We start from the raw sequence: 54,706 nt of genomic DNA, 5'->3' as shown, positions 1-54,706 counted from the left end.
TCTCGCCAACACAATCCTCTTTCGCAAGACCGAATGGACGCCACAACACCGGAAAAATTGAACATGGTTGCTCCCCGTTCTGACGGGGAGAAGGGGTATGCCGCACCCGCTTCCTCTATCTCAAGGTTGCGTTTGGCACGTCCCCTCCCCGTCAGAACGGGGAGAGGGCTAAGGTGAGGGGCGCCCCACGGGGCACCCTTACTCACCCGCAGCCCGGCACATCCTCCAGCCGATGCCAGACCGGGATGCCGCGTTCCCTGGCGATGCGAACGTCGTTGTCCGCGCCCTTCGATTCACCCGGCAAGCGCAGCACGCCCTCGCAGAGCTGCAGCAGCCGGCCGGCGACCGGGTGGAAGATCTGCTCGTAGAGCGCATCGCCGACCGATCTGCCGCCGGCGGCGTGCCAGATCGGCAGGGCCACCCATTCGCCGATCATCGGCACATGGCCGGCCTCGAACAAGGCATAAGAGGGTTCCTCCAGCCGCTTCAGGTTGGCGGCCATCTTTTCCGGGTCGTCGCCCGTCCCGGACCGATAAGGCCCGGCAATCAAAATCAACATGATCCACTCCATCGCTCCGCTTCTGTGCGAGCACTCCCGGCCTCATGCACGGGATTTCCTGAAAATGCACGATATTTCTTGAATGTCGAGTCATTTCGTGCAATATCATGCCATCTCGTGAATTTTCGTGCGGAGACACAATGCTGACGACGCAGCGCAAGACCCTGATTCTCGACATATTGCGCCGCGACGGCCAGGTGATCGCCAGGCGTGTCGCCGAGGATTTTTCGCTTTCGGAAGACACGATCCGGCGGGACCTCAGGGAAATGGCGGCGGAGGGACTCTTGAAACGCGTGCATGGCGGTGCGATGCCGCTGGCACCGGAGCTGCCGGATTTCACGGCGCGGCGCAGCGTCTCGTCCGAAATCAAGGCGCGGCTCGGAGCCGCGGCGGCGGCGATGGTCAGGCCGGGGCAGATGATCTTCCTCGACGGCGGCACGACGACCGCCGAAATCGCCCGGCATTTGCCGCGCGACATGGCGCTGACGGTCGCGACCCACAGTCCGACGATTGCCGCCGAGCTCGAGCACCATCCGACGGCCGAGGTGATCCTGGCGGGCGGACGGCTCTACAAACATTCAATGGTGGCGACCGGCGCTGCGGCGATGGCGGCGATTTCGCAGCTGCGCCCCGATCTCTTCTTCCTCGGCGTCACCGCCGCCCACCCCGTGCACGGGCTTTCCACCGGCGATTTCGAGGAAGCGGCGATCAAGCGGCATATCGCCCGCTGCTCGGCCGAAACGCATGTGCTGCTGACGGAGGAGAAGTTCGATCTCGTCTCGCCCTGCCCGGTGCTCGGCATTGCCGAGGTGGCGGGACTGATCGTGCAGGCCGAGATTCCGGCCGAGCGGCTGAAGCCCTATCGCGACCTCAACGGCACGATCGCTGAAGCGTAATCCTGCGCAGAAAAGTCAGGGGCTCGATGGCGTACGAAAACCGTGCGCAGTTTTCCGCATCATGCGGAGAAGACGGTGGTCGCGCTGATATCGCCGACATGGATGCCGTTCCAATTGCGCATCCCGGTTGCGGCAAAGCCCATCAGAGCGGCATGCACCGTCTCTTCCGTCTCGAAGAAGCGGGCGAGTGTGGCCGCCACCATGGCCTCGGCGGCGCGGGTGGCGCCATCCTCGCATTTGAGCGCGATGGCGATGCCCTTTTCCGGGATGGCGGCGCAGAAGACACCCTCGGCGCCCGTCTTGACGAAGATGCGACCGGGAGCGATCTGCATCAGTTTGGTGCAGGCGCGGCCGGAGCCGGCGACATAGAAGGGCTCGGCCATGCAGGCCTCGATCAGGCGCCGGGATGCTTTGGCGCGCAGGGGCTCCAGACTGGTGCCGGTCGCCATCTTCGCAAAGCCGTGGGCCAAGCTGCGCAAAGGCACGGCATAGGTCGGGATGGAGCAGCCGTCGGTGCCGCAGCTCTCGGCGCCGAGCGCGGCTCCAGTCAGGCTTTCCATCACTGCTCGGATCTCGACCTGCAGCGGGTGCTCGTAGCCGACATAACCCTTCGGGTCGATATCGCGGTGGCAGCAGGCGCAGATGAAACCGGCGTGCTTCCCCGAGCAATTGTTGTGCAGCGCCGTCGGTGCGGCGAGCGTGCGGGCCTGATGGATCAGGACTTTCTGGTTCATCGACCAGTGGGCGCCGCATTCCAGCGCTTCGGCATTGCGGCCGGCGCGCGACAGCATCGAGGCGGCAAGCGCCACATGTTCGTCCTCGCCATTATGCGAGGCGCAGGCGAGCGCCAGCTCCTTATCACTGAAGCCATAGGCATCGGCCGCACCGCTCTCGACAAGCGGCAGCGCCTGCATCGCCTTGCAGGCCGAGCGTGGGAAGACGGCGGCGTCGATGTTGCCGAGCGAAAAGACAAGCTTGCCGTCGCCATCGACGACCGCCACCGCGCCACGATGACGGCTTTCGACGAGCAGGCCGCGGGTGACTTCGACGGTGACGGGATTGGTCATGGGCTCTCATCCGAATGCTGGCGGGATGCGGCAGGCATAACGCGTCGGGGCGCGAAAGCCAACGGGGTGGCCTGTTTTGTGGCTGCGCGGGCTCCTGCTGCCGGCGGCGCCGACGATGTTTGGCAGAGACTTTAAGAGAGAGTGGGGAGGCTTCCGCGCTTATTGCCTTTCGACGACAATTTTCCGCAGCACACCGCCACTATCAACCCCCGCGAGCACTAAGAGCAGAAGATGGGTAGAGTCAACGGGCCGGGGCATGGCGCATTTACACCGGGCGACTACGCGACGTACGGCGGAGTAACAAGTGTAGCACCAATGCTCCGCAGGGCAGTCGCGCTTTCTATCGGTCGACCCCCTATCCTCCGTCATTCCAGGCCTTGAGCCTGGAATCCAGCCGGAGCTCGACCCGGCAGCTCCGTCAGACGGCCATCAGGTCATGCCGATAACCATCACAGAAACTGACGCATGCGATCGAAAACTATCGTTTCTCTGGCGTGTGCGATCCGGCTAAGAGTGGTGCATCAGGAACCGCCCCCATGTCATCCAGCTTCTCCCTCATCCTGCGCGACAACAGGATCCGCATTCCCGCCGTGACGCTCGTCGCGCTTGCCTTTACCTATGCCTCCACCGTACCTTACCAGTCGATCATCGGCATCAACGAGCTGGACTTAAGCAACGGCGCCTATTCGGCGCTGGTGTTCTTCTCGGCGGTCGTCAACGTTGCGACGAGTCTGACGCTCGGCATCTGGTCGGACAGGCTGAAGGAGCGCCGGCCGCTGGTGCTGGGGCTTTCGGTCGCCGGCATGCTCGGCTTCGGGTCGATCGCGATCATTCACAGCCCGGCAATCTTTATCTTTTCGACGCTGCTGCTGGTGCCGATGAGCGGCTCCACCTATTCGCTGCTCTTCGCCAGCCTGCGCGCCAGGACCAACCAGATGGAGCGTGGCGAGGGCGCGGCGGTGACGGCGACGGTGCGGGCGCTGTTTTCCGGCTCTTGGGCGCTGGCGCCGGGGCTGATCGGCCTTTATCTCGTCAATTCGCCATCGATGACGCCGGCCTATGGCATCGCGGCACTCGCCAGTTGCACCTGCTTCTGCCTGTATTTCTTCTTCGCCCCCGGCAACGGCAGCGCCGGCCCTGCTGCCGATCCGGTGGGTTTCCTCGCTTCGCTGAAACGGATCTTCATGCCGAACGTGCTGATCCGCGTCGTCATCATGTCGCTGCTCTTCGCGTTGCAGCGGCTGAACGGCATGCTTCTGCCGCTGATCATCACACGTGCGGCGGGCGGAAACGTCGCCGATGTCGGTTTCATCGCCGGGCTGACGGCGCTTCTCGAAATGCCGTTCATGATGATGTGGGGCCTAGCGCAGCGGCGCTTCCGCACCGCGCATGTGCTGGCCTTCGGCGCGCTGATCTACTGCGCCTACCTGCTGCTGCTCGGATTTGCTTCCGCGCCCTGGCACATCTATGCGCTGCTGCTCGTCAATGCCTGCGGCGCGGCGGCAATCCTCAGCGTGCCGATCACCTATCTGCAGGACCTGATCGCCGACCGGCCGGGGCTCGGAACCTCGCTGCTCTCGCTCAATACCTTCATCGGCACCGGCATCGCCGCCGGGCTCTTCGCATTCGGCACATCGCTCACCGATTATTCCGGCACCGCCTTCGTCGGCGCCGGCGCGGGTCTCGCGGCGATCGGAGCGTTGCTCCATCTGGAAAGCAGCAGGCGGCAGGCGCGGCAGCCGGCCTGAGTGCGGCGCAGGGCACACGCCCGCTTCAATCGCCAAGGCTTACCGCGTCGTGATGCGGTAGGCGCAGCGGCGGGCGCCGGTGAGGATATGTTCGCTGCGCTCGACGTCGGCGCTGAGGACAGCGCGGAACGTTTCGAGTTCGGAGCGGCAGAAGCCGGCGCAGGCGGTGGCCGCCGCGCAGATCGGACAGTGATTTTCAACCAGCATGAAGGAGCCGTCCGCCTCCTGCCAGCTGTCGGCCATATAACCCTCGCGGGTGCGGATCGCAGCCAGGCCCTCGACACGCGCAGCCAGGTCGCCGGCGTTTTCGAGCTCGTGGCGATAGCGCTTCAGCGTCTCGGCCTCGCGGGCGGAGATGACGGTGTCGAGCGCTCCTGCCCCAAGCTGATCGCCGAGACAGGTGAAATTGAAAAGGCGCCTCGGCTTGGGGACGCCTTTTCACCACTGAATGATTTCCGGGTTCTCAGGCGACGTTGCGCTCTGGTTCCGGCTCCTGCTGGATGGCCTCCTGCTTGACGCCGAGATAGAGAACGGAGCCGCGGCCGATGCCATAGGTATCGCAGACGTCTGGCGTCAGGAAGTCGGTGACCGGAATCTGCTGGACCGCCAAACCGGCGCGCCGGATCACTTCGATGAAGCCGGACCTTGAGAAGATGCGCACATGGTCGTCCTGGCCGAAATGCGCCCAGCGGCCTTCCGGTGTCGTCACCTCGGGATTTTCATAGGTGTCTTCGATCGACAGGCAGATCGGCGCCATCAGGATAGCCACGCTGTCCTGCTTGAGAACACGCCTGATTTCTGCGGTGGCTCGTACTGGATCGTCGACATGTTCAAGCACATGAGAGCAAAGCACGAAGTCGAAGCTCTCATCGGCATATGGCAGGTTATGGATATCAGCCTTGTCGTCTGCCTCCGGCATATGCATGTCGCAGCTGCGGTAGAAGACATGCGGGTGGCTCTTGAGCCAGAAGCTCAAGGCCCGGCCCGGCGCAATGTCCAGGAAGCGCACCGCCTTTGCCTGGTCGAGCCGCTGGAACACCGGCGTCAGAAACAGCGCGTAGAGCCTGTCGCGATCGGTCGAATGACAATTGGGGCAGCTATAGGCCTGATGATTGATCGTCTCGAATTCATCGATGCGATAGGGAAAGCCGTGCTCAACCGCCTTGTCGATGTAATAGCGGGGAAGCGGTACGAAATGCGGGATTCTGCTGCGGCAGATGGGGCAGGCGTGGAATAGAGCCATTGTATTCCTCGTAGGGACCGTACAACGCGCAAGCAACGCCACATCATGATGCGCAGTTTCGGGGCCGGGTTTCGATCAGACAACTGTTCAACGACCCCAGAGACTCACAGACAGCCAAGGTCAGCTTCACCTTGCCCACGAATGCTGGCCCGAAGCTGACCTCAAACGGTGAGCATGACCTTGCCGACATGGCTGCCCTCTTCCAGCAGCCGGTGCGCCTCGACGACATCCTCGAAGGCGAACACCTTGTGGATGACGGGGGCGATCGTGCCCGCTTCGAGCAGCGGCCAGACCTCTGAGAGCAGATCGTCGCGGATGGCTCGTTTTTCCTCGGCCGTGCGCGGGCGCATGGTGGAGCCCGTGACCGTCAGACGCTTGACCATGATCGGCGAGAGATTGACCTTTTCGGCGACGGCCCCGCCGAGGAAGGCGATGATCGACAGGCAGCCGTCCTTGGCGAGCGAAGCGATGTTGCGCTCGAAATAGGCGGCGCCGATCATGTCGAGAATGATGTCGACGCCGTGGCCGGTCTCGGCCTTGATGACTTCGGCGAAATCCTCGCTCCGGTAGTTGATCGCGCGCCTGGCGCCGAGCCTTTCGCAGGCCTCGCATTTTTCCTTTGAGCCTGCCGTGGCGTAGACCTCGGCGCCGAAGGCGCGGGCAAGCTGGATCGCCGTCGTGCCGATACCGCTCGTGCCGCCATGGATCAGCACGCTTTCGCCTTCGGTCAGCCCGGCCATCTGGAAGAGATTGGCCCAGACAGTGAAGAAGGTTTCGGGAAGGGCCGCCGCCTTGACCGCATCATAGCCCTTGGGAAAGGGCAGAACCTGCCCTGCCGGCAGCAGGCAATATTCGGCATAGGCGCCGCCATTGGCAAGCCCGCAGACCTTGTCGCCGACCGCGTGACCTACGACACCCGGGCCGACGGCGACGATTTCGCCTGCCAGCTCCAGCCCGAGAATCGGGCTCGCATCCTTGGGTGGAGGATAGCTGCCCTGACGCTGGGCAATATCGGGACGGTTGACGCCGATCGCCTCGGCGCGCACGAGGACCTCGCCTTCGCCGGCCTTCGGCAGCGGACGCTTGCCGATCACCATCACATCAGGCCCGCCGAAGGACTTGAGATCGACGAAACGCATTTCCTGAGGCAGTGACATGGCGCGGCCCTCCTGATCCCGGAGGTTCGGAATAGATCAGCCCGGCCGGCTTGGGAAGGCTAGAAGCGGCAAGGGCGTCAATTCGCCTCGCCCAGGAAATGGAAGGCGAGGCCCTCCTCGCTCTCCTTGGCGGCCGACTTGATGACGGCAATTTCGGCGCTGACGCGGTTGATATCGTCGATGACGAGGCCTTCCGGCAGCTCGAGAACGCCGATCGAGCAGCGCATCAGCGGGAACAGGGCCTCGGCGCCGGTGCGGTCGTGGCCGAGGACGCGCCCGGCGGCGCGGTGCTCGTCGGAATAAAGATCGAGCACGTCGTCGTGGAAATCGCTGATCAGCCGGTCGAGGATCTCGGTCAGCTCCTCCTTGGTCCAGCCGACGACGCCGATGAAAAAATCGTCGCCGCCGACATGGCCGAGGAAATGGCGCTCGGCGAAGAAATAGCGGCGCATCAGCGCGGCAAACAGCGAGATCGCGTGGTCACCGAGATGGAAGCCGTAAGCGTCGTTGAAAGGCTTGAAATTGTCGAAGTCGCAATAGCAGAAATGCCGGACCTCATCGCCGTCGCGGCCGGACTGGCGCATGAAATCACGGATGGCGTGGTTGCCCGGCAGGCCAGTCAGAGGGTTCTGGTCCTGGGCAGTCTTCAGCTGTTTCTCATTGATGACCTTGATCAACGATGCGGCGGAAACGACCCCGGCATAACGCATATTGTCGGTCAGGATCAGGCAGTTGCTGCCTTCCATATTGGCGAAGATCGCCATCAGCTGTTCGGCATCACTGTCGAGGCCGACGATCGGCGCCATCTCGACGAAATGCGAAATCGAGCGCTCGTACATCTTGTTCTTCAGGAGGTCGCGGCCGAAAGGCTGATAAATATATTCCTTGAGGTGATGCTCATGGATAATGCCGCGCGGCTCGTCATTAGCGTTGAGGACGGGAAAAAAGGCCTGGCGCGGATTGCGGCGGAAAAGTTCGAAGACGCTGTCGATGCTGTCGTTTTCGTAGACCGTCGGCAAGAGCTCGATCTGCTTGCGGATGAGAATTTCGTCGAGCGACTGGCTGCCGCGCTTGCTCTTCCCGAGCTCCTGCAGATGCGGAAAGGATGGGGCCAGCTCCGACATATGCGTCGTCGGCCGGGAAATGAACCAGCCCTGGACGAGATCGACACCATATTCGCGGCAGGCGATGAATTCGGCTTCGGTCTCGATGCCTTCGGCGATGACGCGCGTTCCGAGCACGTGGGCGATGTTGACTATGCTCTTCAGCAGATGGCGCTTGCGCGGGCTGCGGTCGATCTCAGCTACGAAATGGCGGTCAATCTTCAGATAATCCACGGCATGATCGCAAAGCAGTTTCATCTCGCCGTGACCGACGCCGAAATCGTCGATCGCCAGCTTGAAGCCGGCCTTGCGCAGCGTGGAAACCAGGGCGGCGAATTCCGGCACGCTGGTATTGTCGAAACGTTCGGAGAATTCGAAACAGATGGAGGACGGCGGAATATTCGCGGTTCGCAAATGTTGCAGGAGGCTCTCGACCAGGCGCTCGCCATCGCGGATCAGCCGGACGTCGAGATTGAGGAACAGGGTCGAGGTGGAGAAATTCGACAACGTCGCGAACTTGGCGAGCGCACGGCTGGCGACCATCTGTTCGAGCTGCAGCAGCTGGCCGGTCCGATGCGCCTCGTCGAGAATGTCGGCCGGCGTGTCGTAGCCGATGCGTTCCTGGCCGCGCATAAGGGACTCGTAACCGAAAACCGTACCGGTGCCGGCTTCGACGATCGGCTGGAAGGCGTTCTCGACCACGAGCTTGGCAAGGGTTACCATCTGATCGCTCGCATAACGGCGGAGCACGCCCGGCTCGACGGCGCCAGCCAAGGATATTGCAGTGTTCATTGTGGGCCGATCTCCACTGCGACTTGTTCTTCTTGCTCAGAAACCTGCCGCAGAAGGATCAACGAACCCTTTCGCCAATATGAAAGTTTTGTGAAAGACGCGGATACCCGCCACGCTCCCGCGTGAATTCGAATTCCCGAGCACAATCAGGCGCTTGTTCAGGCGGAGCGACGGCGCTGCGCCTCGTGATCGGCGAACATGTCGGCGACGCATCTGCCGCCGGAGGCGACGCTCTCGTCGTCGAGGAGATCTGCCTTGATTTCGCCGAGCTTGCGGGCGGTATCCCAGAGGCGAAGCGCCTCGCGGACGACCTCACTGCTCGAGGCGTAACCACCCGTGTCGACGGCGGCACGGATGCCCGCTGCCTGTTGCGGAGAGAGGGAAACGGTGACCATCGGCATGAACTTCCTCCCTTTTTTTCTTCAGGCAGAACCCTGCCGTTGGGGGACGCATGACCATTTTCGGCATTCCCGGCGCTTCAAGCCGGCGCCTTGGTGCGTTCGCACAACCATCCGGCATGCCGGACGGTCCTAATCCGTAAAGTCTAATCCCCCGCCATTCCCTTGTCAAAAAAGAAAAGGTCCATCGCGGTTCAACTGCGCAAGCCAAGCCCAACGGCGATCATCGTCCACCCCTGGACCATCAGGTCGAAGGCTAGAAAAAGGCCAAGGATCCAGAGGCTGTTGACCGGCCAGCCCAGTGCGATGACAAAGCCGGCCAGCGCCGTCATGACGCCGCTTGCAGCGATCCAGCGCCAACCCTTGAGCGGTCGCATGCGCATCCCGACCCAGAGACGGAATATGCCGGCCACCAACAGCGCAATGGCAAGAAACAGGGTCAAGGCGGCCGAGGTGAAGATGGGATTGACGAAGGCGCAGATACCGGCAAGCACGTAAAGCACGCCGCTCAAAGCCCAGAAGAGCACCTGATCCCAGCGGCGCAACTGAAAAGCGTGGACGAGATAGATGACGCCGCCGGCCAGCATGAGCATGCCGACATAAAAAACCGAGGCGACGGTCGCCATCAGCAAATTGCTGAGAGCGATGAGGCCGCAGATAAGAAGCAGAACCCCGAGGCCGAGGAACCATACCCATTTCGACCGCAGCGAGGATTCCGGCATTTCGTTGAAGACGCTGGTCATAGCACACCTCCTGATCACTTGAATATGTTGCCCCAGCTCTTCCGGAAAAGATGTGAGTCAAATCAATTCGCCGAAGATTTTTGTTGATTGATCAGTCAATCAAAAATACCATGGCACGGTTTTCAGAGGGTTGTCGTTTGCCGAAAGTCGGAATGGAGCCAGTGCGCCGCAAGGCGCTTGTCGATGCGGCGCTGCGGGTGATCGGCGATCACGGCTCGCTTGCCGTCACCATGTCCGACATCGCCCGCCAGGCCGGCGTCTCGCCTGCCCTCGCCCATCATTATTTCGGCAGCAAGGAACAATTGCTGATCGAGACGATCCGCTCGCTCCTGAGACAGTTGCGCAGCGATACGGTGGCAGCACTCAAGGCAGCGAAGACGCCGCGCGAACGGCTTTCGGCGGTGATCCGCGTCAGCTTCCACGCCGACCAGTTCGCGCCGGAGACGATTGCCGCCTGGCTTGCCTTTTACGCCGAAGCGCAGCGTTCCGAGGAGACGCGGCGCTTTCTGGTGATCTATGCCAGGCGGCTGCGCTCCAACCTGCTTGCCGATCTAAGGGCGCTGCTGCCGGCCGACGCCGCAGAACGCATCGCCGAGGGCGCAGCGGCGATGATCGACGGGCTCTATATCAGGCAGAGTCTGAAATCGGCACCGATCGGCATCGAAGCCTCGATCGCGCTGACGGAGGATTATCTGAACGCGCTTCTATCCACCACTTCCGCCAAGGACAAATGACATGAAAGCCCAGCCGAAATCCTCGCACTTCATCGACGGCGAATATGTCGAGGATACCGACGGCACCGTCATCGAGAGCCTCTACCCTGCCACCGGCGAGGTGATCGCCCGGCTGCATGCGGCAACGCCTGCGATCGTCGAGAAGGCGATTGCGGCGGCCAAGCGCGCCCAGCCGGAATGGGCGGCGATGAGCCCGATGGCACGCGGCCGCATCTTGAAGCGCGCGGCTGAGATCATGCGTGAGCGCAACCGCGAGCTTTCCGAACTGGAGACGCTCGATACCGGCAAGCCAATCCAGGAAACGATCGTTGCCGACCCGACCTCGGGCGCTGATGCCTTCGAATTTTTCGGCGGCGTCGCGCCGGCCGGCCTCAACGGCGCCCACATTCCGCTGGGGCAGGATTTTGCCTATACCAAGCGCGTTCCCCTCGGCGTCTGTGTGGGCATCGGCGCCTGGAACTATCCGCAGCAAATCGCCTGCTGGAAGGCTGCCCCGGCGCTTGTTTGCGGTAATGCCATGGTGTTCAAGCCCTCCGAAAACACGCCGCTCGGCGCCTTGAAGATTGCCGAAATCCTGCATGAGGCGGGGCTGCCGAAGGGCCTCTTCAACGTCATCCAGGGTGACCGCGACACCGGGCCGCTGCTCGTCAATCATCCCGACGTCGCCAAAGTGTCGCTGACCGGCTCGGTGCCGACCGGACGCAGGGTCGCGGCGGCAGCCGCCGGCCGCCTCAAGCACGTCACCATGGAGCTCGGCGGCAAGTCGCCGCTCATCGTCTTCGACGACGCCGACCTCGATTCGGCGGTCGGCGGGGCGATGCTCGGCAATTTCTATTCCACAGGCCAGGTCTGCTCGAACGGCACGCGCGTCTTCGTGCAGAAGGGCATCAAGGCTGAATTCCTCAAGCGGCTGAAGGCGCGCACTGAGGCGATGCTGATCGGTGATCCGTTGGACGAGGCGACGCAGATCGGCCCGATGGTCTCCTGGGCGCAGCGCGAGAAGGTGATCGCCTATATCGAGAAGGGCAAGGCCGAGGGCGCGACGCTTGTTGCCGGCGGCGGCATTCCGAACAATGTCTCGGGCGAGGGCTATTACGTGCAGCCGACCGTCTTTGCCGATGTCACCGACGATATGACCATCGCCCGAGAGGAGATCTTCGGGCCGGTCATGTCGGTGCTCGATTTCGACGGTGAGGAAGAGGTAATCGCACGCGCCAATGCCAGCGAATTCGGCCTCTCCGGCGGCGTCTTCACCGCCGACCTCACCCGCGCCCACCGCGTCGTCGACCGGCTGGAGGCCGGCACGCTGTGGATCAACACCTATAATCTCTGCCCGGTGGAAATCCCCTTCGGCGGCTCGAAACAATCGGGCTTCGGCCGTGAGAATTCTCTGGCGGCGCTGGAGCATTATTCCGAGCTGAAGACGGTTTACGTCGGCATGGGGCCGGTGGCGGCGCCTTATTGAGAAACATTTGCCTCCGCCCCTGCCCCTCACCCTAACCCTCTCCCCGTAAGAACGGGGAGAGGGGACGTGCCAAACGCAGCGTCAAGGTTGAGCGAAGCCGGTGCGGCATATCCCCTTCTCCCCGCAGGCGGGGAGAAGGTGCCGGCAGGCGGATGAGGGGCAGGCTCCAGGAAAAACAAGAAGCAGCCGGATGATGGCAGCTCAAGGGAAACAAATAGATGCAAGCAGATTTCGTCATCATCGGCTCGGGCTCGGCCGGTTCGGCGCTGGCCTACCGTCTCTCCGAAGACGGCAAGAACAGCGTTCTCGTCATCGAGGCCGGCGGCAGCGATTTCGGGCCGTTCATCCAGATGCCGGCAGCCCTTGCCTGGCCGATGAGCATGAAACGCTATAATTGGGGCTATCTCTCCGAGCCGGAGCCGAACCTCAACAACCGGCGCATCACCGCGCCGCGCGGCAAGGTGATCGGCGGCTCCTCCTCGATCAACGGCATGGTCTATGTGCGCGGCCATGCCGAAGACTTCAACCGATGGGAAGAACTTGGCGCCAGCGGCTGGGCCTATGCCGACGTTCTCCCCTATTTCAAGCGGATGGAACATTCGCACGGCGGCGAAGAGGGCTGGCGCGGCACGGACGGGCCGCTGCACGTGCAGCGCGGCGGCTTCACCAATCCGCTCTTCCGGGCCTTCGTCGAGGCCGGCAAACAGGCGGGCTTCGAGACGACGGAGGATTACAACGGCAGCAAGCAGGAAGGCTTCGGCCTGATGGAGCAGACCATCTTTGCCGGCCGCCGCTGGTCTGCCGCCAACGCCTATCTGAAGCCGGCGCTGAAGCGCCACAATGTGGGGATCGTCTATGGCCTAGCGAGCAAGATCGTCATCGAGAACGGGCGGGCGACCGGCGTGGAGATCGAACGCGGCGGCAGGACAGAGGTGGTGAAGGCCAACCGCGAGGTGATCGTCTCCGCCTCCTCCTTCAATTCGCCGAAGCTCCTGATGCTGTCCGGCATCGGCCCGGGCGAGCATCTGAAGGAAATGGGCATCGAGGTGAAGGCCGACCGTCCTGGTGTCGGCGCCAACCTGCAGGACCATATGGAATTCTATTTCCAGCAGGTCAGCACCAAGCCCGTGTCGCTCTATTCCTGGCTGCCCTGGTTCTGGCAGGGAGTGGCAGGCGCGCAATGGCTGCTCTCCAAGGGTGGGCTCGGCGCTTCCAACCAGTTCGAGGCCTGCGCCTTCCTGCGCTCGGCCCCCGGGCTGAAGCAGCCGGATATCCAATATCACTTCCTGCCGGTGGCGATCAGCTATGACGGCAAGGCGGCGGCCAAGAGCCACGGCTTCCAGGTGCATGTCGGCTACAATCTGTCGAAATCGCGCGGCAGCGTGACGCTGCGCTCACCCGATCCCAAGGCCGATCCGGTGCTGCGCTTCAACTATATGAGCCATCCGGAGGACTGGGAGAAATTCCGCCACTGCGTTCGGCTGACCCGCGAGATCTTCGGGCAGAAGGCCTTCGACGCCTATCGCGGCCCGGAGATCCAGCCGGGCGAAGAAGTGCAGAGCGACGATGAGATCGATGCCTTCCTGCGCGAACATCTGGAAAGCGCCTATCACCCCTGCGGCACCTGCAAGATGGGCGCCAAGGACGATCCGATGGCGGTGGTCGATCCGCAGACGCGGGTGATCGGCGTCGATGGCCTGCGGGTCGCCGACAGCTCGATCTTCCCGCACGTCACCTACGGCAACCTGAACGGCCCGTCGATCATGACCGGCGAGAAGGCGGCGGATCATATTCTCGGCAAACAGCCGCTGGCGCGCTCGAACCAGGAGCCGTGGGTCAACCCGCGGGCGGCGGTCAGCGACCGGTGATATTTGGGGTGAACATCTATCGTCACAACGACAGAAATACGGATGCCGGAATCAGAAACCGCTCACTCAGCGCGCGCGCTTGCCGAACATTGATCTGTCGCTTGCCGCTCAATATCTCAGACACGACGGACTGAGCCCCCACTTCCGGCAGATCTGACTGGGCAAGGCTCCGCTCCTCCATGACATAGCGGAGTGCATCGGCGCCGGTCACTGGAGGCATTGGGCGGTTTTGCTCGTCATAGGCCTCAACGAGATCCGCCATGCGAGACGCGAGCAACGCCAAGGGATGATCCTCGTCGTCGCCCACTTCAGCAAGAATCTCGTCAAGTTGCTTCACGAGATGATCATACTCAGCTTCACTGGCCGGCATGGCAAGAAGAGGAGCCACATGCATCCAGTGCTCGCTTACCCGTTCTACAAGTGCGCTCATCGCCCTAACCCTTCCATGCTCCCTTGTCGTACTCGGCATGATCCATGATCCGCTGAATATAGACCTTCCTGAATTTGTAATGTACGACCGCGATCAAGCGCAGCTTATTGCCGCCGATGTCGAACACGTGGTGCTGCCCGACTTTATCCGTTGCCGGAAACAGTGACTTCATATCGGCGAAGTCTGTCGGCTCCGACGACTTCATCAGTCGATACCAAGTATCCAGGGCATTGGCCGCATGAGGCCATCGATCCTTTTTCTGCGTGATGACGTGCATGAACTCGAAAGCGCGTATCGCATTTTGCTATGACTGCAATCTAGCGCAACCATCTAATTATCGCAAGTTGCTATGAGGAGATCGAAGACCTGCGGGCGGGCTTTTTGCCTCAGAGGAAACCGATCCACCGGCCAGCAAGCACGACAGCGATCCAGACCGTGGCCGACAATGCCGCAGAGAAGCGCAGGCGGGGCCGGATGATGCCTGACGACACCGCCGTTTTCCAGCCTCGCCCGAAATGCACGATCGACAGGTTGAGAACACCTAGGGTGATCAGGCACAGCTTGGTAAGGAAGGCGGGATTGGCGGCATATTCGACCGCTCGTACGCTGAAGAGGCAGAAACCGGTGAGGATGGCCCCGACGAGGCCGATGCCGGCGGCGCGCGACAGGAACGGGGCGAGGATTTCCACCGGCGCCTTTCGGAAGAAGCCGGCGAGCCTCAGATCAAGCGGCAGAATGGCGCCGACGAGCAGGCCGATTGCCAGGATATGAGCGGCATTGACAAGCATGTAGAGCGTTCCGGAGCGCCGGAGGGCGACCGCAGGCGTCGTCGCCGACACCCATTCGAGAATCTCGATCACAGCCTGGTTCGCCCGGAAATCAGTTCGTCCGGATGCGGTCGGGATAGATATCGTAGCGCTTCTCGCCGATGGTGATGCGAACTGCCTTTAGCCGCTTTTCTTTCTGATCCTGGGAACGGTTTCCGAGCGCCACGACCTGATCGCCGGGCTTGGCGACGCCTTCGACGAAGCCTGAGCGTTCGGTCTGCCGTGGATTGCCGAGTTCGACGCGCCAGACGCCGTCATCGGCGGTAGCGATATCGAGCGTCGGATGCGGCCAGCCCATCGATATTCTCTCGATGGTGCCGCGCAGCTCGATCTGGTCCGCCTCGGCCCACGACCAGCCGTGATGGGCGGCAGCACCCGTGGCAAAAACCGCCACGAGCATTGCCACGGCAACTACCCGCTTTACTGAAATTATCGGCATGATGGTTCTCCCTACCCGAATGGGCAAGCAGGTGGAGCATGCCGGCGGCGAGAAAAGGTATTTCACCAAATCTTGAAGAAAGAGGTGGTTCCCTTCCGGCAAACCGGTTTAGGAAGGGTCGGCTTCGCCAGGCTTGCGGATCTGGCGCAGCACTCCTTTGCCGGCATGGCCGCTTCCGGGCAATGGGGTTTTCTGCTGCCGCTTCTCATCACGCCGCTCGGCTTCATGCGCCGCTCGCCGCATCGTCTTCGCCATCGAGGAAATGAGCCGGACCTATGAGTCCCGTGCGAACGGGATGGTGTTGACGGCCGTCATCCTTTCGGGCCTTGCCGCCCTCGGGCTTGCCGGCAGCTACAATTATTCGGAATTATGTAGCAAATGCCACCAGCCGGTGATCGTGCGCGGTGACCGCTTGCGCGGCCAACAGCGGTCATGGGTAGTTTCACCATGCACGCTGAAACAGTCAGGCCGACAGAAGCTTTCCGATGTCTCGGCGTGGCGGAGCCCCGAACAGCCGGGCATATTCCCGGCTGAACTGTGAGGGGCTGGCATAGCCCACCTCAAAGGCGACCGTTTCCGCCGACATTTCGCGCGACAGCATCAGCCGGCGCGCCTCCATCAGGCGGATCTGCTTTTGAAACTGCACCGGTGTCATCGCAGTCAATGCCTTGAACTGACGATGGAAGGCTGTCGGGCTCAGGCCGGCGAGCGCGGCAAGATCATCGACGCGCACCTGCTTGTCGAAATTGCCCCGCAATGCGTGGATCGCTTCGACCAGACGCCTGTTTCGCTCCGCGCCGACGACCATGCGGGCGAAGACAGCGCCATGTGGCCCGGCCAGCAGGCGGTAGCAGAGTTCGCGTTTGACGCCGGGATACAGCAGCGGGATTGCCTGCGGCTCGCCGAGCAGGCTGACGGCGCGCGCGGCGCAGCCGAGGATCGCCTCGCTGAGCTCCATAACGAAGGCGGCGGCATGCTCGTCGGAGGCCGGAGTGGGCGGTGCCTCCATGCTTTCATAGACTTCGCGTAGGATCGCCTGGTCGAGTTCGATGACGACGCTGAGATAGGGCGCATCCGGCGCGCCATGCACCACCTGGCTTGCACCCGGCATCTCGACGCTGACGACCATGGCCTGGCTGGTGCGATAATGGAGCCTCCGTTCGCCGAACGTCGTCCATTTCGCCCCCTGCACCACGATGCAGAGCGCCGGCCGGTGAATCAGGTGGTTCGGATGCCGCTCGGAAAAGGATCGGAGCAAGGCCAGCCCGTCGATCGGTGTGAAATAGGGGCTCCTGTTTCCATGAGCCGCAAACGCGGCGACGACAGCATCATACAAGATCGAAAGAGCGCCCAATCGCATTCCCCGCAATTCTGGAATTCCAAACTAACGCCGGAGGCAGGATCAGGCAAGAAAGAAGCTGATTCCGGCATGTTCGCCCGTGCTTCGCCCTCTTATGTTCAGCGTCGTCAGTCAAAGGAGAACGGCGATGACACAGAATTCTGAACGCAAAATCGCAATCGTCACCGGCGGCAGCCGCGGGTTGGGCCGCAACACCGTGCTCACCCTCGCCAGACGCGGTGTGGACTCGATCCTCACCTACAATTCCAGCAGGGCGGAAGCCGAAAAGGTCGTGGCCCTGGTTGCTGAAGCCGGCGCCAAAGCCACTGCCCTCAAGCTCGACACGGGTGATGCCAACGGTTTCGACCTTTTCGTCGACGCCGTAAAACAGGCGCTTGCCGATCTAGGCGCCGAGCGCTTCGACTACCTCGTCAACAATGCCGGAACCTCGCACCACAACAGCATCGAGGCGACGACGGAAGATGAACTGGACATGCTTTACAATGTGCACTTCAAGGGCGTTTTCTTCTTGACGCAGAAACTCTTGCCGCTGATCAATGACGGCGGCCGGATCGTCAACCTGTCGAGCGGCCTGACTCGCATCATCGTTCCTGGCAGCGCTCCTTACGGTGCAATGAAGGGAGCGGTCGAGGTGCTGACCCGGTACATGGCAAAAGAGCTGGGACCGCGTCGCATCGCCGTCAATGTCGTCGCGCCCGGCGCCATCCAAACCGACTTTAGCGGCGGTATGGTGCGCGACAATCCGGATCTGAACCAGCGTGTCGCCGAAATGACGGCGCTGGGCCGCGCTGGCCTGCCCGACGATATCGGCCCGATGATTGCCTCGCTGCTCTCCGAGGACAATCGCTGGGTCAATGCCCAACGCATCGAGGTCTCCGGCGGCATGTCAATCTGAGACGCCGGTCCGGGCTGAGTTCAAATAATCCTACCGTTTCGCAAACGATGGAGATTCGATCATGATGATGAACAGACGCACATTTTCGAAAACTTTGCTCGTCGGTGCCGCCACGTCACTTGTTGCGACACATGCCGGCCTTGCCGCCACACCCACGCCTGCAAAGGCGCGCAATGTCGTTCTCGTGCATGGACTTTTCGCCGACGGATCATGCTGGACCGAGGTTATCGGCCGGCTGCAGGCGAAGGGCCTGAACTGCACGGCGGTCCAGAACCCTCTTACTACGCTTCCCGATGCCGTGGCGGCCGCCAGGCGCGTCCTCGACCGGCAGGACGGTCCGACCGTCTTTGTCGGGCACTCCTTTTCGGGGATGATCCTCACCGAAGCAGGCGTACATCCGAACGTCTCTTCACTGGTTTATGTCGCTGCCCGAGCACCGGATGCAGGTGAGGACTATGCAGCTTTGGCAAAAACCTACCCGACACCACCCGCAACCGCGGGCATTGTCTTCGACGGCGACGAAGGACGGCTGACGGAAGAAGCGTTCCTGCGCGATTTCGGGGGCGATCTTCCCGAGGCGAGGGCAAGGGTGCTCTATGCCGTTCAACAACCATTCCAAAGGGCGTTGCTCACCGGCAAAACCTCAAACGCTGCTTGGCGCTCCAAGCCAAGTTACTACGCCGTTTCGACGCAAGATGGGACGATAAATCCAGACCTGCAGCGTTTCATGGCCAGACGCATGGGCGCTAAAGCCATCGAACTCGAATCCAGCCACCTGTCGCTCATTTCACATCCGGATGAGATCACCAAGCTCATTCTGGAAGCTGCCGGGCAATCATGACATTGGATCCCCTGACGCCGCGCGAGCCGATATTCCGAGCCTAATTGCTGCCGGCAAGGCCAACGGGGAGCTCGCCGAGGCACTCGGAAAGACGCCGGCCCGGATGACGATCCGATGGCGGCGGTCGATCCGCAGACGCGGGTGATCGGCGTCGACGGCCTGAGGGTCGCCGACAGCTCGATCTTCCCGCACGTCACCTACGGCAATCTCAACGGCCCTCGATCATGACCGGCGAGAAGGCGGCGGATCATATTCTCGGCAAGCAGCAGCTGGCGCGCTCGAACCAGGAGCCGTGGGTCAGCCCGCGGGCGGCGGTCAGCGATCGATGATGAGTGGCGAAAGCTGCCAGGCCGCCATCACAGAAGCAATTTTCGGAAGAAAGAGGTGGCCCAATCCCTGCAAACCGGTTTAGGAAGAGGCCTGTCCAACATCCGCGCTCCGGCATGCCCGTGTTCCATCGCAAGTCCAGACTTTTCCGTAGATCGCGTGTCCTGTGGGGCTCCTTCTCCCTCTGGCGTCCACGGTTGATCTTCTGGTTCGGCGCCTTTGCGATCGGCATCATCAGCGTCGGCTTCGCCAGGCTTGCCGATCTGGCGCAGCGCGGCTTTGCCGGCGTGACCGCTTCCGGGCAATGGGGTTTTCTGCTGCCGCTTCTCATCACGCCGCTCGGCTTCATGCTATCGGCCTGTCTCGCGGCAACATTCTTCCCGAACGCGCAGGGCAGTGGCATTCCGCAGGCGATTGCCGCGCGGCATCTGCGCGATGCGGAGGACCGCACGCGGCTGCTGTCGCTGCGGCTCGTCTTCGGCAAGATTCTGCTGACCGTGCTGGGGCTCGCAAGCGGTGCATCGATCGGCCGCGAGGGGCCGACCGTGCAGGTGGGCGCTTCGATCATGCTGGCCGTCGCGCGCTTCGGCGGCATGGCGCAGGCGCGCGGGCTGATCCTCGCCGGTTCGGCGGCCGGCATCGCCGCGGCCTTCAACACACCGCTCGCCGGCATCGTCTTCGCCATTGAGGAAATGAGCCGGACCTATGAGTCCCGAGCGAACGGTCTGGTGTTGACGGCCGTCATCCTTTCGGGTCTTGCCGCGCTCGGACTTGCCGGCAGCTACAATTATTTCGGGTCCACCGCGGTCGCCCCGGCCTCGGTGGGCGACTGGGAACTGGTGCTCATCTGCGGCATCGGCGGCGGCGCACTGGGTGCGGCTTTCAGCGGGCTTGCGCTCCATCTCGGACAGCAGGTTCGCCGGTGGGCACATCCGCAGCCGCTGCCGCGGATGGTGATGCTGGCAGCGGCCTGCGGGCTTGTCGTCGCGGCGATCGGCATCCTCTCGGGCGGCATGACCTTCGGAACGGGCTACGACCAGGCGAAAGGCGCCGTCGAGGGCAATCCCCTGCCCCTGCTGTTCTTCCTCGAAAAGCTTCTTGCGGGCTTTCTGTCGATGATGTCGGGGATTCCGGGCGGCATCTTCGCGCCCTCGCTCTCCGTCGGCGCCGGCTTCGGCAGCACGATCGGCCAGATCATGGGCAGCAGCATAGCGCTTGCGGCTATTCTCGGCATGGCCGGATATTTCTCCGGCGTGGTGCAAGCACCGATGACCGCCTTCGTCATCATTCGGGAAATGACCGGCGACCATCAGGCCGTCATTCCGATCATGGCGGTATCGATGATCGGCTACATCACCTCGCGCATCCTGTGCCGCGAGCCGCTCTATCACGGCCTGTCGCGCGTCTTCATCGCCGCAGCGATCCGAGCCCGGCGCGCCAGGGAAACGGCTGAGAACTGATCAGGCGAGCAGGCGGGTGACTTCGGCGCCTTGCCGCGGGGCGACGGCATCGGCGATCGTAGTCGAAAACAGCACCTTACGGGTGGCGTCAGCCACTTTGGCGAAGACGTGTCTGATTTCGCAATTCTGTTCGCCGTCGCAATCGTCGCACCTGCGATAGGCGGTGATCGACAGGCACGGCAGCGGGGCGATCGGACCGTCGATGATGCGCAGGATTTCGCCGAAGGTGATGGTGTGGGCGGGCTTGAGCAGGAGATAGCCACCCTGCTTGCCCCGGCGGCTGACGACGATGCCGTGATGTTTGAGGTCGAGCAGGATCTGTTCGAGGAACTTCTTCGGGATCTTCTGCTGCGCGGCGATATCGGAAATCATCACGGGTTCGTCGGCACCGGCATCCGCCAGAACCGTCAGCGCCCGCAGCGCATATTTCGCCTTTTGCGTAATCATCTCAGACCGTCAACACACACAGGCGGCGCGCATCCCGCGCCGCTTCACACGTATATTCGCCTCTATGGCACAACCAGCATGAACGGAATTTGAACGCGCCGGCAGAACGCCTTGAGGGACAAGCATTTTTGGCCTTGTTTTTCACGCTTGGCCAAGCCCTCGCAAACTACGCCAAATCAGTGCCTTCCGCACCTTTTTCAGCATCACTTCAGATTTCGGATTGACAGGCTGCGTGTAAGTCTACTAATTCGATAGACATTGAAGCTGCCGACGCGGATTTCGCCCGCGGGCGGCTGCTTTTCTGCATTGCGGCAGCTTCGGAGAGATATTTGCTCTTCCGGCCGCAGCTTTCGAAATCCCTTTTTCTGTCCGATCCAGGCTTGAACTGCGATACTCCCGGCAACTAAGGACAGGATTTCCATGACTGTTATCAATCCGAATACAGAAGCCGAGGCGCTGAACGACAAGCTGGCAGGCCTCGACCTTGCCGGACGTCTGTCGCTGGTGGCAGGCCTTGGCGGCCGCGTGGTGTTCACCACCTCGCTCGGCATCGAGGACCAGGTGATCACCGCCGAGATCGGCACGCATCGCCTGCCAATCGACATCGCGACACTGGAAACCGGCCGCCTGTTTGCCGAGACGCTGGCGCTGATCGACGAGACGGAAGCCCAGTACGACATCCATATCCAGCGCTTCGCGCCAGAGAAGGCCGATATCGACGCCTATGCCGCGCAATACGGCCTCAACGGTTTCTACGAGAGCGTCGAAGCCAGGCATGCCTGTTGCGGCGTGCGCAAGCTGAAACCGCTTGCGCGTGCGCTCGAAGGGGCGACGATCTGGATCACCGGTCTGCGCCGCGGGCAATCGGCCAACCGCGCCGAGACGCCCTTTGCCGAATATGACGCCGAACGGCACCTCCTGAAGGTCAATCCGCTAGCCGATTGGGACATCGAGGCGATCAAGGCCTTCGTTGCCGAAAACGGCGTGCCGGTCAATCCGCTGCATGCGCGCGGCTATCCCTCGATCGGCTGCGAGCCCTGCACAAGGGCGATCAAGCCCGGCGAGCCGGAACGCGCCGGCCGCTGGTGGTGGGAGCAGGACGAGAAGCGCGAATGCGGCCTGCATGTCGCCGAAGAGGCCGCGGCGATCGCCGCACAATAACTATCTTCCCGGCTTTTCGGATCAGGGCGCGGCGATCGCCGCAGGCCCCGAAGAGCCACAATCGAGAAAGCCCTGCGGGCAGCCGCAAGGACCGACAGTCTGGAGTAAGACATGCCCGATAGCCGTCCGGATACGGAACTCAGCAATCCCCAGAGCGCCAAGGCGCCGCTCGACCCGCATCTGAAAGCGCTCGAAAACGAATCCATCCACATCTTCCGCGAAGTCGCAGCCGAATTCGAGCGTCCCGTCATGCTCTATTCGATCGGCAAGGATTCCTCAGTGCTGCTGCACCTGGCGCGCAAGGCTTTCTATCCCGGCCGCGTGCCCTTCCCGCTCTTACATGTGAACACCGGCTGGAAGTTCCGCGAGATGATCACCTTCCGCGACGAGACCGCGAAGAAGTACGATCTCGATCTCATCGAGCATATCAATCCGCGAGGCGCGGCCGAAAACATCACGCCCTTCACCCATGGCTCGGCCGCCTTCACCGACATCATGAAGACCGAAAGCCTGCGCCAGGCGCTCGATGCCGGCCAGTTCGACGCCGCTTTCGGCGGCGCCCGGCGCGACGAGGAGGCAAGCCGCGCCAAGGAGCGCATCTATTCCTTCCGCACTCCGGACCATCGCTGGGATCCGCGCAACCAGCGACCGGAACTCTGGAACATCTACAACGGCATGATCCGCAAGGGCGAGAGCGTGCGCGCCTTCCCGCTGTCGAACTGGACCGAGGTCGATATCTGGCGCTACATCCAGGCCGAGGACATCCCGCTCGTGCCGCTCTACTACGCCCGCAAGCGCAAGTTCGTCGAGCGCGACGGTATGATCATCCTTGCCGAGGATCCGCGCCTCGAGCTGCTGCCCGGCGAAGTGCGCCAGGAGGGCATGATCCGCTTCCGCACGCTCGGCGACTTCCCGCTGACCGGCGCCATCCGTTCCGAGGCGAGCACGCTCGAAGAGGTGATCGCCGAACTCGAAATCGCAACGGTGTCCGAACGCCAGGGCCGCGCCATCGACCGCGACCAGTCCGGCTCCATGGAAAAGAAGAAGCGTGAAGGATATTTCTGAGATGACCGCAGCCAACACCGCCGTCTCGGCCGCAACCGTCGCCAGCCTGCCCGCCGCCGAGCCGCAGAAGGCTCAACGCGACTCGCGCCCGCTGCGCCTGATCACCTGCGGCAGTGTCGATGACGGCAAGTCGACCCTGATCGGCCGCCTGCTGTGGGACACCAAGGCCGTCAAGGAAGACCAGGCCGCCACGCTGCAGCGCGATTCCACCGGTAAGCAGAACGACCTCGGCCTGCCCGACTTTGCGCTCTTGCTCGACGGCCTGCAGGCCGAACGCGAGCAGGGCATCACCATCGATGTCGCCTATCGCTATTTCTCGACCGACAAGCGCTCCTTCATCGTCGCTGACACGCCCGGTCACGAGCAATATACCCGCAACATGGCGACCGGCGCCTCGACGGCCGATCTCGCCATCCTGCTCGTCGACGCCCGTCTCGGCATCCTCGAACAGACGCGCCGCCACGCTACGATCGCCTCGCTGCTCGGCATCAGGCAGTTCGTGCTTGCCGTCAACAAGATCGACCTGACGGGCTATGACCGCGCCGGCTTCGAGAAGATCAGCCACGAATTCCGCGAATTCGCTCTGTCGCTCGGCGTCAAGCAGATCACCGCCATTCCGATGTCGGCGCTGAAGGGCGAAAACGTCGTCTATTCCGGCCAGGGCGCCATGCCCTGGTACACTGGCCCGACGCTGGTGGAAACTTTGGAGCTTGCCACCGTGCGCTCGTCGCAGACGGTCGGCTTCCGCCTGTCGGTGCAGCGTGTGTCGCGTCCGGGCGAAAGCTTCCGCGGCTATCAGGGCACGGTTGCCGGCGGCTCGGTCAAACCGGGCGACAGCGTCATGATCCTGCCGTCGGGCATGGTCGCCAACGTCTCCAAGATCGTCACCTTCGATCTCGTGCGCAACGCCGCCGTTGCCGGCGACGCGATAACGCTGGTGCTCGACCGCCAGGTCGACGTGGCACGCGGCGACATGATCGTCTCTATCGACGCCCAGCCGCAGGTCGGCCTGGCCTTCGACGCGCAGATCGTCGCGCTGCAGCCCGAAGGCATCGAGCCCGGCAAGCGCTACTGGCTGAAGAGCGGCAGCCGCCGCCAGCGCGTCCAGGTGCAGCCGCTCAGCCAGCTCGAATTGAAAACCGGCACCTGGAACCCCGCCCAGCGGCTCTACATGAACGCCATCGGCAAGGTTCGGCTTGCCTTTGACGAAGCGGCAATCTTCGATCCTTACGAGCAGAACCGCCAGTCCGGCTCCTTCATCCTGATCGATCCGGAGACGAACAACACGGTCGCCGGCGGCATGGTGACCGGCAAACGCACCGAACTCGGCGGCCTGCACAATGGCGAAGCCCGCGTCATCCTCTCGCTGCCGGCCGACTTGGCCGAGCAGATCATGGCCAGCGAACTCTTCGCCAGCCGCAGCCATGAGGCCGAGGTCCGGCGGATGACGGCAGCCGAGGCGGCCGAGTTGTGGTCGAGCGCCGCAAGCGATATTTGATCATGGATCAAGGGGCCAGCCAGACTGGCCTCTTTTCCAACACTGCGGACTGGCGGATTTCCCCAAGCAGACCTCCGCTGAGAGGTTGCAGCCCTGAGAACAGTCACTTGACCGCCCTGCGAACGGTTTCGATGAGAAGACCGAAATCAGTGGGCTTTTCCAGGATGACCGCGCCCGCGAGGACTGGGTCAGATGCAAGTTCATGGGCAGGACTTGCTGTCGCCAGAACGATCGGGACATTCAACTGGCGAAGCTTCGCAGCTACCGCGGTCACTCTTGCCTCGCCGAGATGAACGTCAAGGACAGCAACGTCAGGTCGATCCTGCTCCAGCAGATCGAGAGCGCGCTCGTTCGATGACACCGGGCCAAGCACCTGCAATCCGGCAGCGGTCAGTTTACGTCGGAGTTCATCGGCGATGAAGAACTCGTCCTCGACGACGAGGACCTTGGTCGCGCCTGCCCTCGTGTCGACAATGTCGCTCACATGACCTCACATCGGAAATTTGATCGTCGCAGTGAAACCACTGGGAGGATAGTTAAGTTCCACGCTTCCACCCATATGGGCGGCGAGGCCTTCGATTAGTTCGGTCCCGTAGCCCTGGCGTACAGACTCATGAATAGGCGGCCCTGCTTCCTCGCGCCACTGACATACGAGCCACGTCCGGTCCCGCGGCCCGGCTTCCATTTCCCACGTCACCCGTATCTTTCCGCCGGGCACCGAGGCAGCACCATGCTTCAACGCGTTCGTGCCGAGCTCGTGCAGGATCATGCTGACCGGGAGAACCTTTGAACTTCCAAATTCTACGGACGGTCCAGAGCATTCGAGCCGTTCCCAAACCGTCGCACCGACCGCGCCTCGCAGCAATGCTTCGAACTCAGTCAGCCCGCCAATGGCAGCAACTTCCTGAGCTCGAAAGGTGATATCGAGCCTTCCAAGCAGCGCTTCCTTGAAGCTTGCCACAGCCGGATCGTCGGTCCTGGTGTTGTTCACGACCGACTGAACGACGGCCGACAGGTTCCTCAGCCGATGCCGCATCTCGGCCACGATGAAGTCCATCTCGGCATCGTGGCGCCGGCGCTCCGTCACGTCATCGAAGATGACCAGGATGTTGGGACTGTTGTTATCCGGATGAACGAGGCGGCGGGCATCGACAAGGAATGTACGCTGGCCGATCGTCGGGAATTCATGCTTCACTTCGAACCCAATGACGGCGGCCGCCCGTGGGATCACCGAGGCTATGAGCTGCCGAAGCTCCGGAATATCCCATTGCCCATTTCCAAGCCGGAAGAAGTTCTGCGAGAGGATGTCGTCCCGCTCGACTTCGAAAGTCTTGATGAATGCATTGTTTGCGGTCGTCACACAGAGATTCTGATCCAGCACGACAACGGGCTGGGTCATCGTGTCGACGATGCCCTGGGCCTGTACGTGCCCGGTCTTCATCAGGCGATACAAATCTTCCAGCAACATCGATGGCATTCCCTCCTCACCGCACGCTTAACGAGTCGACAATATGAAGGCCCCCACAGCCCCTGCGTCTAAAGTAATCTTTTCTGCATGGCTGGCAATGTCCGCCAGGTGGCGGCCCGGTCAAGCCCGGTGACAGCGTCATGGGCTGCCACAGGCTGCCCTGCCACCGAGACTATGTTTGCCATCCGTTGGCCGCTTTCTCCCGGTCGGATACTGGCCGCGTGCTTGGAACTAATGACGGGCGAGACTGTTTCAGCTGTGACTTTGGCATGACGTTGACACGCCCTCCTGGCTGGGTAAGCCTCGATTTTGAGGAGACTTGCATCATGAAGAATTCGTCCACAATTCGTTCAGTCGCGGCTGCGGTTATCGCGGCGGCGGGAGTAAGCTTCGCCGGCTCCGCGCATGCCGACAGCGGTACGATCAGCTTCTCGGTCTACAAGGCTGCCTTCTTTGTGGGTGGTACTGGAGGCGAAGGCACGCTCACCTTCCATGGTCGCCGCTATCCCATCACTGTCGGCGGCATCTCAGGAGGCCTCGCCTTCGGGGCTTCTAAGACCAATTTTCATGGTACCGTTCGCCATATCCGCCGCGCTCAAGATGTGACGGGGGTCTACGGTGCGGCGGGTGGTGGCGGCGCGCTCGGCAAAGGTGCCCAGATGATCGTCATGACCAATGAGAAGGGCGCCGAACTCGAACTCTCAGGCAAGCAGGTAGGCCTGCAAGTCAACGCCGATCTCAGCGGCATTGCCATCACGGTAAAGTAAGGGCCGTCGTCCCGAAGCGGTCGCGATGCGCAGAGTTGCTAGAGGCTTGCGGCCGGTCAGTGTGCGATAATTCACGATTGGCCGCTAAAAAATCAGTGTTTGCAGAAAACGGACTTTTTCAATTCACGATTCGGAGTTTACCGCTTGCCCGCGGGCTCATGTGAGGCCATTCTTAGATCGGATCCTGGCGATGCGGTGAGACGAGAGGTCAGGCCTGCAACGCTCAATCTCGACCTCGCAGTACTTCACGTGGCGCCTTTGCTCGACTGATCCCGAGCGAGGAGGTTATCCATGTCCACAAACCATGTCGACCATCCGCTACAACCGGGCGACCGGGTCCCGAACGTTGTGTTTGATGCCATCTCGCACGAGGGGAAGATCGCACTTGATGATTTTCGTGGCCGCAGCCCGTTGTTGATCGGTTTGTTTCGGGGCCTGCATTGCCCGTTCTGCCGGCGCCATGTCGCCGCCATGTCATATCTCAACCCGGTACTGCGTGAGAAAGGCGTCCAATCCCTGGCTGTTGTAAATACCCCGGTCGAACGCGCGCGGCTCTATTTCCGTTACCATCCGATACCCGATCTTCTTGCTGCTTCCGACCCGGTACGGGCTTCGCACCAAGCCTTCGGCTTACGCGAGGTCGGGATCGATACGCTCATGGCGATACGGATCGATCTTCCGGGCGAGTTGCCCGAGCCTATGGGCGTGAGGGCAATGGACGAATTTCTCAACGAGAAGGAAGGATATCAAATGACGGAAGCCGATCAGCAGATGATGACCGCCGACCATGGGCAGCTTGTCGGTCAGTTCCTCATCGACCGGGAGGGCATCGTACGGTGGAGCTTTACTGAAGCTCTGGAGCCCGGGCTACAAACATTCAAGGCACCGAATTCCCAGGAATTGATGTCGGTAGCTTCCCAAGTCGCACCTTGAGAGGAAAACTCGCTCGACGTCCACCGCCCGGGTGGTGAGTTCCGGAACTGCTGCGACCTTTTGCGCTAGAACACTCCGTATCACGCGGATATATAGATCATGCTGCGTTGGCTTTTTAGCGGTACCCGATGCCCAATTCTCCCGATTCCTCAGGTGAAAGCGTTAGCAGCTCGATCTCGGGTCGCAATCAGACAGCAGATCCGGCGGCGCAAGCGGCCTCGGATCCACCAGACATTACCAAAGTCGACGACCCGCAACCGCCCCACGGATCCTTCGGCCAAACCAGACAGGCCGCGAGCAATCTATTGCATGCGCTGCGTCACGATTTGCGGGCAAGTGCCGCCTTGGCGAAGAGCAGGACGGCCGCTTCGCTTTTGAGGCGGATGCTCAGGAGGTCGATGCGGCGGGCAGCCACATCGGCTCCAACTCAGTGGATGACCACCGCTCTGGCCAGAACCCGCCGCAGGATTCGCGATCGGCGCACCAATCCGGCTGAAAGCAGCCAGCCCCGATCCCTTCTGGCGGGCTGGCGGAAATACGCTCTCGGGTCGATCCTTCTTGTCTGCCTCCTCGTCGGAAGCGTGCTGGTGTGGGCATTGAAAGACGTGCCCTGGAGCGAGATCCGGGATGGAACGTTGAAGCCGGTCGTGGTGCTGGAAACCGCCGACGGCGCGCCATTGGTGAGACAGGGGCCTTATCAAGGTCCCTATGCGCGCTACGACCAGTTTCCACCCCATCTGATCGATGCCGTGCTGTCGATCGAGGACCGCCGGTTCATGGATCATTTCGGCGTCGACCCCAGGGGCATCGGCAGGGCGTTTCTGCGGAACTTGGAGGCCGGCTCGGTGGTGGAGGGCGGCAGCACCATCACTCAGCAACTCATCAAGCTGCAATATCTCGACAGCGACCGGACGATAAAACGAAAGATTCAGGAGCTTGTCATCGCCGTCTGGCTGGAGTGGAAGCTCGGCAAGCATGAAATCCTGACGCGCTATCTCAACAGCGTTTATCTTGGCGCCGGTGCGACCGGCATGCCCGCCGCCGCGCGCATCTATTTCAACAAGGATATCGGCGCCCTCAACCTTCCGGAGTCGGCGATGCTTGCGGGGCTGCTGCGAGCGCCCAGCCAATGGAACCCCATCGACAATTTCGAAGGCGCCCGGCAGCGCACCCTGGTCGTTCTCGACGCGATGACGGCCAATGGCAAGATCACCGCGCCAGAGGCGGCGGAGGCCAAGACGAGCTTTGCCAAGCTGCACCCAACAACGCCGACGCCGCGCTCCGGCAGCTGGTTTGCAGACTGGATTTCGCCGCAGGCGAGCGAGATCGCCGGCTCCTCGCCAGGGTCGACGACGGTGCGCACCACGCTGGTGCCGCAGTTACAGCAGATCGCCGAGAGGATCGTGAAACGGTCTTTGGACGGCGAAGGAAAATCCGCAGGAGCATCGCAGGCTGCGCTGGTTGCGATGACACCGGACGGCGCTGTCGTTGCGATGGTTGGCGGGCGCGACTACAAGGCGAGCCAGTTCAACCGCGCCGTCACTGCGATGCGCCAGCCGGGCTCCACCTTCAAGCTGTTCGTCTACTACGCAGCATTGAAGGCTGGGCTCACCTTGTCCGACCAGATTCTGGACGCACCAATTGAAATCGACGGCTGGTCGCCGGAAAATTCCGGCGGCAACTATAGTGGGTGGGTGACGCTCGCCGAGGCGTTCGCGCGATCGCTCAATGCCGCGTCGGTGGCGCTTGCCCAAGAGGTCGGTCTGGACAATGTGATTGCCGCGGCGCGCGAACTCGGCATCGATGCGCCACTGGCCGACACGCCGTCATTGGCGCTCGGTACCTCCGAAGTCAATCTGCTCAATCTCACCAGCGCCTATGCCTCCGTCCAGCTCGGCAGGGCACCTGTCAAGCCCTGGGGTATCATCGATTTCCAAGCGGCAGGGCAGCCAAAGGCCTTTCGCGTTGGCGCCCAATCGAAGCCGAATGTCGATCTTTCGCCTTACCAGTCCGACCTCCTCGGGCTCCTGCAGCTGGTGGTCGAGCGCGGCACTGGACGTGGTGCAGACCCCGGCACCTTTGCGGCCGGCAAGACCGGCACCAGCCAGAACAATCGTGATGCCTGGTTCGTCGGCTTCACGGACGCCCTGGTCGTCGGTGTCTGGGTCGGCAATGATGATGACGCGCCGATGAAGGGCGTGACGGGCGGCGCCCTGCCCGCCCATATTTGGCGGGACTTCATCCGCGAGGCGACGATCGAGCCGACGCTCAACGGCGTGCGGTCGAGCGAAGCGGTCGTCGATGGTCAAGGCGCACCGCAGTCCTGCAACATCAGCGCCTGCTCGCGCAGCTACCGCTCCTTTCGCCCATCCGATTGTACCTATCAGCCCTATTCGGGCGGCCGAAGGCTTTGCGAAAAGTGATCTGGTTCGGCAGAGATCCAACCGCGGGGACTACCGGCCAAAAGCGTTTTTCAGCGCATCGGCGACGACGCGGACGGAGGGAACGTCCTTGATATCGGCATGGACCACCAGCCAGACCTCTCTCGTCAACGGCTGTTCGGTCTCGATGCGCTGCAGACCGCTCGACTCCGCGACGGCGAAATCGGGGAGCATGACGACACCTGCACCAAGGCTTGCAGTTGCAGCCTGAAACTCCAAAACGGACGATCTCACAGCGATCGGCCGGCCGGCGGCCAGTTCGATCAGCCGCAATTGCTGCGGTGAGGCATTCATGGTTTCGTCGTAACCGATGAAGGTCCAGTCCGACGGCGGAACCGTTTCGAGATAGGCCTTCGATGCGTAGAGATGAAAGCTTGTCTCGCCGAGCTTGGCGATCGCGTAATCTCCGTCCTCAGGACGCGACATTCGCACGGCCACATCCGCCTCCCGCCTGTTGAGGGAGGCGAGGCGCTTTTCTCCGACAAGCGTGATCTCAACGCCGGGATGGTCTCGCCTGGCGGCTGCGATGGGTTTTGCAAGCAGCATGCTCGAGAGCGCGGGAGGGGCACTGATCCTGACATGGCCGCGCAATTCCGTGGCGCTGCTGCGGCCAAGCTGCTCGATGGCGGCTGTCTGGACCGCGACGAGAGCGGCGTGCCTTGCAACCTGCTCTCCATCTGAGGTCAAGATGATGCGGCGTCCGCGGCGGTCCACGAGTTTGCGTCCGAGACTGGATTCGAGCGACGAAACCCGCCGACTGACGGTCGCATGTTCGACGCCGAGTTGCTTTGCTGCACTCAGCAAGGTTCCCGATTGCGCGAGGGCCAGGAAATGCCGAAGGTCGTCCCAATCGAGTTTTGTGAAATCTCTCCCAATCATTGTGCAGCAATAGGGAATTTTCACCCATACCGCCATCGCTTAATTTGCCCGGATCAAGGAGATCACGAGCGATGACTGACCAGATCGTATGGCTGAACGCCCCCGGCGACATCACCCAATTCCATATAGAGCAGCACCAGTGTGAAGGCCCCGGCCCTGGCGAGATCCGAATCCGCCATGAGGCGATCGGAACGAACTTCCTCGATGTTTATCACCGGAAAGGTATCTACCCGATGCCGTCCTACCCCGCGGTGATCGGCGCCGAAGCGGCTGGAATCGTCGAGGCTGTCGGTCCGGGCGTCTCGACGTTCGGAAGAGGTGATCGCGTCGCCTATGCCGGGCCTCCGGTCGGCGCCTATCGCTCCGCGCGCAACATCGCCGCTGAAAGGGCGATCAAGCTGCCGGATACCCTTTCGGCAAAAACGGCTGCGAGTTCGCTCCTCAAAGGCATGACCGCCTATATGCTGTTGAAGAAGACCTATGATGTGCGTGCAGGAAACCACGTTCTGATCCATGCGGCTGCCGGCGGGCTCGGCAGCATCCTGGTTCGCTGTGCCAAATCGCTCGAAGCCACCGTGGTCGGGACGGTCGGTTCCTCCGAAAAGGCAGCCCTCGCCAGATCTTGTGGAGCCGATCACCTGATCGTCGGGCGCGGCGCCGATTTCGTCGCGGAAGTGAAGCGGCTGACGAACGGGCCCGGCGTCGACGTCGCCTATGACGGGATCGGCGGGGATACGCTTCTCAAAAGCATACACTCTGTCCGCCCATTCGGCATGGCTGTCACCATCGGTCAGGCCGCCGGCGCCATTCCACCGGTGCCTGTCGAGGAACTTCGCCCGGGCAAGGCGCTCTGCCATCCGAGCATCATGGCCTGGTGCGCTGACGTCGGACAATATCGCGAGGCTGCTCTCGCTGCGATCAGGGCGATGGAATCGGGGATCGTTTCGCAGATCGGCGCCGAATACCGTTTGGCCGATGTTGCGAAGGCGCACGAAGAGATGGAATCCGGGCGCGCGGCGGGCAGTATCCTGCTGATACCCTGATTGCTTCGAGAAAGAACACTGGCAGAGATCATGGATCGCCAGCGCTTCCGATCGCGCGGCGGCCTTCGACGGCCTGATCCGGTCGGGCGATCCCAGCGACCAGATGGAGACATTTATCCAAAAAATGGCATTATCTTATCCATTCCGGCCATCTACAGCGGGAAAACCTGTTCCGATAGAATGCCGCCATCGAGGTGGGCGATCGGCAATGGACTGCCCGCGCCCTGCCTCGCAAAGACGCCGGCCTGTCTGGTCGGCGTCGAATGACGGGAAAGGATGAAAAACATGTCTACAGACAACAAGCCACTGATCGCAGTCACGGGCGCAACGAGCAAACAGGGGCGGAGCGTCGTTGCGACGCTTCTTGAAAGCCAACGTTTCCGGGTGCGTGCTCTCACTCGACGAAAGGATTCGCCCGAAGCTTTGCGTCTGGAAAAACTCGGCGCGGAAATCGCCGTCGTGCCCCTCGAACTCGGCCTTCAGAAGGAATTCGCTGCGGCATTCAAGGGCGCGGATGGCGCGTTTCTGATGACGCCGCCGATCGCCCCGCCAGAGACGACTGAGGCTCCTCTCGGCCGGCAACTGGCGGATGCGGCCGTGGAGGCCGGCGTAGGGCACATTGTTTTCAGCACGCTCGAGAATGTCGACAAGATCACCGGTGGGACGAAATATGCGCCGCATTTTACCGACAAGGCGCGGGTTGCCGATTACATTCGCGGCCTGCCGATTTCTCATTCCTTCGTCATGCTGGCATTCTTCTACACAAACCTTATCGAGTATTATGCGCCGCGGATGGAAGGCGACACCCTGCTCTTGCCGATTTATCTTCCGGAAGATTTCCGCGCGCCTTTCGTCGATCCACTGACGGCGACCGGGCCCGTTGTCCTCGAGATCTTCTCAAATCCCGAGCGCTACAACGGCAAAACGCTGCCGATCGTCGGCGATATCATTTCTCCGCGGGAGATGGTCGAAACCTTCCGACGCGTCACCGGCCTCAAGGCCGAGTATCGAAATGCTTTCACCAGGGATGGCCTTCTGCGCTATTTCCCGGAATTTGCCGCCAACGAATTTCTGGTTCGAGAGCTTCTCGGAATGGTCGAATATGCGGTCGAATATGGCTATTTCGGCAAGGAACACGATCTCGAATGGAGCCGCCGGCTCAATCCAGAGACGCTCAACTGGGAGCAGTTTCTGCGGACGACGGGATGGCGCGGCGACAAGCGGTCTTTCGGAAGTTGAACAGCGGCTTACGACGGCCGGATTCCCGGCAGCTTGGCAATCTCGGCGGCAAGAAAGTCGACCAGCAGCCGAACGCGGGCAATGGCTGCACGCTCCGGAACAATAAGTAAGCTTAGCGGAACCGGCGAAGGCCGATAGTCGCCAAGCACCACTTCAAGCCGGCCGTCGTCCAGCAGATCTTGAACCAGCCAGAGATGTGTAGGACCGATGCCGCGTCCGGCGGCAAGAGCTTCGCGCGCCGCAAGCCCGTGATCGACACGCAGCCGACCGCCGACCGGGATCATGAATCTGGCGCCATCGGGGGCGGTAAGAACGAGCTGGTTGCTGCCTGCCACATTGGACATCACGATGGTTTCGTAGCGTGACAGATCGGCCGGACGCTCCGGCCGCCCCTGGGCGGACAAATAGGCCGGAGCGCCAACCAGCAGCCGCCGGCTCTCTCCGACCGCATGAAGTTTCATCGAGCTGTCGGCGAGAGGTCCAAGGCGAAGCGCCACGTCAACGCCTTCGCGAACCAGGTCGATGCGTTCGTCCGTCAGGTTGAGGTCGATGCGGATGTCCGGATGCCTGTCTTGGAAGTCGAAGATCATACGCGTGACATGCATCACGCCGAGCGCTGCCGTACAGGAAAGCCGAACAGCCCCCGCCGGAGCCTGACGGGCATCTCTGGCTTCCTCAGCGGCCTGTTCGACCAGACGCAAGATCTGAAGGCAGGTGGTATAATAGCGACTGCCCTCCTCCGTCAGGGTGACGCGGCGGGTGGTGCGGCTGAGCAGCGGCACACCGACAGCCTCCTCGAGTTCATTGAGGTGCCGCGTCACGGTGGATTGGCCGAGGCCCAGCTCCTTTGCGACCATTGACAGGTTGCCGCGCTCAGCGACCCGCACGAAGGTGCGCATCCTGTCGAAAGACAATCCGGTCTTATCCATTCTTAAGCACAGTGGTGGCCATCCGCTCCATATACGGAATAATCCTGACTGTGCCCAGACCTCAAGGCGCCCCACTTCCGTTATGGCGGCACGTGCCAGATTATCGCGTCGAACCGCGCGGCACGATGGAAAAGCCGCAATTGACCCTGTCTTCCCGGGGCGGCTCATCATGAATGGCATGCAGCAGCATGTCGGCGACGCGGTAGCCGATGTCCTGGCGCGGGATGTGCACCGTCGTCAGCGACGGCTCGATGAAGGGCGAAAATTCCAGGTCGTTGAAGCCACAAATGCCGACATCCTCCGGCACGCGGATGCCGCGCGCCTTGCATTCGATCAGCACGCCGAAGGCCAGTTCGTCGCTCTGGGCAAAGACGGCATCGACATTGGGCACGCGCTCGAGCAGGCGGGAAAACAGCTCTCTGCCGAGGCCGATACGGCTCGGCGCATCGCCGCCGATGATGAGATCCTCGTGGAAAAGGCCGGCTTCCCGCATCACCGCCTCATAACCCTCAATGCGCCGGCGCGAGCGGACATCGGCGCCGCGACCGATGAAGGCGATCCGACTATAGCCCCTCGACAACAGGAACCGGGTGGGCTCGGCGCCCGCCATATAATGATCGAGGCCGACGACCAGGCTTTGCGGCTCCTGACTAAGATCGGTGACATGGGCGATGGGACAGGGGGCGCTCGCCAGCAGCGGCAGAAGATCGCCGTAGTCCTCGGCACCGGCGATGATGACGCCGGCCGGCTTCTGGGTCAGGATGGATTTCAGCAGGCCGGCTTCACCCTCGCCATGGTGCAGCGTGCTCGAATATTGCACGGTGAACTCCGTGCCGCGGAAACAATCCTCGATACCGATCATCAGAGCGGCGAAGCCGTACTGGTGCAAGGCGGGGGTGATGACGCCGACAATGCCATTGTGGCGGCCGGCCAGCGCCCGGGCGGCAAGATTGGGGATATAGCCCATCTCCTCTACCGTGCGCAGAATCTCCTCGCGCAGATCCTCCGAGACGATTTCCGGATTGCGCAATGCACGCGAAATGGTGATCGGGCTCACGCCCACCTTCCTCGCCACGTCGCTCAGCTTCACATGCATCCCGCGCTCGGCTTTCCGCCCCCGCTCAACCGAATTCTTCATCGCCCCTCATATACCGTGGGCCAGACGCGCCTGCGGCCGATTCCCCGGTCATGACTTCCTGACGAAGAAATATTTTAGAGTCCACTAACTTTTATAGCCGCAACGGGTTCCGGAGATCCGACTTTGCCGAAGCGAGCGGGACCGGCTCTATCAGGCGAGACGGCGGGCAGTTTGGCGGGGAACGCGGCGGCTGGCGCCGGCATCGGCGACGGATGTTAAACTTGAGTAATGTCTTACAAATCGGCAATATAAACATGATCAATATTTAATTTGTAAAGCCCTCCGGCGTGATCATATTTAATCCCGAGCGCGAATTCTTCTCCCCTCCCCCGATCGTCGCCTCCCGACGATCCGCGCCGGCGAACGGAGGAATTGGCGCACCTCATCCGACGCCAGGTCCCAGACATGGAACTACGACGCCGTCACAAGCCAACGTTCTCGCAAGGGATAACCACCATGTCACATATCCTCAGCAAACATCGCACAGCAGCACTTGTCGGGGCCGCCATCATCGCCGGCGCGGCATGCCTTCCCTTCGCCCTCAGTTCGCCCAGCGCCTTTGCCGCACCATCGGACACGGGCGGTATTCTCGCCCCGAGCGGCTCCTTCGCCTCCGTCGTCGACGCCGACAAGCCCGCCGTCGTCACCATCACCACGACGATGAAGACGACGGATGTCAGCGCCGAGCAGGAATCGCCGATGGACGAGCAGTTCCGCCAGTTCTTCGAGGATCAGGGCATTCCCCTGCCACGCCCGGCCCCGCAACAGCGCGGCTCCCAGCATGCGATGGCGCTCGGCTCCGGCTTCATCGTCAGCCCGGAAGGCCTGATCGTCACCAACAACCATGTCATCGACAATGCGCTCGACATCAAGGTGACGCTCGACGACGGCACCGAGCTGCCCGCCAAGCTGATCGGCGCCGATCCGAAATCCGATGTCGCCGTGCTGAAGGTCGAGGCAGGCAAGCCGCTGCAGACCGTCGCCTGGGGCGATTCCGACAGGCTGAAGCTCGGCGATCAGATCCTGGCGATCGGCAACCCCTTCGGCATCGGCACGACGGTAACGGCAGGCATCGTCTCGGCCCGCGGCCGCGACCTGCATAGCGGGCCCTATGACGATTTCATCCAGATCGATGCGCCGATCAACCACGGCAATTCAGGCGGTCCGCTCGTCGATCGCGAGGGTAAGGTCGTCGGCATCAACACCGCCATCTACTCGCCGAACGGCGGCAGCGTCGGCGTCGGTTTCGCCATTCCCTCCGACGAGGCCAAGGCGATCGTCGCCAAGCTCGAGAAGGATGGTTCGATCAATCACGGCTATCTCGGCGTGCAGATCCAACCAGTCACGAAAGATGTCGCCGACGCCGTGGGCCTCGACAAGACAGGCGGCGCGCTGGTGGCCGCCGTCTCCGCCGATACGCCGGCTGCCCATGCCGGCCTGAAGCCCGGCGACATCGTCACCTCGGTCGGCGGCGAGACCGTCAAGACGCCGAAGGACCTGTCGCGTCTCGTCGCCGATCTTTCGCCGGGCACGCAGAAATCGCTCGGCGTCTGGCGCGACGGCAAGACCATCGATCTCAACGTCACCGTCGGCGCCAATGCGGATGGCCGGAAGCAGGCTGCGGCGACAAGCCCGGAAGCGCAGGGCCACGCCTCCGGCCAGCCGAGCCTCGGCATCGGCCTTGCCGACTTGACGCCCGATGTGCGTCAGAAGCTCAACCTGCCGCGCTCCGTCAGCGGCGCGGTGGTCGCCAGCGTCAATCCGGATAAATCGGCCGCCGCCGCCGGCATCCAGTCGGGCGACGTCATCGTCTCGGTCAACGACCGGCCGGTGCACAATGCCCGCGACGTCAAGGCCGCAATCGCCGAAGCCGGCAAGGCCGGCCGCAAATCCGTGCTGCTGCTCGTCGAGCGCGACGGGAACAAAACCTTCATTGCTGTGCCACTTGCCGCCGCCTGAGGGCCGCGTCCGGCAGCAAGACCTTCATTGCCGCACCACTTGCCGCGGCCACAGCCCCTCATCCGCTTGCCGGCACCTTCTCCCCGCTCGCGGGGCGAAGGGACGATGCCGCAAGCTCACCGTTCCTCGCCACCTCTCGGAGGGCACGTCCCCTCGCCCCGCAAGCGGGGAGAGGGCTAGGGTGAGGGGCAAGCACGTGGCACAAGGCCTTGTGGCTGTCCGGCTCCGGCACATGGGCTGCGGCCTCTCTTATCATCTGCATCGCAGCGCATGGCAAATGCCGGTATTTCTGATGAAAAACCGAACGGACCTCCGGTTTTTCGTATCGGAAAGCGATGTGGAAACAAAGTGTTGCGCCATTCCCTGACATTCCGGCTAGCGGGCCTTCAACTGCCGCTGGACGAATTAACCCTACTGCCTTACCTTAATATCAGCATCAGCTTGAATACATCCCGCCCTGTGACATCGTGTTTTCATAATCGCTAATTTGTTCCGGCACGGCGCACCGGAACGGTGACCCGCCTTTCCCGTGAGGGACCGGCTTCGTGCATCGAGCAGCGCCGCAACATTGAACAGAGGGGTATGCCATGAATAACGTGGTGGAATTTCGCGCCAAATGCCCGAACGACGAAAGCCTCGCCGACTGCCGGGAGGCGCTTGAACCGCAGGTGATGAAGATCGTCGCCGAGGCCGTCGGCAGGGGCTATCCGCCCGCCGAAGCGGCCATGGTGGTCGCCGATATCGCCGACGACTATATCCTGATGCTATCGCGCGAGCTGCGGAATTGACGGCTCGGCGTGCGCAGATCCGCACGCCGATAAGCCAGTAGCGAGGGAAGCAGTGGACCGCGCAGCACCTGCCGGGGTAGCAGGGGGTACAGGAGACGAGACCGGCCACGCGGCCCGGCGATCCTAACGCCGGATAATGCCGGAAGTTCCGACCCCGGCGCTATCGCCATTTCGGCTGGGGCGGCGGCGCATTGGCCCGGATCTCATGCAGCGGCGCGTGAGACCCGAGCAGCTTTTTCAGCTTCTTCTCCTCCGCCGGGCCAATCCCAAACTTGCGGCAATGCTCGGCAACGTCATGCTCCCGAGGCCCCGGAACGCGAACTTGGCGGTTGCTCATGCTCTTCATGTTCGTTTCCTCCTTGAAGGGGATAACAAACAAGCGGCATTTTTGTTCGTTAGCAAAGTCTAATTTTAGTAAGGGGCGAAATACGGCAATATATCAGCCGAGCTGACGCCGTTTTGCTGCGTTTGACTTGCCGGCATTCGCCGTCAGTCGATTGCCAACCGCAAGGATGGCGCTCAACTGATCTTCAGCCAATGCCTGAGCGCCGCCACAGCCCCATCGCTGGCATAGGCAATGACCCCGCCCGTCGTCAGGCCGGCGAAGGCAATCAGCCCTGAGATGCCATAGCCGATCGATTTCATCCGTTTCCACTCTTCGAGCGCCGGGCCGACCGTCTCCTGGTTCTTCTCGACGGTTTCCTTGAGCGTCCCGATCTCGGCGCGGATCTGCGCGTCCGCTCCGCCTGTCATCGCCACTCTCGTATCGAGATGGGCGATCTGCCTTGCCTGTTCGTCGAGCCGCTTGTGGATCACGGCTCGACCCTCATGGGCATTGGCTTTTTCGTCGCTCATCTCCTGGCGCAGCAGCGCGACGTTTTCCTCGATGCCGGTCAGCCTTCCCTCCACGCGCCCGAGCGCGCGCAGGATATCGTCGTTGGATGTCATGGCAGGCCACCTCAGGAATTGAATTTCAGCTTTTCGGACTGGGCAATGCCGTTCGAAATCCGGTCGATCATGATCGGCTGCGGATGGATGAAGGAGACCGGCGAAAGCTCCCCGACAGACGGCGCCGGACGCACTACGGAGCCAACCGGCATGACGACGGCGCTCACGCCTTGATAGGTGATGACGTTGCCGGCGATGCTGGCGACGACCTGCGTGCTCAGGCGCGCCAGGCCGTCCGGGCCGGAATAGATGTGCAGCGTCTGCTCGGGCCTGAAGATGCTCGCATCCGCGACGACGATCTGGTTATAGGTGGCAACGCCGTCAGTTCCGGCCTGCGCGGTCAATGTCGTGCTCGCAAGCTCCAGAATGCCGGGCCAGACACCGCCTCTGGAGGGGGAAACCCACGCCGCGTAAGTATCGATTGCAGCATCGCAGCAGGCCGATGACTGCGCAAGGATATCATCGCGAAGCCGCCATTTGCCCGAAGCGTCGGTTCCGTCCGACGGCCAGCTGTTGTTGGTTCCATAGACCTGATACTCGGCCCTGAGGCCGAGATCGTTGCAGGTGATCGTCCCGGTCGCCGGCGAAGTGCCGCCGGCGAAACTGTAGGTGAAGGTGTTGGCGTCGACGACCGATATTACATAGCTTCCATTGTAAGCGGTCGGCGTTGCTCCCGAGATACTGACGGTCTGGCCTGTCGCAAGTCCGTTGAGGCCGCTTGCGATGGTCGCCGTGGCAACCGTGCCGACCGAGGTCAGCGTGATGTTGCGTGTGACGGTCGTCCGCCCGAGCGGCGGGAAGGCGACGATTCTGACGCCAGAATATTCGGCGCGCAGGCGGGTGACCAGGGAGCGGTAATTGGTGGTGAAGAACTGCGTATAGGTCGAGGCCGTGTCGTTCTGCCCCATCTGGTTTGTTATGACCGTGAACGGCCATTTATTGCCGTTGAAGGCGATGATTTCGCGGATGATGTCTCGGCGCCTGGTCGCGATCGAGGAGCCGCTGCCGGTATATTCGCGGACGGAGCCGGCACCGGGCATGCCGATCAGGCAATGGGGGATGCGGCCAGGGCCGCCGTCCCTGTCGAGCCAGCGGCGCAGCCAGCCGAGGTTGAGGAATATTCCTGGCGCGCCTCGCCGATGCTGTCGACGAAAGCCAGCGCGACCGGCCTTCCATCCCAGTCGCCCTTGGCGACCATGAAATCGGCCCCCCAATATTGCGGCTGCGCCTGCGTGCCATAGCCGGTATCGAGGCTGACGGTGCTGTCGCCGAGCGTATGGGCGATGGTGCCCGCCCTGATATCGCGGTTGAAGACGCAGGCATCGAGCATGAAGATCTGGATGAAGGTGGTCAGCCCCAGCTGGCGGGCTTTCAAGAGCACGTTGAGATAATGCATTTCGTCGAAGAAGCTCGTCTGCATCAGGTTCATCTCGAACCGAACGCGCCTGCCCGCCTTGTCGGTGATCCAGTAGAGATTGTTCAGCCGCCAGCGCCAGTCGGAAAACTGGTCAACCGCCGCTTGGAAGTCCGCGCGTCCTGCCATTGACCGCCTCCAGCAATTGCGAGACCTCACCGGTCACGCCCTGTTCAGGCTCGACCTTGGCGCCGTATTTCTTCGGCCTGAGCTTCTCGGCGACCCATTGACGGGTGGCGATGCGCAGCTGCGAGCGCCTTATCGCCTCGCCGTTCTCCTGCCAGCCGGTGGTCTCGCCGCTAGCATTCTTCTTTTCGATCCAGTCGTCGCTGCTGTTGTCGGCGATCTCGACCATCGTCGACGAAGCTGTCGGCCATGATCTCCCGCGCCAGCGCATATCGCGCCCGGAACGCCGCCTTGTCCTCGTCGGCGAGCCAGGAAAGCACCGTCGATTTCGCCGGCATGTCCTCATCCCGGCAGATCGAGCGCAGGCTTTCCCGGTCGGCGATGCGCGCACAGATTTTTTCCGCCAGCGCCTGGCTGAACTTGCTCGGTCTGCCCATGGGTCGGCGTCTGACGCTCAGAACAAGGCGATAATGTTGGAGGCCGTGGTCCCGGTCAGCGCCACGATTGCAGCATGAACGGGAAGGATCGTCACGGCCGGCACGCTCTTGAAGATGACGGGATCCACATCCCGCCGCGGCGCAATCGCCACATCGCCGGCCGTGCCGATATAAAGCGCACGCGCCCCGACAATGGCGGTATCGTTCGGCGTCACCACCGCGGCCCGCGAGGCCGGAGCAATCGAGGGGTCCATGCAGTTCTCCTTGGAAAAGGCGGCTCTTGATCCCGACGCAGCTGCATCAGGCGCTGTTTCGGTAGATTGCGACAGAACGCACTCCCCACCCTCCGTCATCCAGGGCTTGACCCTGGGATCCATGCCCGTTGCCGCGAGTGGAGGCCGACGTGGATCCTCGGGTCAAGCCCGAGGAAGACGGAGCAAGAGGTGAGCGCTGCGCCAAACCCGCGTTGTGTTCGATGACGCCGGCCAGAAAGCCCTGCCGAATGACGCACACCATCTAAGCGTCGCCGGCCTTCACCGCCGGCATCACCTCTGAATTCAAATTTCGCAGCTTGGATTTACGGTAGGATTAAATGATCCGCCGGGGGGTAATCAAGGACTTTCCAGCGTAGAAATTGCCTTCGATGCCGGCTCGGAATTGGCGGAGACAAATTGGTCAAACGTTGGGGCCGAACGTCCCTCCACCCTCCGTCATCCCAGGGCTTGACCCTGGGATCCATGCCCGCTGCTGGTGGAGACCGCCGTGGATCCTCGGGTCAAGCCCGAGGAGGACGGAGCAAGAGGTGAGCGCTGTGCCAAACCACGTGGTGTTCGATGACGTCGGCCGGAAAGCTCTGCCGAATGACGCACGCCATCGAAGTATCGCCAGCCTTCGCCGCCGGCATCACCTCTGGACTCAAATTTCGCAGCTTGGATTTACGGTAGGAATTAAATGATCCGCCGGGGGGTGATCAAGGACTTTCGAGCGTAGAAATTGCCTTCGATGCCGGCTCGGAATTGGCAGAGACAAATTGGTCAAACGTTGGGCCGAACGTCCCTCCACCCTCCGTCATCCCAGGGCTTGACCCTGGTATCCATGCCCGCTGCTGGTGGAGACCGGCCGTGGATCCTCGGGTCAAGCCCGAGGAGGACGGAGCAAGAGGTGAGCGCTATGCCAAACCACGTGGTGTTCGATGACGCCGGCCGGAAAGCTGCCGAATGACGCACGCCGGAAAGCGTCGCCGGCCTTCACCGTCGACATCACCTCTGGACTCAAATTTCGCAGCTTGGATTTACGGTAGGATTAAATGATCCGCCGGGAGGTGATCAAGAACTTTCCAGCGTAGAATGCCTTCGATGCGGGCTCGGAATTGGCGGAGACAAATTGGTCAAACGTTGGGCCGAACGTCCCCCCACCCTCCGTCACCCCAGGGCTTGACCCTGGGATCCATGCCCGTCGCTGGTGGAGCCCAGCGTGGATCCTCGGGTCAAGCCCGAGGAGGACGGAGCAAGGGGTGGGCACGGTGCCACACCCACAATGGTGTTCGATGGGGCACGCCGGAAAGCCCTGGCGAATGACGCACGCAATCGAAGCATTAGGCTTCGGTATTCCTCATAATACAGGCGAACCGCAGCCCACTCCGCATCGTATAAAGTTCGTGGCCAGTTCGAGGTTCAGGGATTGGATTGACGACAGGAGAAGGCTTGTCGACGGTCCAATCGCCTCGATCTATTCCGCTGTGCAGCGCAGCCAGGTTTTGACCATTCAACGCGCATAGCTTTAAGGTGTCATTGAGAGGGCACGCGGCCGCCCCATTCCCACTCACCAGGACCGCAATCACCAACGCTGCCAGAAAACGCACTCGACCACCCCATATCATCGCCATCGAACCCACCGGCACCTTAGGTCGTATGCCGGAGAAGGCAAGACGGCGCCCCTCCTGAAATCGGAAAAACCAAATGCGTTCAATGCCTGGATAGAGGCGACAAGCGATACCATCCAACGTGAGCGAGGAATATACTATCAACAGGCTGCCGATCACAGATGGAGGAGTCTGTGAAAACCACCGTCTCAGCACTTCTTCTTTGCCTCGCCACTTTTCTCGGCGTGCACCTGTCCGCGAACCCGGCCGATGCCGAGGAACTGGTGCGGTTCGAAAGCGCCCCCGTCAAGCTCAGCCCGTTTCGCATCCGCAAGGCCCTCGAACAGGGAGAAATTCTCTCCCAACCGCAGGGCACGCCGTTGCTCGGCTATCTATCCCGCCCTGCCGGCGACGGCCCCTTCCCGGCGGTGGTCATCCTGCATGGCTGCGATCACCTGCGTTTGAGCGTCAAGGAGCTTTGGCCGAAACGGCTGGTGAGATGGGGCTATGTCGTGCTTGTCATCGACAGCTTCACCACCCGCAAGCTCGACGACACCTGTCGAAGCCATCTTCCCGAGCGCGTCTTCGATGCCTATGGCGCTTTGGACTTTTTGTCGAAATCAGGCTTCGTCGATATCAGGCACGTCGCCTTGATGGGCTTTTCGGCCGGCGGCACCGCGGCGCTGGACGCCACGAAAATCGACGGCAACGAGCAGCTCATGGAGCGCAAGTTCAGGGCCGCGGTTGCCTATTATCCCGCCTGTGACGCCGATCGCGGCGACCCGACAGTACCGACCCTGATCATGACTGGCGAGAGAGACAACTGGAGCCGGGCCGAACGATGCCAGAAGAGGCTTGCCCGCCTCAGCGACAATGCCCCGCCCGTCGAGCTCAATGTCTACAAGGGCATCTATCACAATTTCGATGCGCCGGAGTTCATGGTGGGACGGAGAGTGCTGGGTCATATCGAAAAATACGACCTCGACGCCGCGGCGAAGTCCATGCGCAGCGTTTACGCCTTTCTACGCAAGTACCTGGCAAACTAAGCCACTGCCTGATCTCAGGAGGATCGATCGCGGCGCGCTCCGCCATTCCAGGGCCTTAGAGCCTGGATGCCTCCCGCCGGTTGCCCGGCATTTACCGGCTCCCCAACCTCCGTCATCCCGGGCCTTGAGCTGCCTTGAGCCTGGGATCCATGTCCGCTGCCGACGTGGGGCCGGTGTGGATCCTCGGGTCAAGCCCGAGGAGGACGGAGTGTGAGGCGATCTCTGCGGCAAATCAATCCAGGGCGCTATTTACGCCCCGAACTGAACGCCTAAACGTCGCTCGGCCGCCCTGACGTTGCCTGGCTCGCCGAGGACGTGAATGCTTCTTCGGCGCTCGGCACTTTCCCCTCCGGCGTCAGATCGTCGACGGCCTTCGGAAGATCGCGGCTCAGCCGCCCTAGGATCTCCTGATGCGAGAGGCCGGTATTCCTGGCGATCTCGTCCAGGACATCCGGACCGAGGGCGGTGGCAAGTTCGCCGTCATTGATGTCGGCATTCTGGCCGCGGCGCACCCAGGATTCCATCTTGTCGCCCTGGCCGTTCTGCTGAAAGGTCTTCAGGAGGTCGCCGAGGCCGCCGCTGACGATGCTGCCGGACGTCAATCCACCGAGAAGGCCGCCCAAGCCGCCCAAACCACCGCCCGAGCCGGCCAGCCCGCCGAGGATACTGCCGAGCCCGCCTGGTGGCTGGCCACCTCCGGCGCCTGCCTGCTGCGGGTTCTGGAGGCCGCGCAGGAGTTCCCGGATCTTGTCCCTGTTCTGGTAACCGGCAACCGCAAGAACGGCGAGAAGCGCCTTCATTTGACCGCTCATCATGATGAAATCCTCCTTGGTGCGCCAGGCAATCACGCCACCCGGAGCGCTGAATGGGCGCAGTGTTCACAATGGTGAAAATCTCCCGCCGGCGGGCAGAACGCCTATGCCGGCGGCATTGTTCGGCTGCCTCGAGGCAGCGTCAGATTTCCGGGCAACCGCGCCGGTTTGCAAAAACCATCCGCTCCGGCCCGCGGCGGGTCATTCCTTGGACGACGATGCTGCGCGGCGACATGCGGACGATCTGGGCCCGACGAAGGCCTTCGCTGCGGGCGATGTCGAGCGCATCGTCGGGATCGCAGCGGCGCGGCCCCGGGCGGTCGTAACGGTCGTAACGGTCGTAACGGCCGTAGCGGTCGTAATCGCGGTTCCGGTCGTAGACGCCGACGCCGCCGGGGCCGATGCGCAGCTCCATATCCTGGGCGGCGGCAATCGTCGGTGCGATCGTCAGGCCGGTCATGGAGGCCAGGCCGATCAACACGAACTGAAGAGACTTATGCATGGATTCCTCCCATGGCCTTGTTTGCTTATCGCCATACCAACATCGCCATCGGGATTTTGTTCCGTGAGGCCGGAGGAGCCTGCGGGGAGAAAGCAAGGGCCTGCACGACAGCGCGGAGCCGCTCAGCGTGCTCGGGCGTGATGCTCCGGCCAGGCGACTGCGAAGCTGCAGATCGCGGCCGCATCGACCAGCACCGATGGCGCGTCTCCGACTGGACCCTGTGTGCCCTGCCCGCTGGCGAGAAAGGCGCTGACCATCCGGGCGAAGTAATCGCTTTCGAGGCCGGGCACGACCGGGTCGCCGGTATCGAATTCCTCGAGCATGCGCCACACCACGCCTGCTGGCGTGGCAAAGGGCACCTCGTAGCGGCGCAGGCGCTTGTTCGGGATTTCAGCCAGGTGCTCGGCATGGTGGAGAAGGGTCATGGTGTCGAGCGGGGCTCCGGCCATGAGGACCTTGCCGCCGGCCGCCACGAGTTTGGCGAGCGGCGAACCATCGCCATAGCAAGATGCCGTTATCGCGGATTGCCCGGGAGCTCATGGGATCGAAAGGCGCAATATGGTCGCGCCATTCGAAAGGAACGCGGCCGTTCTCGTCAAGCAGTTCGTCATAGGCGCCGTTCCAGTCCGCATAGGCGACGATGGTGCCCGACGGGCCGACGACATCGCGCAGCGCATCGATGAACATGTCGGGACCGTTGAGCAACCGCCCCAGTCTGCTCATGGCGGCATGAACCATGACCATGTCGCCGGCGCGAAGTCCGAGCTTTTCCAGATCCTGGCTGAGCGAGAGACGGGTATGAAAGTGCGGAGCGGTCATCGGCCAACGATCAGCAGGACACGACCCGGAGTCAATGCTCCCGGGCGGACGTCAGGGCACCATCGCTCGCAATACCCTGCTGCCGCTCACGCGCCTCGTACCTCCGCGCCCGCGGCGGGCTTCCGTATGGTGCACCGCTTTCAAGGACATGAACCTGGTGGACCCTCTACCGCCGATCGGTGCCCCCTGAGCCATCCTTGCGATCTATGAAAGCTTCGGCTTCATCCACCACGCGTTCCTTGATGGCATCATGAGCATCGGACGCAACGTCCACGGCCTTGTGATAGACTTCCGACGCTACCTCTTTGCCTTGCGCGACGACGTCCTGGGCCTGATGGCTGAGGCTATCTCTCGTGCTATCTGCGGCTTCGCCGACCAACTCATCCTCGGTATCGGTATGGGGCAGCGCCGCGCCGATCGCTGCACCGACCGCGAAAGCCAGGGCACCGCCGACGAGCGGCTGGTCGCGGAAATGGGTGAGGATCGACTCGTTGAGTCTGCTCGTTTGCTCCTGAAGACCGGTCGCCGCCGAAGAGGATCGGCTCGACAGCGAGCTCGCCGCGTCAGACGCACGGGCGCTGAGGTCGCTCGCGGCGCTTTTCGCCTGCTCCCATTTCTCCGCCGCCCAGCCGGTTGCCGCGTCAAGCATCGCACCAGTCTCGTCGGCGATCTGATTGATCTGCTTTCCGCTAGCGTCGGCGAAGCCACGATAGGTCTTGCCCGCCTCGTCCATGAAATGGCCGGCACGACTTCCTGTTTCGTCTGTCAACGCTTTCAACCTCTTGCCGGATTCATCGGCAAAATGGCTGTAACGGGCTCCGTTTTCCATTGCCGGCGGGCCAATCCGGCGAACCCGTCCAGTCGCCGGGTAAAGCGGGTATTCAGGATCCTTGCTCCAGGTCGCCGTGTCGCCTGATGAAGGACTGCCTTTTGCCATGAGCCAGGCGAGGCTCACGCCCATCAGCGCGACCGGCAGAGGGTTCGCCTTGAGGGCGTGGCCAAGATTGCTGACATACTCTGCGCCGCCGCTTCCCTTGGCATATGCGATGACCTCATCGATGAGCTGGCCCGGCGACATCCGTTCCTGAATCGCGTCAATCCGATCTCCTATGCGGCGGCGGTCTTGGTCGATCTCCCACTGAAGCTCGGCCGATGTTTTTTCCGTTGAATTTTCCATCAGATTTTGTCCTTCACAACATCAACGTCGCGGCGAAGCGAAGTCGCAGTACGATCCAGTTTCATGTTGTTGGCGCGAAGCGCGGCGAGGCCCCGGGAGACCAAGCCCCAAGCGATCCCGGCAATGATGAGTCCGACGATCAGAGAGGCGAGCGCACCTGCAGTGGTTTGGGTAAAACCCTGTGTCACGAGGAAGGCCGCGAGACCGCCGACAAGCGCACTCAGCAGGACGCCGACTGCCCCGATCGCCAGGACCAATCCGAATAGGAGAACCTCCACGCCGCTGAGCGCCTGCGAAAGTTTTTCCGAGGCTTCCGTCTTGGCAAGGTCGATTTCCTTGCGGAGCAGGCCCGTGACATCACCCACGAGGCCACTGACGAGCTCGGAGAGGGGTGTGTTCTCTGAAGTTTTAGCCATTGTTCTCGCCTCCGGTCGTTGCGGCGCCGGGGCGTAGGCCAATCGACGGTTCGCGCGGCGCGGCAACTGTTTGCCTTTTCGCGGAGGCCGTCAGGAAGCGGCTTGCCGCCAGGCCCGCAAGTGCGGCGATCCCGAGAAAGGCGAGCGGTTGCCTGCGCCCGAAATCCTCGGCCATGGTGGCGATTTCGCCGATGTCCTTGCCTTCCATCCGCCGAGCGACGGTCTGCACGCTCCGCCCGATTTGCCTGGCGTATCGCCCGACCTCAGCCTGACCGGAGCTTTCCATTTCGGCGCCAGCTTTCTCAAGTGCCGTTGCAACGCCGCCAACCTGGCGAGCAGCGAAGCTGGTGCGTTCGGAAATGACTTCCTTGGCTTTCTCGACGGCCGTGTCGGCGCCTTCCTTGATCGCTTCCTTGGCGGCGGAAATGTCTTCGCTCACCTTCGCTTCCAGATCGGAAACGGACGTGCGCGTTCCCGGCGAAGAACCAAAAGCTGGCGATGAGGACGGTGTCTGCGCCGTTGCGCTTCTTCCTGCCGGATCTGTGAAATCGTTTTGCATGTCTAACCTCCCATGTCGTGGCGGCGACTGCCGCAGCCCCGAACCACGGGTGCCCCGCTTTGTTCCGCGAATGCCAAACGTTCCGCTTCGGCATGGCTCAGATCTGCGACTGCAATGAAGCAGCGCCGTCCTCGGCTCCTTCTTGATCTTTGGCAGGCGTGACAATGGACGCTGCGACGTAACGCTCCTCCCTGTCGCCATCGTTGAAGTAGTAGACGGCGAGCAGGGATCCCTCCCCGCGTTTTACCATTCTGGGATAACCGAGATCAGCCGTGCCGCCGTCGCTGCGGATGACCTTCTCGGCGCCCCATGTCTGGCCGTCATCGAAACTCATGCGCATCCGGATACCAAATGGCGGATCACGATAGCCGTAGACGAGCAGCAGCATGCCTTCGATGCATCCGAGCGCTGGCGGGTTGCCATTGCTGCCGGTGTCGCCGACAATGCAGCCTTTCCATGTCCAGGTCTTCCCTTCGTCGTCGGAGGTGAAGGCTTCTATCCAACCCTTGCCACCGCCCCTCCCCATGCAGCGCGTCAAGGTCAGCATGGCGCCACCGGAAAGCGCTACCGATGCCGGCATGATCGAATAGCCCTCAGGTTCCGGGCCGACAGAGCCTTGAAGGACGAAGCTGCGCCCGCCGTCCGCAGTGCGCGCGCAGAACACCCTGCCTTCCGAACCGTCCTCTTTGGAGGTGCTGAGCATGAAGAGCGCATGTTCCCTGCCAAGAGGCACGATATCGGTGCGCGCCGAGATCGGAAGGTGCAAACCCGTGAAACGATACGGACCCTGCCATGTCAGGCATCGATCCCGGCTGACATAGAACCAGCTGACCGCATCGCCCTCTACATCGGTCCTGGCGCACATGACGATCGTCTCGGGATCGAGAAAGTCTATCGGTTCATCCAGACGGCCGAGGTCATCACGAACCGACAGATGCGGACGGATCTTGAGATCGGCGTTCAGGTGCTCATCGGCCGAAAGCGAGAGCCCACCGGGCACCCGGCCGCAGAACGGCTCGTCCATCCATGTCAGTCCGCCGTCCAGGCTGCGTGCCTGCCAGGGTACGAATGGATAATCACGGTCCAGTTCGTGCAATTCCCCCTTCGCTCCGAGTTTGCCGCGCGCGAAGACGACAACGATTTCCTCACCCCAGGACCAGAGGCCATAATTTGCCGGCCAGGCTGCGAACTCGCCCTGTCTCCTGTAGATTTCAATATGGCGGAATTGCATGTCCATTGGGGCTTCCGCTGTCATAGCGTCTCGACTGGAAGTGCCCGCACGAGCAGTTCATCATGGCCGAGCAGCCGTTCGAGTTCGCGACGGTATTGGCGCCACCACGCCCGATCGAGACTGCCCACCATGACTTCGATCACGATGACGGTATCTTCTTCAGTGCCCTCGTCATTGGACCAAAGCCCTTTTGCGGGGGAATTGAGATAGGCCGTCACACCGCCATGGCGCTCCGTCATCTCGCGCTGAATTGTCGCGATAATGTCTCCGATGTCGATCGTCGCTTGCGGCGCTGCCGGAATAAACAACTGAATCAAATGCATGTGGAATTCTCCTCGTCTCGCAAACTTCGCAGGTCTGACGAGGTTCCAGCCCGCCTCTAAATCTGGTGCGATGTCATGGTGTCGGCTCCGCGCCGAAATCGCCGATATCCGTCGGACAACAAGGAAAGCGGCAGCAGGCGGTGGTCGCCGTCGTGCAAGGTGCACCGGGCCGCGGTGGCGAGCCCAGACGCAAGGTGCCGTCCAGGGCTGATCAAGCATCCCTTTTACCGAAGACAGATACCAATTAGTCTTGACTCATCAATTAGTCACGACTATTGTGTTTACATGATCGAGACCACCCCAATTACCACCGTCATGCGCGCGCTTGCCGATCCTACCCGGCGGGCGGTGTTCGAGCAGATCGTCCTCTCCAAGGAGATCACCGTCGTCGAACTGACACGGGCGAGCACCGTCACGCAGGGCGCCGTCTCGCAGCACCTCAAGGCGCTGAAGCAGGCGGGCCTCGTCGCCGAGCGCCCCGAGGGCCGCAATGTCTATTACCGCGCCGAGCCGGAAGGCCTTGCGCCGCTTGTCGACTGGATGAGCCATTACGGCACCTTCTGGCGCGAGCGTTTTGCCGATCTCAGAACCTTGCTGAAGGAAATCGATCCATGACTGACACCGCATTGAAGCCCGACACGCAGGAGATTGTCGTCGACGAAGTGTTCCCGCACGCGCCGGAAACAATCTGGAAAACGCTGACGTCAGCCGAGTTGATGGGCCGCTGGCTGATGATGCCGGCGGGCTTCGAGCCGGTCGAAGGCAAGCGCTTCACCTACCAGACGACGCCGGCCGGCGCCTGGGACGGCACCATTCACTGTGAGGTGCTGGAGGTGAAGCCGAATGAGCGTCTCTCCTATGCCTGGAAAGGCGGACATGCCGAGAATGCCGGCTACGGCTCGCCGCTCGATACCGTCGTCACCTTCCTTCTCTCCAGGACGGAAAACGGCACACGGCTGCGCCTCATTCATTCCGGCTTCCTGCTTCCTAGGAATGAAACCGCCTTCCAGAAGATGGGCGAAGGCTGGAAGAAGGTCGTGAAGAATATCGGCACCCTCGCCGGCAGCGAGGACTGATCCGCACGAGCCACATCACAAATTTGTTCAGGAGAAAGCAAATGAGCAAGCCTTATACCGGCGGCTGCGCCTGCGGCGCCATCCATTACGAGATCTCGGCCGAGCCGATTGCGATGAACGACTGCCAGTGCCGCGATTGCCAGCGGACGAGCGGCACCGGCCACGGATCCTATCTGACCTTCCCGAGCCGGCAGGCGGTGAAGCTTGAAGGAGTGGCCAGCCACTGGCAGATGGTCGCCGACAACGGCAACGTCAAAACGCGGGGCTTCTGCCCGGCCTGCGGCGCGCCTGTTTACCTGACCTTCTCATACATGCCCGATTTCTTCACGATCCACGCCGCCAGCCTCGACGAGCCCGAGCGATATCAGCCGCAAATGGCAACCTACACCGTCCGCGGCCTTGCCTGGGATCGGGTCGATCCCGACGTGGCGAAATTCGAAAAGATGCCGCCGATGTGAGGCTGGCGCAGCGCCTGCAAACATGGCGCTCTCGGGTGCTCGGTCGCGAGCGGTGAAGGGTCCGCTCACGACATCGTCGCTTGCCCATCGGGGTCGAGTTTTTTCCTGCCATTGCGGATTCCATAAATTATCTTGACATTTCGCCGCGCAGAATATAACCATTTAGCTATATAGCTAGCTGGTGATGCATGGACGACAGGCTTGATGCGATTTTTTCCGCCCTCTCCGATCCTACGCGGAGAGCAATTCTCGCGCGGCTTGCCAATGGCAAGGCGACCGTAGCCGAACTCGCGGACCCCTTCGAGCTGTCTCAACCCGCCATCTCAAAGCATCTCAAGGTCCTGGAACAGGCCGGGTTGATCCGCTCCGGCCGGGAAGCGAATTCGCGTCCCCGCATCCTCGAGCCGGCAGCCTTGAAGACAATTGCGGATTGGATCGCCGATTACAGGCGCTTCTGGGATGAAAGCTTCGATCGTCTCGATGACTACCTCTCCAAGGTACAAGGAAACGAAAATGACCAATCCCGAGACCGAAACAGACAATAGCCGTGACTTGGTTCTCGTGCGAAGGTTCGATGCCCCCTGCGATCTCGTTTTCAAGGCATGGACCGACCCGAAAGCCCTGGTGCAATGGTGTGGCCCTCACGGCTTCACGGCGGTCGGCGACAGGCTGGAAGCCTGGCCAGGCGGCAGACACCGCGCCTGTCTGATTGCACCGGATGGAGAAGAGCATTGGGTCGGCGGAAGATATCTGGAGGTCGAGCCGCCGCACAGGCTTGTCTTCACCCATGCCTGGGAGACCGCAACCGGCGAAACCAGCCCCGAAACGATCGTCACGATTACCTTCAGGGAAAGCGAGGGCGGCACGGAAATGACTTTTCGGCAGAGCGGATTTGCCAGCGCATCCTCGCTTGAGGGTCATGAATCCGGTTGGTCGCAAAGTTTCGAACGATTGAACTCTTTTCTGGGAACCGCCGAAGGGCAAAATCATGGGTAAGGCGACAATGAAGCTTTACTATTGCGAGACGCTCAATCCGCGAAAGGCATGCGCCGCCGCGCGTTTTCTTCAAGCCGACGTGGAATTCGTCAGGGTTGACCTGGCGAGCGGAGAACAGCGAACCGCGGAATTCCTGGCGCTGAACCCGAACGGGAAAGTCCCGGTGCTGCAGGAGGAGGCCGGAACCTTATGGGAAGCGAACGCCATCATGTGCAGGCTGTCCGACACAGTCGCGTCGGATTTCTGGCCGCATGACCATCGGCAGATCGACGTACTGCGCTGGTTGAGCTGGGATGCCAGCCATTTCACCCGGCATGGAGCAACGCTGTGGTTTGAAATGCTGATCAAGCCGTTGTTCGGCGGAGAGCCCGATATCGCCGTGATCGAAGACGCGAAGACGAGCTTTCGGCTCCATGGCCGGGTGCTCGACGATCATCTGGCCGCCAATAGTGTCGTCGTCGGCAAGACACTGACCGTGGCGGATTTCGCTTTGGCTGCTGCGCTTCCTTACGCCGCCGCTGCCGACATACCACTCGCCGAATTCCGGCATATCCAAGAGTGGTACGGAAGGCTTGAAGAACTGGATGGGTGGCGAAACCCTTTCCCAGCCTGAGGCCCACGAAGGTCTATTGCAAGGCGTGAAGCGCTGCCGCCGAGGTTTTCTGAGAGCATCATCGTCTCCCGGCCTCTTCTCCACAGCAACGCTTTGTGTGTATATTCCACTATGCCGAGCACACCACGCCGTCACTGGCCGAGGTTGCTGCAAAGCGTCCTGGCATTGCCAAACCGGCGGGTAGATTCTGTCGTGAGCACCACAAGGTACTTGCTGATCTTGCCGCTGATGGCGGCCATCGCCTACATGGCGGTCTTGGGCCTGCTCTATTTTTCTCAGCGAAGCCTGCTTTTTCCCGGAGCAGGCGCCATGCCCCTTCCGGAGCAGGCGCGCTGGGGCGAGTCGGTCCACATCAAGACGCCCGACGGGGAGATGCTTCAGGGACTGTACAGCCAAGGCGACACCGGCAAGCCCTGTGTGCTCCTCTTTTTCGGAAACGGTGACCGCGTCGACAATTACGCATTTCTCGCACAGGCGCTGGCGGCGCGCGGGATTGGATTGCTGGCGATTTCCTATCGCGGCTATCCCGGATCCACCGGTTCACCCAGCGAGCAGGGGCTGCTGACGGACGGCATCGCCGCCTTCGACTGGCTTTCGGCACAGGCCGGAGGCGAGATCGTCGTGCTCGGCCGGTCGCTTGGCACCGGCGTAGCCGTGAACACCGCCGCGAAGAGGCCGGCCGCCGGGGTCATTCTTGTATCGCCGTACCTGTCGGTTCTGTCGGTTGCGCAGGCGCGCTATCCGTTCCTCCCGGCTGAAATTCTTCTCAAGGATCCGTTTCGCTCGGACCTCAACATAGGCAAGGTCAGACAACCGAAGTTGTTCCTCCACGGCAGGCTTGATGACAGCATCCCACTGTCTTCAGGGCAGGCGCTGTACGAGATCGCACCCGAACCCAAGCGAATGGTGATCTATGACAGTGCGGGTCACAACGACATCTTCAGCGATAGCCTGGTCGGCGACGTGGTCCGTTTCGTGGAAGCGCTGAAAGGAAGCGGTCCCAGATCCCGTCAGGAACAGGAGCCGGTTCCCGGCGTGATCGAGCGATAGATGGCTTGACTGTGTGATCAGCAGACAGTTAGCGCTTTTGGCGTCACGCACCGCCACCACATAATCGTTTCACTTTTTCAGATTGAGGGCCACGCATGGATGCGCAAGCCAAAGTCGACCTTCCAACTCCGAGACAAAAGTGGGGTTGGGCGACGTTGCTTTGCGTTCTGGCATCGCCAGTCTTCCTCATTCTGAAAACACTCGCTTTCATGATGGGCCCGAATGCGTTCCTGTTTTTATTCGGGGCATTCATCCTCGTCGCTGTCGTGGGTTATTTTCTTGGCCCCGTGTGTGGTCTGGAGTGGGTATATAGCGTTAACCGAGGTCATTCTTGGCCTTTCGGAAGACCACCAATACTTCTTGTGCTGTTCGTCGAAAGACCGATTTGAAGCAGAACTTGCTTCATGGGTGCCGGTTTTGATGTTTCCGGCAGGAATGACGAACTGCCTACTTTTAGCCCGGTCTGTGTTTTGGAAATCCCTCACGCCCCGACAGATGATGTTGGTTGTCGCGGTCTCGACTGTTATCGCGCAAGGTCTGTTGTGGTACTACGAATGGCAAGAGGTGATTGTGAATTGCTCGGCCGTTCAGTGTAACTTCTGAAATGATTTGCGAATTGATTGAGGCATATACCAACTCACGTCGCCTAACCTCAAGCTAGAGCACGCTTCGATTTTTCAGAATCGCAGATTCGCAAATCAGCTGAAATATGATTCTCTGTCCTACCGGAAAAGG

54 protein-coding genes and 8 pseudogenes are annotated in these 54,706 nt (G+C 61.8%); 29 read left to right on the top strand and 33 right to left on the bottom strand.

Annotation, left to right across the window (positions count from 1 at the left end; genetic code table 11):
- Positions 1-202: 202 nt before the first annotated feature.
- Entirely contained in the window at positions 203-559 is a 357-nt protein-coding gene (locus CO660_RS29195; protein ID WP_097601544.1) for a DUF4406 domain-containing protein, read from the bottom strand.
- 140 nt (positions 560-699) lie between these two features.
- Here CO660_RS29195 and CO660_RS29190 point away from each other — a divergent pair, with 140 nt between their 5' ends.
- Positions 700-1,455, top strand: coding sequence for a DeoR/GlpR family DNA-binding transcription regulator (locus tag CO660_RS29190; RefSeq protein ID WP_097601539.1), 756 nt, complete (start codon positions 700-702; stop codon positions 1,453-1,455).
- Between the two features lie 59 nt (positions 1,456-1,514).
- Here CO660_RS29190 and CO660_RS29185 read toward each other — a convergent pair whose 3' ends face one another.
- Entirely contained in the window at positions 1,515-2,522 is a 1,008-nt protein-coding gene (locus CO660_RS29185) for an asparaginase (RefSeq protein WP_097601538.1), read from the bottom strand.
- A 536-nt stretch (positions 2,523-3,058) separates the two neighbouring features.
- Between CO660_RS29185 and CO660_RS29180 the strand changes: the two genes are divergently transcribed.
- Positions 3,059-4,270: an MFS transporter gene (locus CO660_RS29180; protein WP_097601537.1), complete on the top strand. Its 1,212-nt coding sequence runs from the start codon at positions 3,059-3,061 to the stop codon at positions 4,268-4,270.
- Positions 4,271-4,309: 39 nt separating this feature from the next.
- Here the strand turns inward: CO660_RS29180 and CO660_RS29175 are convergent.
- From CO660_RS29175 to CO660_RS29150, 6 genes and pseudogenes are all read right to left on the bottom strand, one after another.
- A pseudogene (locus CO660_RS29175) lies at positions 4,310-4,660 on the bottom strand (MarR family transcriptional regulator); the annotation flags it as partial.
- A gap of 73 nt (positions 4,661-4,733) precedes the next feature.
- Positions 4,734-5,513: a class I SAM-dependent methyltransferase gene (locus CO660_RS29170; RefSeq protein ID WP_097601536.1), complete on the bottom strand. Its 780-nt coding sequence runs from the start codon at positions 5,511-5,513 to the stop codon at positions 4,734-4,736.
- 161 nt (positions 5,514-5,674) lie between these two features.
- Positions 5,675-6,670: an NAD(P)H-quinone oxidoreductase gene (locus CO660_RS29165; RefSeq protein ID WP_097601535.1), complete on the bottom strand. Its 996-nt coding sequence runs from the start codon at positions 6,668-6,670 to the stop codon at positions 5,675-5,677.
- Positions 6,671-6,747: 77 nt separating this feature from the next.
- Positions 6,748-8,605, bottom strand: a pseudogene (locus CO660_RS29160) (EAL domain-containing protein).
- Between the two features lie 118 nt (positions 8,606-8,723).
- On the bottom strand, positions 8,724-8,966 hold the full coding sequence (locus CO660_RS29155) for a type II toxin-antitoxin system ParD family antitoxin (protein WP_064801122.1): 243 nt from the start codon (positions 8,964-8,966) through the stop codon (positions 8,724-8,726).
- Between the two features lie 191 nt (positions 8,967-9,157).
- Positions 9,158-9,706, bottom strand: a complete 549-nt coding sequence (locus CO660_RS29150; RefSeq protein ID WP_085777365.1) for an HdeD family acid-resistance protein — start codon at positions 9,704-9,706, stop codon at positions 9,158-9,160.
- Positions 9,707-9,858: 152 nt separating this feature from the next.
- Between CO660_RS29150 and betI the strand changes: the two genes are divergently transcribed.
- The 3 genes from betI (at position 9,859) to betA (ending at position 13,773) form a co-directional block, all read left to right on the top strand.
- Positions 9,859-10,440 (top strand): transcriptional regulator BetI, encoded by a 582-nt coding sequence (gene betI / locus CO660_RS29145; protein ID WP_245421402.1) that lies wholly within the window; start codon positions 9,859-9,861, stop codon positions 10,438-10,440.
- A gap of 1 nt (position 10,441) precedes the next feature.
- Positions 10,442-11,905, top strand: a complete 1,464-nt coding sequence (gene betB, locus CO660_RS29140; RefSeq protein ID WP_097601532.1) for a betaine-aldehyde dehydrogenase — start codon at positions 10,442-10,444, stop codon at positions 11,903-11,905.
- Positions 11,906-12,123: 218 nt separating this feature from the next.
- On the top strand, positions 12,124-13,773 hold the full coding sequence (gene betA / locus CO660_RS29135; protein WP_097601531.1) for a choline dehydrogenase: 1,650 nt from the start codon (positions 12,124-12,126) through the stop codon (positions 13,771-13,773).
- Positions 13,774-13,795: 22 nt separating this feature from the next.
- On the opposite strand, the gene CO660_RS29130 is transcribed toward betA, so the two are convergent.
- The 4 genes from CO660_RS29130 to CO660_RS29115 all read right to left on the bottom strand — a co-directional run bounded on the left by CO660_RS29130 (position 13,796) and on the right by CO660_RS29115 (position 15,469).
- Complete coding sequence (locus CO660_RS29130; protein WP_097601530.1) at positions 13,796-14,203, bottom strand: transcriptional regulator; 408 nt, start codon at positions 14,201-14,203, stop codon at positions 13,796-13,798.
- Positions 14,204-14,207: 4 nt separating this feature from the next.
- A complete protein-coding gene (locus CO660_RS29125) occupies positions 14,208-14,480 on the bottom strand; it encodes a type II toxin-antitoxin system HigB family toxin (protein WP_097601529.1) in 273 nt (90 codons plus the stop codon).
- Positions 14,481-14,589: 109 nt separating this feature from the next.
- Positions 14,590-15,063: a DUF6644 family protein gene (locus tag CO660_RS29120; RefSeq protein ID WP_097601528.1), complete on the bottom strand. Its 474-nt coding sequence runs from the start codon at positions 15,061-15,063 to the stop codon at positions 14,590-14,592.
- Between the two features lie 19 nt (positions 15,064-15,082).
- Positions 15,083-15,469 (bottom strand): DUF6152 family protein, encoded by a 387-nt coding sequence (locus CO660_RS29115; protein ID WP_097601527.1) that lies wholly within the window; start codon positions 15,467-15,469, stop codon positions 15,083-15,085.
- A 105-nt stretch (positions 15,470-15,574) separates the two neighbouring features.
- Here CO660_RS29115 and CO660_RS34140 point away from each other — a divergent pair.
- Positions 15,575-15,830: pseudogene (locus CO660_RS34140) on the top strand (hypothetical protein); the annotation flags it as partial.
- Positions 15,831-15,932: 102 nt separating this feature from the next.
- On the opposite strand, the gene CO660_RS29105 reads toward CO660_RS34140, so the two are convergent.
- The gene (locus CO660_RS29105) at positions 15,933-16,727 is read right to left on the bottom strand and encodes an AraC family transcriptional regulator (RefSeq protein ID WP_245421401.1); all 795 of its coding nucleotides are present in this window, start codon (positions 16,725-16,727) and stop codon (positions 15,933-15,935) included.
- Between the two features lie 42 nt (positions 16,728-16,769).
- Here CO660_RS29105 and CO660_RS33490 point away from each other — a divergent pair, with 42 nt between their 5' ends.
- The 5 genes and pseudogenes from CO660_RS33490 to CO660_RS29085 all read left to right on the top strand — a co-directional run bounded on the left by CO660_RS33490 (position 16,770) and on the right by CO660_RS29085 (position 20,352).
- Positions 16,770-16,973, top strand: a complete 204-nt coding sequence (locus tag CO660_RS33490; protein ID WP_176536403.1) for a hypothetical protein — start codon at positions 16,770-16,772, stop codon at positions 16,971-16,973.
- A complete protein-coding gene (locus CO660_RS29100) occupies positions 16,957-17,724 on the top strand; it encodes an SDR family oxidoreductase (protein ID WP_097601526.1) in 768 nt (255 codons plus the stop codon). The genes CO660_RS33490 and CO660_RS29100 overlap by 17 nt, the downstream gene beginning before the upstream one ends.
- A gap of 61 nt (positions 17,725-17,785) precedes the next feature.
- On the top strand, positions 17,786-18,565 hold the full coding sequence (locus CO660_RS29095; RefSeq protein ID WP_097601525.1) for an alpha/beta hydrolase: 780 nt from the start codon (positions 17,786-17,788) through the stop codon (positions 18,563-18,565).
- A 105-nt stretch (positions 18,566-18,670) separates the two neighbouring features.
- A pseudogene (locus CO660_RS29090) lies at positions 18,671-18,894 on the top strand (GMC oxidoreductase); the annotation flags it as partial.
- Between the two features lie 114 nt (positions 18,895-19,008).
- Entirely contained in the window at positions 19,009-20,352 is a 1,344-nt protein-coding gene (locus CO660_RS29085; RefSeq protein ID WP_097601524.1) for a chloride channel protein, read from the top strand.
- Here CO660_RS29085 and CO660_RS29080 read toward each other — a convergent pair whose 3' ends face one another.
- The gene (locus CO660_RS29080; protein ID WP_097601523.1) at positions 20,353-20,799 is read right to left on the bottom strand and encodes an Rrf2 family transcriptional regulator; all 447 of its coding nucleotides are present in this window, start codon (positions 20,797-20,799) and stop codon (positions 20,353-20,355) included.
- 420 nt (positions 20,800-21,219) lie between these two features.
- Here CO660_RS29080 and CO660_RS29075 point away from each other — a divergent pair, with 420 nt between their 5' ends.
- The 3 genes from CO660_RS29075 (at position 21,220) to cysN (ending at position 24,523) form a co-directional block, all read left to right on the top strand.
- On the top strand, positions 21,220-21,960 hold the full coding sequence (locus tag CO660_RS29075) for a phosphoadenylyl-sulfate reductase (protein ID WP_097601522.1): 741 nt from the start codon (positions 21,220-21,222) through the stop codon (positions 21,958-21,960).
- Between the two features lie 111 nt (positions 21,961-22,071).
- Positions 22,072-23,025, top strand: a complete 954-nt coding sequence (gene cysD / locus CO660_RS29070) for a sulfate adenylyltransferase subunit CysD (RefSeq protein ID WP_097601521.1) — start codon at positions 22,072-22,074, stop codon at positions 23,023-23,025.
- Position 23,026: 1 nt separating this feature from the next.
- Positions 23,027-24,523: a sulfate adenylyltransferase subunit CysN gene (gene cysN / locus CO660_RS29065; RefSeq protein ID WP_097601520.1), complete on the top strand. Its 1,497-nt coding sequence runs from the start codon at positions 23,027-23,029 to the stop codon at positions 24,521-24,523.
- A 103-nt stretch (positions 24,524-24,626) separates the two neighbouring features.
- On the opposite strand, the gene CO660_RS29060 is transcribed toward cysN, so the two are convergent.
- A complete protein-coding gene (locus tag CO660_RS29060) occupies positions 24,627-25,007 on the bottom strand; it encodes a response regulator (RefSeq protein ID WP_097601519.1) in 381 nt (126 codons plus the stop codon).
- Positions 25,008-25,013: 6 nt separating this feature from the next.
- Positions 25,014-26,000: a PAS domain-containing protein gene (locus CO660_RS29055; protein WP_348627657.1), complete on the bottom strand. Its 987-nt coding sequence runs from the start codon at positions 25,998-26,000 to the stop codon at positions 25,014-25,016.
- A 317-nt stretch (positions 26,001-26,317) separates the two neighbouring features.
- Between CO660_RS29055 and CO660_RS29050 the strand changes: the two genes are divergently transcribed.
- The 3 genes from CO660_RS29050 to CO660_RS29040 all read left to right on the top strand — a co-directional run bounded on the left by CO660_RS29050 (position 26,318) and on the right by CO660_RS29040 (position 30,114).
- Positions 26,318-26,758 carry a hypothetical protein gene (locus CO660_RS29050; RefSeq protein WP_097601518.1) on the top strand — a complete coding sequence of 147 codons (441 nt, stop codon included), beginning with the start codon at positions 26,318-26,320 and terminating at the stop codon, positions 26,756-26,758.
- 291 nt (positions 26,759-27,049) lie between these two features.
- Positions 27,050-27,691 (top strand): peroxiredoxin-like family protein, encoded by a 642-nt coding sequence (locus tag CO660_RS29045; protein ID WP_097601517.1) that lies wholly within the window; start codon positions 27,050-27,052, stop codon positions 27,689-27,691.
- A gap of 434 nt (positions 27,692-28,125) precedes the next feature.
- Positions 28,126-30,114, top strand: a complete 1,989-nt coding sequence (locus CO660_RS29040) for a PBP1A family penicillin-binding protein (protein ID WP_245421400.1) — start codon at positions 28,126-28,128, stop codon at positions 30,112-30,114.
- Positions 30,115-30,144: 30 nt separating this feature from the next.
- Here the strand turns inward: CO660_RS29040 and CO660_RS29035 are convergent, their stop codons facing one another.
- Positions 30,145-31,011: a LysR family transcriptional regulator gene (locus CO660_RS29035; RefSeq protein WP_210421956.1), complete on the bottom strand. Its 867-nt coding sequence runs from the start codon at positions 31,009-31,011 to the stop codon at positions 30,145-30,147.
- A 71-nt stretch (positions 31,012-31,082) separates the two neighbouring features.
- Between CO660_RS29035 and CO660_RS29030 the strand changes: the two genes are divergently transcribed.
- Both CO660_RS29030 and CO660_RS29025 read left to right on the top strand, forming a co-directional pair.
- Positions 31,083-32,054, top strand: coding sequence for a quinone oxidoreductase (locus tag CO660_RS29030; protein ID WP_097601515.1), 972 nt, complete (start codon positions 31,083-31,085; stop codon positions 32,052-32,054).
- Between the two features lie 285 nt (positions 32,055-32,339).
- Positions 32,340-33,293 (top strand): NmrA/HSCARG family protein, encoded by a 954-nt coding sequence (locus tag CO660_RS29025; RefSeq protein ID WP_097601514.1) that lies wholly within the window; start codon positions 32,340-32,342, stop codon positions 33,291-33,293.
- Between the two features lie 8 nt (positions 33,294-33,301).
- Here the strand turns inward: CO660_RS29025 and CO660_RS29020 are convergent, their stop codons facing one another.
- Both CO660_RS29020 and CO660_RS29015 read right to left on the bottom strand, forming a co-directional pair.
- Positions 33,302-34,222, bottom strand: a complete 921-nt coding sequence (locus CO660_RS29020) for a LysR family transcriptional regulator (protein ID WP_097601513.1) — start codon at positions 34,220-34,222, stop codon at positions 33,302-33,304.
- Positions 34,223-34,322: 100 nt separating this feature from the next.
- Entirely contained in the window at positions 34,323-35,360 is a 1,038-nt protein-coding gene (locus CO660_RS29015) for a LacI family DNA-binding transcriptional regulator (RefSeq protein WP_097601512.1), read from the bottom strand.
- A gap of 456 nt (positions 35,361-35,816) precedes the next feature.
- Here CO660_RS29015 and CO660_RS29010 point away from each other — a divergent pair, with 456 nt between their 5' ends.
- Positions 35,817-37,319 (top strand): DegQ family serine endoprotease, encoded by a 1,503-nt coding sequence (locus CO660_RS29010; protein ID WP_097601511.1) that lies wholly within the window; start codon positions 35,817-35,819, stop codon positions 37,317-37,319.
- Between the two features lie 587 nt (positions 37,320-37,906).
- Positions 37,907-38,107: a hypothetical protein gene (locus tag CO660_RS29005; protein ID WP_097601510.1), complete on the top strand. Its 201-nt coding sequence runs from the start codon at positions 37,907-37,909 to the stop codon at positions 38,105-38,107.
- 160 nt (positions 38,108-38,267) lie between these two features.
- Here the strand turns inward: CO660_RS29005 and CO660_RS29000 are convergent, their stop codons facing one another.
- The 6 genes and pseudogenes from CO660_RS29000 to CO660_RS28980 all read right to left on the bottom strand — a co-directional run bounded on the left by CO660_RS29000 (position 38,268) and on the right by CO660_RS28980 (position 41,286).
- Positions 38,268-38,453, bottom strand: a complete 186-nt coding sequence (locus CO660_RS29000; RefSeq protein WP_082240273.1) for a hypothetical protein — start codon at positions 38,451-38,453, stop codon at positions 38,268-38,270.
- Between the two features lie 173 nt (positions 38,454-38,626).
- Entirely contained in the window at positions 38,627-39,055 is a 429-nt protein-coding gene (locus CO660_RS28995) for a DUF1515 domain-containing protein (protein WP_097601509.1), read from the bottom strand.
- A gap of 11 nt (positions 39,056-39,066) precedes the next feature.
- A pseudogene (locus CO660_RS28990) lies at positions 39,067-40,328 on the bottom strand (hypothetical protein); the annotation flags it as partial.
- Positions 40,320-40,598: pseudogene (locus CO660_RS33485) on the bottom strand (terminase); the annotation flags it as partial. The pseudogenes CO660_RS33485 and CO660_RS28990, both read right to left, overlap by 9 nt.
- Positions 40,564-41,032 (bottom strand): annotated as a pseudogene (locus tag CO660_RS28985) (terminase small subunit protein). The pseudogenes CO660_RS28985 and CO660_RS33485, both read right to left, overlap by 35 nt.
- 17 nt (positions 41,033-41,049) lie before the next feature.
- Positions 41,050-41,286: a hypothetical protein gene (locus CO660_RS28980; RefSeq protein WP_097601508.1), complete on the bottom strand. Its 237-nt coding sequence runs from the start codon at positions 41,284-41,286 to the stop codon at positions 41,050-41,052.
- Positions 41,287-43,075: 1,789 nt separating this feature from the next.
- Between CO660_RS28980 and CO660_RS28975 the strand changes: the two genes are divergently transcribed.
- Positions 43,076-43,939: a dienelactone hydrolase family protein gene (locus CO660_RS28975; RefSeq protein WP_097601507.1), complete on the top strand. Its 864-nt coding sequence runs from the start codon at positions 43,076-43,078 to the stop codon at positions 43,937-43,939.
- A 269-nt stretch (positions 43,940-44,208) separates the two neighbouring features.
- Here CO660_RS28975 and CO660_RS28970 read toward each other — a convergent pair whose 3' ends face one another.
- From CO660_RS28970 to CO660_RS28935, 8 genes and pseudogenes are all read right to left on the bottom strand, one after another.
- Positions 44,209-44,754, bottom strand: a complete 546-nt coding sequence (locus tag CO660_RS28970; protein WP_097601540.1) for a YidB family protein — start codon at positions 44,752-44,754, stop codon at positions 44,209-44,211.
- A gap of 139 nt (positions 44,755-44,893) precedes the next feature.
- Complete coding sequence (locus tag CO660_RS28965; protein ID WP_097601506.1) at positions 44,894-45,253, bottom strand: hypothetical protein; 360 nt, start codon at positions 45,251-45,253, stop codon at positions 44,894-44,896.
- Between the two features lie 122 nt (positions 45,254-45,375).
- Positions 45,376-46,072 (bottom strand): annotated as a pseudogene (locus CO660_RS28960) (AAC(3) family N-acetyltransferase).
- A 166-nt stretch (positions 46,073-46,238) separates the two neighbouring features.
- A complete protein-coding gene (locus CO660_RS28955) occupies positions 46,239-47,249 on the bottom strand; it encodes a YtxH domain-containing protein (protein WP_097601505.1) in 1,011 nt (336 codons plus the stop codon).
- Positions 47,249-47,665, bottom strand: coding sequence for a phage holin family protein (locus tag CO660_RS28950; protein WP_097601504.1), 417 nt, complete (start codon positions 47,663-47,665; stop codon positions 47,249-47,251). The genes CO660_RS28955 and CO660_RS28950 overlap by 1 nt, the downstream gene beginning before the upstream one ends.
- Positions 47,658-48,224 carry a nutrient deprivation-induced protein gene (locus CO660_RS28945; protein ID WP_097601503.1) on the bottom strand — a complete coding sequence of 189 codons (567 nt, stop codon included), beginning with the start codon at positions 48,222-48,224 and terminating at the stop codon, positions 47,658-47,660. Before CO660_RS28945 ends, CO660_RS28950 begins: the two co-directional genes overlap by 8 nt.
- Positions 48,225-48,321: 97 nt before the next feature.
- Positions 48,322-49,461, bottom strand: coding sequence for a sialidase family protein (locus CO660_RS28940; RefSeq protein ID WP_097601502.1), 1,140 nt, complete (start codon positions 49,459-49,461; stop codon positions 48,322-48,324).
- A gap of 14 nt (positions 49,462-49,475) precedes the next feature.
- Positions 49,476-49,778: a hypothetical protein gene (locus CO660_RS28935; RefSeq protein ID WP_097601501.1), complete on the bottom strand. Its 303-nt coding sequence runs from the start codon at positions 49,776-49,778 to the stop codon at positions 49,476-49,478.
- 285 nt (positions 49,779-50,063) lie between these two features.
- On the opposite strand from CO660_RS28935, the gene CO660_RS28930 reads away from it, so the two are divergent.
- From CO660_RS28930 to CO660_RS28900, 7 genes are all read left to right on the top strand, one after another.
- Positions 50,064-50,393 (top strand): metalloregulator ArsR/SmtB family transcription factor, encoded by a 330-nt coding sequence (locus CO660_RS28930; RefSeq protein WP_097601500.1) that lies wholly within the window; start codon positions 50,064-50,066, stop codon positions 50,391-50,393.
- Complete coding sequence (locus tag CO660_RS28925; RefSeq protein WP_097601499.1) at positions 50,390-50,854, top strand: SRPBCC domain-containing protein; 465 nt, start codon at positions 50,390-50,392, stop codon at positions 50,852-50,854. The genes CO660_RS28930 and CO660_RS28925 overlap by 4 nt, the downstream gene beginning before the upstream one ends.
- Before the next feature lie 41 nt (positions 50,855-50,895).
- Positions 50,896-51,312, top strand: a complete 417-nt coding sequence (locus CO660_RS28920; RefSeq protein ID WP_097601498.1) for a GFA family protein — start codon at positions 50,896-50,898, stop codon at positions 51,310-51,312.
- A gap of 188 nt (positions 51,313-51,500) precedes the next feature.
- Positions 51,501-51,857, top strand: a complete 357-nt coding sequence (locus CO660_RS28915) for a metalloregulator ArsR/SmtB family transcription factor (RefSeq protein ID WP_097601497.1) — start codon at positions 51,501-51,503, stop codon at positions 51,855-51,857.
- Positions 51,826-52,308 carry an SRPBCC domain-containing protein gene (locus tag CO660_RS28910; RefSeq protein WP_097601496.1) on the top strand — a complete coding sequence of 161 codons (483 nt, stop codon included), beginning with the start codon at positions 51,826-51,828 and terminating at the stop codon, positions 52,306-52,308. Before CO660_RS28915 ends, CO660_RS28910 begins: the two co-directional genes overlap by 32 nt.
- A complete protein-coding gene (locus CO660_RS28905; protein WP_176536404.1) occupies positions 52,301-52,921 on the top strand; it encodes a glutathione S-transferase family protein in 621 nt (206 codons plus the stop codon). Before CO660_RS28910 ends, CO660_RS28905 begins: the two co-directional genes overlap by 8 nt.
- A gap of 192 nt (positions 52,922-53,113) precedes the next feature.
- The gene (locus CO660_RS28900) at positions 53,114-53,971 is read left to right on the top strand and encodes an alpha/beta hydrolase (RefSeq protein ID WP_097601494.1); all 858 of its coding nucleotides are present in this window, start codon (positions 53,114-53,116) and stop codon (positions 53,969-53,971) included.
- Positions 53,972-54,706: the final 735 nt, after the last annotated feature.

Origin of the sequence: Rhizobium sp. L9, from assembly GCF_002531885.1 — a bacterium.
In the GTDB taxonomy this organism is placed as follows: Bacteria; Pseudomonadota; Alphaproteobacteria; order Rhizobiales; family Rhizobiaceae; genus Rhizobium.
The sequence above is the reverse complement of the archived record's forward strand: the minus strand, read 5'-3'. Positions and strand labels throughout refer to the sequence as shown.

Coding starts and splice junctions, on each gene's coding strand:
- CO660_RS29195 (WP_097601544.1), bottom strand. CDS start 559: ATGTTGATTTTGATTGCCGGGCCTTATCGGTCCGGGACGGGCGACGAC.
- CO660_RS29190 (WP_097601539.1), top strand. CDS start 700: ATGCTGACGACGCAGCGCAAGACCCTGATTCTCGACATATTGCGCCGC.
- CO660_RS29185 (WP_097601538.1), bottom strand. CDS start 2,522: ATGACCAATCCCGTCACCGTCGAAGTCACCCGCGGCCTGCTCGTCGAA.
- CO660_RS29180 (WP_097601537.1), top strand. CDS start 3,059: ATGTCATCCAGCTTCTCCCTCATCCTGCGCGACAACAGGATCCGCATT.
- CO660_RS29170 (WP_097601536.1), bottom strand. CDS start 5,513: ATGGCTCTATTCCACGCCTGCCCCATCTGCCGCAGCAGAATCCCGCAT.
- CO660_RS29165 (WP_097601535.1), bottom strand. CDS start 6,670: ATGTCACTGCCTCAGGAAATGCGTTTCGTCGATCTCAAGTCCTTCGGC.
- CO660_RS29155 (WP_064801122.1), bottom strand. CDS start 8,966: ATGCCGATGGTCACCGTTTCCCTCTCTCCGCAACAGGCAGCGGGCATC.
- CO660_RS29150 (WP_085777365.1), bottom strand. CDS start 9,706: ATGACCAGCGTCTTCAACGAAATGCCGGAATCCTCGCTGCGGTCGAAA.
- betI (WP_245421402.1), top strand. CDS start 9,859: ATGGAGCCAGTGCGCCGCAAGGCGCTTGTCGATGCGGCGCTGCGGGTG.
- betB (WP_097601532.1), top strand. CDS start 10,442: ATGAAAGCCCAGCCGAAATCCTCGCACTTCATCGACGGCGAATATGTC.
- betA (WP_097601531.1), top strand. CDS start 12,124: ATGCAAGCAGATTTCGTCATCATCGGCTCGGGCTCGGCCGGTTCGGCG.
- CO660_RS29130 (WP_097601530.1), bottom strand. CDS start 14,203: ATGAGCGCACTTGTAGAACGGGTAAGCGAGCACTGGATGCATGTGGCT.
- CO660_RS29125 (WP_097601529.1), bottom strand. CDS start 14,480: ATGCACGTCATCACGCAGAAAAAGGATCGATGGCCTCATGCGGCCAAT.
- CO660_RS29115 (WP_097601527.1), bottom strand. CDS start 15,469: ATGCCGATAATTTCAGTAAAGCGGGTAGTTGCCGTGGCAATGCTCGTG.
- CO660_RS33490 (WP_176536403.1), top strand. CDS start 16,770: ATGAGCCGCAAACGCGGCGACGACAGCATCATACAAGATCGAAAGAGC.
- CO660_RS29100 (WP_097601526.1), top strand. CDS start 16,957: ATGACACAGAATTCTGAACGCAAAATCGCAATCGTCACCGGCGGCAGC.
- CO660_RS29095 (WP_097601525.1), top strand. CDS start 17,786: ATGATGATGAACAGACGCACATTTTCGAAAACTTTGCTCGTCGGTGCC.
- CO660_RS29085 (WP_097601524.1), top strand. CDS start 19,009: ATGCCCGTGTTCCATCGCAAGTCCAGACTTTTCCGTAGATCGCGTGTC.
- CO660_RS29080 (WP_097601523.1), bottom strand. CDS start 20,799: ATGATTACGCAAAAGGCGAAATATGCGCTGCGGGCGCTGACGGTTCTG.
- CO660_RS29075 (WP_097601522.1), top strand. CDS start 21,220: ATGACTGTTATCAATCCGAATACAGAAGCCGAGGCGCTGAACGACAAG.
- cysD (WP_097601521.1), top strand. CDS start 22,072: ATGCCCGATAGCCGTCCGGATACGGAACTCAGCAATCCCCAGAGCGCC.
- cysN (WP_097601520.1), top strand. CDS start 23,027: ATGACCGCAGCCAACACCGCCGTCTCGGCCGCAACCGTCGCCAGCCTG.
- CO660_RS29055 (WP_348627657.1), bottom strand. CDS start 26,000: ATGCCATCGATGTTGCTGGAAGATTTGTATCGCCTGATGAAGACCGGG.
- CO660_RS29050 (WP_097601518.1), top strand. CDS start 26,318: ATGAAGAATTCGTCCACAATTCGTTCAGTCGCGGCTGCGGTTATCGCG.
- CO660_RS29045 (WP_097601517.1), top strand. CDS start 27,050: ATGTCCACAAACCATGTCGACCATCCGCTACAACCGGGCGACCGGGTC.
- CO660_RS29040 (WP_245421400.1), top strand. CDS start 28,126: ATGACCACCGCTCTGGCCAGAACCCGCCGCAGGATTCGCGATCGGCGC.
- CO660_RS29035 (WP_210421956.1), bottom strand. CDS start 31,011: ATGATTGGGAGAGATTTCACAAAACTCGATTGGGACGACCTTCGGCAT.
- CO660_RS29030 (WP_097601515.1), top strand. CDS start 31,083: ATGACTGACCAGATCGTATGGCTGAACGCCCCCGGCGACATCACCCAA.
- CO660_RS29025 (WP_097601514.1), top strand. CDS start 32,340: ATGTCTACAGACAACAAGCCACTGATCGCAGTCACGGGCGCAACGAGC.
- CO660_RS29020 (WP_097601513.1), bottom strand. CDS start 34,222: ATGGATAAGACCGGATTGTCTTTCGACAGGATGCGCACCTTCGTGCGG.
- CO660_RS29015 (WP_097601512.1), bottom strand. CDS start 35,360: ATGAAGAATTCGGTTGAGCGGGGGCGGAAAGCCGAGCGCGGGATGCAT.
- CO660_RS29010 (WP_097601511.1), top strand. CDS start 35,817: ATGTCACATATCCTCAGCAAACATCGCACAGCAGCACTTGTCGGGGCC.
- CO660_RS29005 (WP_097601510.1), top strand. CDS start 37,907: ATGAATAACGTGGTGGAATTTCGCGCCAAATGCCCGAACGACGAAAGC.
- CO660_RS29000 (WP_082240273.1), bottom strand. CDS start 38,453: ATGAAGAGCATGAGCAACCGCCAAGTTCGCGTTCCGGGGCCTCGGGAG.
- CO660_RS28995 (WP_097601509.1), bottom strand. CDS start 39,055: ATGACATCCAACGACGATATCCTGCGCGCGCTCGGGCGCGTGGAGGGA.
- CO660_RS28980 (WP_097601508.1), bottom strand. CDS start 41,286: ATGGACCCCTCGATTGCTCCGGCCTCGCGGGCCGCGGTGGTGACGCCG.
- CO660_RS28975 (WP_097601507.1), top strand. CDS start 43,076: ATGGAGGAGTCTGTGAAAACCACCGTCTCAGCACTTCTTCTTTGCCTC.
- CO660_RS28970 (WP_097601540.1), bottom strand. CDS start 44,754: ATGATGAGCGGTCAAATGAAGGCGCTTCTCGCCGTTCTTGCGGTTGCC.
- CO660_RS28965 (WP_097601506.1), bottom strand. CDS start 45,253: ATGCATAAGTCTCTTCAGTTCGTGTTGATCGGCCTGGCCTCCATGACC.
- CO660_RS28955 (WP_097601505.1), bottom strand. CDS start 47,249: ATGGAAAATTCAACGGAAAAAACATCGGCCGAGCTTCAGTGGGAGATC.
- CO660_RS28950 (WP_097601504.1), bottom strand. CDS start 47,665: ATGGCTAAAACTTCAGAGAACACACCCCTCTCCGAGCTCGTCAGTGGC.
- CO660_RS28945 (WP_097601503.1), bottom strand. CDS start 48,224: ATGCAAAACGATTTCACAGATCCGGCAGGAAGAAGCGCAACGGCGCAG.
- CO660_RS28940 (WP_097601502.1), bottom strand. CDS start 49,461: ATGGACATGCAATTCCGCCATATTGAAATCTACAGGAGACAGGGCGAG.
- CO660_RS28935 (WP_097601501.1), bottom strand. CDS start 49,778: ATGCATTTGATTCAGTTGTTTATTCCGGCAGCGCCGCAAGCGACGATC.
- CO660_RS28930 (WP_097601500.1), top strand. CDS start 50,064: ATGATCGAGACCACCCCAATTACCACCGTCATGCGCGCGCTTGCCGAT.
- CO660_RS28925 (WP_097601499.1), top strand. CDS start 50,390: ATGACTGACACCGCATTGAAGCCCGACACGCAGGAGATTGTCGTCGAC.
- CO660_RS28920 (WP_097601498.1), top strand. CDS start 50,896: ATGAGCAAGCCTTATACCGGCGGCTGCGCCTGCGGCGCCATCCATTAC.
- CO660_RS28915 (WP_097601497.1), top strand. CDS start 51,501: ATGGACGACAGGCTTGATGCGATTTTTTCCGCCCTCTCCGATCCTACG.
- CO660_RS28910 (WP_097601496.1), top strand. CDS start 51,826: ATGACCAATCCCGAGACCGAAACAGACAATAGCCGTGACTTGGTTCTC.
- CO660_RS28905 (WP_176536404.1), top strand. CDS start 52,301: ATGGGTAAGGCGACAATGAAGCTTTACTATTGCGAGACGCTCAATCCG.